The 56,513-nt window shown below is 41.9% G+C and carries 33 protein-coding genes and 2 pseudogenes (1 of these 35 running past the window's edge); 17 read left to right on the top strand and 18 right to left on the bottom strand.

The annotated features are described in order from the left end of the window. The first annotated feature begins 79 nt into the window (after positions 1 to 79). From BLS59_RS16930 to BLS59_RS16920, 3 genes are all read left to right on the top strand, one after another. Positions 80 to 2,608: a DEAD/DEAH box helicase gene (locus BLS59_RS16930; RefSeq protein ID WP_091150729.1), complete on the top strand. Its 2,529-nt coding sequence runs from the start codon at positions 80 to 82 to the stop codon at positions 2,606 to 2,608. A 718-nt stretch (positions 2,609 to 3,326) separates the two neighbouring features. Further along, a complete protein-coding gene (locus tag BLS59_RS16925) occupies positions 3,327 to 4,205 on the top strand; it encodes a DUF4007 family protein (protein ID WP_091150728.1) in 879 nt (292 codons plus the stop codon). After that, positions 4,195 to 4,512, top strand: coding sequence for a hypothetical protein (locus BLS59_RS16920; protein ID WP_091150726.1), 318 nt, complete (start codon positions 4,195 to 4,197; stop codon positions 4,510 to 4,512). Before BLS59_RS16925 ends, BLS59_RS16920 begins: the two co-directional genes overlap by 11 nt. A gap of 113 nt (positions 4,513 to 4,625) precedes the next feature. Here the strand turns inward: BLS59_RS16920 and BLS59_RS32280 are convergent. The 9 genes and pseudogenes from BLS59_RS32280 to BLS59_RS16880 form a co-directional block, all read right to left on the bottom strand. Next, positions 4,626 to 5,126: pseudogene (locus BLS59_RS32280) on the bottom strand (PDDEXK nuclease domain-containing protein). Between the two features lie 87 nt (positions 5,127 to 5,213). Continuing rightward, positions 5,214 to 5,647, bottom strand: a pseudogene (locus BLS59_RS32275) (DUF1016 N-terminal domain-containing protein). Positions 5,648 to 6,212: 565 nt separating this feature from the next. Continuing rightward, on the bottom strand, positions 6,213 to 7,037 hold the full coding sequence (locus BLS59_RS16910; protein ID WP_091150725.1) for a glycoside hydrolase family 16 protein: 825 nt from the start codon (positions 7,035 to 7,037) through the stop codon (positions 6,213 to 6,215). 79 nt (positions 7,038 to 7,116) lie between these two features. Beyond that, the gene (locus tag BLS59_RS16905) at positions 7,117 to 8,283 is read right to left on the bottom strand and encodes an IPT/TIG domain-containing protein (RefSeq protein ID WP_091150723.1); all 1,167 of its coding nucleotides are present in this window, start codon (positions 8,281 to 8,283) and stop codon (positions 7,117 to 7,119) included. 18 nt (positions 8,284 to 8,301) lie between these two features. Next, entirely contained in the window at positions 8,302 to 9,909 is a 1,608-nt protein-coding gene (locus BLS59_RS16900; protein ID WP_091150722.1) for a RagB/SusD family nutrient uptake outer membrane protein, read from the bottom strand. An 18-nt stretch (positions 9,910 to 9,927) separates the two neighbouring features. Beyond that, a complete protein-coding gene (locus BLS59_RS16895; RefSeq protein ID WP_162842663.1) occupies positions 9,928 to 13,326 on the bottom strand; it encodes a TonB-dependent receptor in 3,399 nt (1,132 codons plus the stop codon). 202 nt (positions 13,327 to 13,528) lie between these two features. After that, entirely contained in the window at positions 13,529 to 14,695 is a 1,167-nt protein-coding gene (locus tag BLS59_RS16890) for a FecR family protein (protein ID WP_091150720.1), read from the bottom strand. Between the two features lie 101 nt (positions 14,696 to 14,796). Then, positions 14,797 to 15,399 (bottom strand): RNA polymerase sigma factor, encoded by a 603-nt coding sequence (locus BLS59_RS16885; RefSeq protein WP_162842662.1) that lies wholly within the window; start codon positions 15,397 to 15,399, stop codon positions 14,797 to 14,799. A 147-nt stretch (positions 15,400 to 15,546) separates the two neighbouring features. Continuing rightward, a complete protein-coding gene (locus BLS59_RS16880) occupies positions 15,547 to 16,449 on the bottom strand; it encodes a glycoside hydrolase family 16 protein (protein WP_143014144.1) in 903 nt (300 codons plus the stop codon). A gap of 359 nt (positions 16,450 to 16,808) precedes the next feature. Here BLS59_RS16880 and BLS59_RS16875 point away from each other — a divergent pair, with 359 nt between their 5' ends. Then, on the top strand, positions 16,809 to 19,385 hold the full coding sequence (locus BLS59_RS16875; protein ID WP_091150715.1) for a glycoside hydrolase family 31 protein: 2,577 nt from the start codon (positions 16,809 to 16,811) through the stop codon (positions 19,383 to 19,385). A 269-nt stretch (positions 19,386 to 19,654) separates the two neighbouring features. On the opposite strand, the gene BLS59_RS16870 is transcribed toward BLS59_RS16875, so the two are convergent. After that, on the bottom strand, positions 19,655 to 20,263 hold the full coding sequence (locus tag BLS59_RS16870; protein WP_091150714.1) for a sigma-70 family RNA polymerase sigma factor: 609 nt from the start codon (positions 20,261 to 20,263) through the stop codon (positions 19,655 to 19,657). A 158-nt stretch (positions 20,264 to 20,421) separates the two neighbouring features. Between BLS59_RS16870 and BLS59_RS16865 the strand changes: the two genes are divergently transcribed. The 3 genes from BLS59_RS16865 (at position 20,422) to BLS59_RS16855 (ending at position 27,128) form a co-directional block, all read left to right on the top strand. Continuing rightward, positions 20,422 to 21,555 carry a FecR family protein gene (locus BLS59_RS16865; protein ID WP_091150712.1) on the top strand — a complete coding sequence of 378 codons (1,134 nt, stop codon included), beginning with the start codon at positions 20,422 to 20,424 and terminating at the stop codon, positions 21,553 to 21,555. 319 nt (positions 21,556 to 21,874) lie between these two features. Then, positions 21,875 to 25,249, top strand: coding sequence for a TonB-dependent receptor (locus BLS59_RS16860; RefSeq protein WP_162842661.1), 3,375 nt, complete (start codon positions 21,875 to 21,877; stop codon positions 25,247 to 25,249). Between the two features lie 10 nt (positions 25,250 to 25,259). After that, positions 25,260 to 27,128, top strand: coding sequence for a RagB/SusD family nutrient uptake outer membrane protein (locus BLS59_RS16855; RefSeq protein ID WP_091150708.1), 1,869 nt, complete (start codon positions 25,260 to 25,262; stop codon positions 27,126 to 27,128). Between the two features lie 359 nt (positions 27,129 to 27,487). Here BLS59_RS16855 and BLS59_RS16850 read toward each other — a convergent pair whose 3' ends face one another. The 7 genes from BLS59_RS16850 to BLS59_RS16820 form a co-directional block, all read right to left on the bottom strand. Then, the gene (locus BLS59_RS16850; RefSeq protein WP_091150706.1) at positions 27,488 to 28,621 is read right to left on the bottom strand and encodes a formylglycine-generating enzyme family protein; all 1,134 of its coding nucleotides are present in this window, start codon (positions 28,619 to 28,621) and stop codon (positions 27,488 to 27,490) included. 15 nt (positions 28,622 to 28,636) lie between these two features. Continuing rightward, positions 28,637 to 30,169 carry a sulfatase family protein gene (locus BLS59_RS16845; RefSeq protein WP_091150704.1) on the bottom strand — a complete coding sequence of 511 codons (1,533 nt, stop codon included), beginning with the start codon at positions 30,167 to 30,169 and terminating at the stop codon, positions 28,637 to 28,639. Continuing rightward, entirely contained in the window at positions 30,166 to 31,758 is a 1,593-nt protein-coding gene (locus BLS59_RS16840; RefSeq protein WP_240315258.1) for a sulfatase family protein, read from the bottom strand. Before BLS59_RS16840 ends, BLS59_RS16845 begins: the two co-directional genes overlap by 4 nt. A 15-nt stretch (positions 31,759 to 31,773) precedes the next feature. Beyond that, entirely contained in the window at positions 31,774 to 33,432 is a 1,659-nt protein-coding gene (locus tag BLS59_RS16835; RefSeq protein WP_091150702.1) for a RagB/SusD family nutrient uptake outer membrane protein, read from the bottom strand. Between the two features lie 6 nt (positions 33,433 to 33,438). Beyond that, a complete protein-coding gene (locus BLS59_RS16830) occupies positions 33,439 to 36,561 on the bottom strand; it encodes a SusC/RagA family TonB-linked outer membrane protein (RefSeq protein WP_091150701.1) in 3,123 nt (1,040 codons plus the stop codon). 637 nt (positions 36,562 to 37,198) lie between these two features. Beyond that, entirely contained in the window at positions 37,199 to 39,367 is a 2,169-nt protein-coding gene (locus tag BLS59_RS16825; RefSeq protein WP_091150699.1) for an alpha-galactosidase, read from the bottom strand. 12 nt (positions 39,368 to 39,379) lie between these two features. Beyond that, a complete protein-coding gene (locus BLS59_RS16820; RefSeq protein WP_240315257.1) occupies positions 39,380 to 40,192 on the bottom strand; it encodes an AraC family transcriptional regulator in 813 nt (270 codons plus the stop codon). Positions 40,193 to 40,835: 643 nt separating this feature from the next. Here BLS59_RS16820 and BLS59_RS16815 point away from each other — a divergent pair. From BLS59_RS16815 to BLS59_RS16780, 8 genes are all read left to right on the top strand, one after another. Then, positions 40,836 to 42,422 (top strand): hypothetical protein, encoded by a 1,587-nt coding sequence (locus tag BLS59_RS16815; protein WP_091150696.1) that lies wholly within the window; start codon positions 40,836 to 40,838, stop codon positions 42,420 to 42,422. Positions 42,423 to 42,719: 297 nt separating this feature from the next. Continuing rightward, complete coding sequence (locus tag BLS59_RS16810) at positions 42,720 to 43,304, top strand: RNA polymerase sigma factor (RefSeq protein WP_091150694.1); 585 nt, start codon at positions 42,720 to 42,722, stop codon at positions 43,302 to 43,304. Between the two features lie 167 nt (positions 43,305 to 43,471). Then, the gene (locus BLS59_RS16805) at positions 43,472 to 44,611 is read left to right on the top strand and encodes a FecR family protein (RefSeq protein ID WP_091150692.1); all 1,140 of its coding nucleotides are present in this window, start codon (positions 43,472 to 43,474) and stop codon (positions 44,609 to 44,611) included. A gap of 196 nt (positions 44,612 to 44,807) precedes the next feature. Next, positions 44,808 to 48,113: a TonB-dependent receptor gene (locus BLS59_RS16800; protein ID WP_162842660.1), complete on the top strand. Its 3,306-nt coding sequence runs from the start codon at positions 44,808 to 44,810 to the stop codon at positions 48,111 to 48,113. A gap of 10 nt (positions 48,114 to 48,123) precedes the next feature. Then, complete coding sequence (locus BLS59_RS16795; RefSeq protein ID WP_205411292.1) at positions 48,124 to 49,923, top strand: RagB/SusD family nutrient uptake outer membrane protein; 1,800 nt, start codon at positions 48,124 to 48,126, stop codon at positions 49,921 to 49,923. A gap of 137 nt (positions 49,924 to 50,060) precedes the next feature. Further along, positions 50,061 to 51,191: a glycosyltransferase WbsX family protein gene (locus tag BLS59_RS16790; protein ID WP_091150758.1), complete on the top strand. Its 1,131-nt coding sequence runs from the start codon at positions 50,061 to 50,063 to the stop codon at positions 51,189 to 51,191. 177 nt (positions 51,192 to 51,368) lie between these two features. Beyond that, positions 51,369 to 52,187, top strand: coding sequence for a helix-turn-helix domain-containing protein (locus BLS59_RS16785; protein WP_091150686.1), 819 nt, complete (start codon positions 51,369 to 51,371; stop codon positions 52,185 to 52,187). Positions 52,188 to 52,229: 42 nt separating this feature from the next. Next, positions 52,230 to 53,777, top strand: coding sequence for an FAD-dependent monooxygenase (locus BLS59_RS16780; protein ID WP_091150684.1), 1,548 nt, complete (start codon positions 52,230 to 52,232; stop codon positions 53,775 to 53,777). Between the two features lie 21 nt (positions 53,778 to 53,798). On the opposite strand, the gene BLS59_RS16775 is transcribed toward BLS59_RS16780, so the two are convergent. After that, complete coding sequence (locus BLS59_RS16775) at positions 53,799 to 54,971, bottom strand: FAD-dependent oxidoreductase (RefSeq protein ID WP_091150682.1); 1,173 nt, start codon at positions 54,969 to 54,971, stop codon at positions 53,799 to 53,801. 96 nt (positions 54,972 to 55,067) lie between these two features. On the opposite strand from BLS59_RS16775, the gene BLS59_RS16770 reads away from it, so the two are divergent. After that, on the top strand, positions 55,068 to 56,027 hold the full coding sequence (locus BLS59_RS16770; protein ID WP_091150680.1) for a helix-turn-helix transcriptional regulator: 960 nt from the start codon (positions 55,068 to 55,070) through the stop codon (positions 56,025 to 56,027). Between the two features lie 107 nt (positions 56,028 to 56,134). Beyond that, positions 56,135 to 56,513, top strand: the beginning of a protein-coding gene (locus tag BLS59_RS16765) for an SDR family oxidoreductase (RefSeq protein WP_091150678.1). 656 nt of this gene lie beyond the right edge of the window; the window shows 379 of its 1,035 coding nt (coding positions 1-379); the start codon lies at positions 56,135 to 56,137; the stop codon falls past the right edge of the window.

Genomic DNA, 56,513 nt, shown 5'->3' with positions numbered 1-56,513 from the left:
GTTATGCTTTCTTAGCATTTGCTGCACTTCTATGCCAGCAAAGAGGTGGTCAATTTTGCCACGGAATAGGGTGTAACATATGCCCGGAACTTCCAACTTAATTTCGGTGTTCGATAAAAACTCAAGTTTCGACCGTCTTTTCCCCAATCAGGATTACCATTCAAAAAAGGGCTTGGGGAATCTTATTGCTTTACCCTTAAACAAAACGAGCTTAAGTGATGGCAATAGCAGTTTCATTGATCCTGAAACCTTACAGCCCTTTGATGACCAATGGGTGTTTTTAAAGACGATTAATAGGATAACGATAAGCCAACTCAATTACATCTACAAAGAACAAACCGATCACGACGAACTTTCAACCGGACTATTTCAAAAGGAACAGCCTACTGCGGAAAAGCTGACAATTGCATTAAATAATGAGATTCACATTAGCCGCATTGGCTTGCCAGTTCCACTTGTTAGTTTTCTGAAAGAAGAGCTAAACTTTGCAAACAATGAATATCAAGTAAAAAAGAACATTAATAAAAACACATTTGGTGTTAAGCGTTACTTTAAGCTATTGAATGAAACCGCTGGGTCTATTTCAATTCCCCGTGGATTTATTGGTAGATTATTACGTTTTTGTAAAGAGCAGCAAATTGATTATACACTCGAAGATCAAAGAGGGAAAGCAGAACCAATTAGTTTTAAAGGCTCTATAGCATTACGTGAGTATCAGTTACCTGCGCAACAAGCTGCCGCTAAAAAAGATTTCGGAATTATTGTCGCTCCGCCAGGTTCCGGGAAAACGGTATTGAGTTTGGCTATTATAAAAGACAAGCAGCAACCAGCCCTCATTTTAGTTCACCGCAAACAGTTGGCAGACCAATGGATGGAACGTATAGAATCATTCCTGGGGATTCCTAAGAAGGATATTGGACGTATCGGGCAAGGAAAGAACAAGCCCGGTAAACACATTACTGTAGCAATGATCCAAAGTATGGAAAAAGCTTTGGAATCTACGGAAGCCACAGAACTAATAAATGCTTTTGGTACCGTTATTATTGATGAATGCCACCATGTGCCTGCGGAAACATACCAAAGAGTTATTGGAAAATTGAACAGTTACTATATGTACGGGCTTACCGCTACACCATTTAGAAAGTATAACGATGGTAAGTTAATATTTATTCATTTGGGCGAAATTATCCATGAGGTTAAAGCACCAGATGTACAGAATCAAACAGGGACACAAGTCATCATTAGGGATACCGACCTATTTGTTCCCTTCAACACCAAAACAGATAAGTTCGAAACACTTTTTAAGATTTTAATCCATGATTCAGCAAGGAATCAACTTATTTTAAATGATGTGGTTTCACAGCTAAATACCGGTAAGAAAGCTGTTATCATCACGGAGCGGAAAGAGCACATCACTTCTCTACAACAATATTTAAAACAGCATTACGATACCATTGCATTAAGTGGCGAAGATTCTGACTTAAGTAAAAAGTCTAAATGGGCAGCCATAAATAAAGGCGACTTTCAGGTGCTGATTACAACGGGCCAGTATTTTGGTGAAGGAACTGATGTTCAAAATATAGAATGCTTGTTCTTAGTTTATCCATTCGCTTTTGAGGGTAAGCTCATTCAATATATCGGCAGAGTGCAACGATCAGAAGTATCACCTGTAATTTACGATTATCGCGATCACAAGATCAGCTACCTGGAAAGACTGTTTCAAAAGAGAAACCAGTATTATAAAAAGCTCGATCAAAGTGGCCTAACAAATCCGATAGATGAAAGTGAAATAGTAAGCGGTCAAATAAATGAGAAAATTGAAGTGCCCATCGAACAATTGGAATTTAAATTTGGCAGTATTGCTTTTAAACATCTCATAGCTGCTTTTAATAATAAAAAAGTTGAGTTTGAAATAGAGAATCTCAATGTCAGGCCAGAGTTTACCGTACTTAAACCATATTTTATCCGGTTTCTCAAAAACACAACGGTATTTGTAAACATCCGGGCCACATTCCAGCATAACAGGCTGGTATTTAAATCAGCATCCTCCAGTGATCTTGATAAAATAAACCGCGAAGTCATTGAAAGTGTAAAGTTCCGGTTCTTAAATAAAGAAATCATTAAAGGCATCCCGGCAGGTGAAGAAAATCTATTGGATGTCGGGCAAGTGCAAGGCGGCAGTGAACAATTGATTTATACAAACGAGGATGATCTGCTGGAAAACATACTGGCTCTTAAGCAGTATAAGCATCATCGTCATCTCCGTTACCTTTCCCAAAAACATGAACGATCTATATTAAAGCTCCGTTTTGTATTAGAGCCCTTTTCATTTGTGTTCTTGCTGTCGGGGAATAATCAGTACCACTTGGTTTGGGAAACTCTGGATACCGAAGAGGCTACTTATATATGGCATATTGCTAAATCAATTTATGAACTTGAAAGAAGTACAAAGCGGATAGATGGACTGCTTGGACAGATACGAACAAATGGCAGACAGCGATATCTTGAAACTAATCCTCAACAATTTAGTCGCATCGTACATGATTATACAAATGATCATAAAGGGTTTATCGTTTGGAAAGACTTGTTAGAAGAGAAATTATTTTGATACAGGTCTTTAGCATCTACAATAGCCTCAATATCACCATGAAAGTTAGAACTTTTGCCGCTCGACTCTACTTGGAAATCAGCCTGTTACGAGAGATCGTAGCAGGCTTTTTCATTTCTGTTAACGTATTGTTAACAAAATCTATAGTTGCTCTTGCTAATAGTAAAGATACAAAATGCGATTCAAAAAACCCAGTAATTACTTGATTGAATGCAAGTTGCAAACGAAAAGACTTTATTAAAATACCAATTCTTTAATTACGGCTCATAACCCGAAGGTCGTAGGTTCGAGTCCTGCTCCCGCTACCTCAGAAACAGGCAGTTACGTTAGATCGTGACTGCCTTTCTTTTTTCTGTTAACGTATTGTTAACGGTTTTTAGCTTTTCTTTTGGCTTAAATAAAGATACGGATTTTTTAGCAAAAAGGTGGCCGCAGTTGGGAATTGTGTGGCCAAAATACAGTTAGTTACTAACTCCATTTTTGACGCTTACAGTTATCGTAAAAACTCAAAATGTGCATTCCAAAAGTATTTTTTGTTGTCGAGATCATTTCTTGGTCGATGAATGTGCATAAAATAATTAGTGTATATTTCACTATATTGGATAAGTTTGTACATATTAAAAACACATCACTAAATGGGGTAAATTTCAAATTCTTTAATTTACTAAATGATGGGTAAGGGGCTTTTGCTCCTTTTTTATTTTAACGTTTATAAAAAATGAAGATCGGATTTTCAGGTCATGAAACATTTGTTTGCCGATCATTTTGGCTAAAGAAAGGTTACGACCTTATGCAGCTGCCTGGCGATAGTTCTGTCAACGAAGCTGTTGTGCGGTTGGGTGTAGGGAGGAATATGGTTACGGCGATCAATTTTTGGCTAAGAGGCTTTGATGTCTATGATCGTGATGCACAAAACACAACGCGCTTAGGTGACTTTTTATTTGGAGGAGTAGATCCGTTCTTGGAGGATACCGCGTCCTTATGGTTATTGCAATATGCGATTGTCAGCAGGGAAAAGGTATTTATTTTCCACAGTTTTTTTAATGAGTTCACCAAAGAACGCACCGAATTCACGAAAGACCATTTGATCGCATTTTTAAAAAGGAAGACAGAAGGCGAAGACATCAGGCTATTTAGTGATAAGACGTATGAGTCGGATGCGACGGTCTTCCTTCGCACCTATGTCAGATCGAATGACGGCAAAGCGGATCTGGAAGATGAAACCGCCAACCTGCTTATAGACCTAAATCTGATTACGGTATATTATAAAGAAAACACCGAGGGAAGGAACGTACAATGGTACCGGGTTGCGCGGCAGGAACAGCCGGATCTGCCGGACGAATTATTATTATTTGCGATCCTTGATCGTTTCGGAGAAACGCCACGTACCATTGGTTTCAATGACCTCTTGGAAGCACCTGGCTCACCTGGTTCCGTTTTTCGATTCAGCGAACGCGCTCTGGAGCGCCGGTTGCAGGACTTGGCTGCCGATTACCGCGAGTCTATCACTTTTAGCGAAACGGCTGGCAACCGCGTATTACAAATAACAAACACTTTAGACCGTTGGGAAATATTGGAGGGTTATTATGAACAGTAATTTTTCACCATCGGTTAATATCGCCCTGCGACCAATCGACCTTTCGGATTATTTTATAACGTCAAATGTTCAAGCGGTATTTGACGCCATTGCCTCAAATTACCGTTCCGGCATTCGTTCAATTAATTTGATCGGTGCCTATGGCACAGGAAAATCCTCTTTTTTGTCCGCATTTGAACAGCATGTTGCAGGGAACCGAGTCTTTTTCGAAAGCACGACGCTATTACCCGCCAATTTTGAGATTATCAAAATTGTAGGAGACTATGATTCTTTCATTGACAGCCTGGGCATGGTGGTTAACCCTTAAATTGATTTATTTCACGAATGCCTATTTTGGTTTGGACAAAACCGAAACCCTTTAAAAACACTCCGCTTATCTATAAATCGGTTCTGGTTGATTTCCTTACATCAGCTCGGCTTTTAGTGTGGCATGGATATTTCAAGAGTCTTAACCCCGCTTTTCAATCTTTTTTTTGACTTCTTCAATTTATTGCTGTTCGGTAGGTAAATACAATTTATACTCGCTAGCAAAAATGGTTTTGTTATCTTTCGGGAGGAAATTTTTACAACCGCATTTTTCTTTTCTGCACATAATAGAATGCCGATGGTGGGATTTTCAAAGTTTTTCTTTTCATACCGGTCATAGTAGTTTACATACATCTATAGCTGACCAATGTCCTGACGGGTGAATTTTGTGGTCTTTATTTCTATAACTACAAAGAATTGTAGAAGCCGGTTGTAGAAAACAAGGTTAATGAAAAATTCATCGCCTTCAATATGCAGCCTCTTTTTCCTTGCTACAAATGCGAACCCATTACCCATTTCTAATAGAAAATCATGCAAATGTGTAATAATAGCTTGCTCCAGATCTTTTTCATAATAAGATGCTTCGCGGTGTAAACCTAAAAACTCAAGGTACATAGGATCTTTAATTATCTCTTTAGCATCGGATGGTTGCTTTTCATTTCGAGCCACAGCCAATACGCTATCTTTGTCATTGCCCGTTAACTACCTTTCCCACAAACTGCTATGGATTTGCCGTTCTAATTGGCGCACCGTCCAATTGTTCTTTATAGTTTCCGCTATATAAAAATCGCGTGAATCTTGACTATCAAGCCGGATTACGACTTTATATTGGCTCCAGCTCAATTGCGAATACAGTGTATTCGCATTGGGAATGTGCGGTAAAACTGGCGAAATAATTCTATCTGCCGTTTCGAGAATCCACTACCGTATTTCGGCTCTAATTGATCAGCAATAAATTTAGTGAGGTAATTGCCATAATCCGCCCGGTCTTTCCCTTGTTGTTCCTCCTCGAAAATGCGTTGCCCTATTTGCCAATACATTAATGTACGCTCATGGTCAACCAACGTAATCGCCTTGTCTTTAGCATCATGAATAATGGCTTGAATATCGGCTATGACAGATTGGTTAACTAGCATTGTATGACGAATTATAGTTCAATCTAAAAATTACAAAAATAGAGGATGTATTAAAAAAAGCCGGGTACTAAACCAAGTCACGGCAAACTAAGATAGATGGACTGCTGATGCAAATCCGCACGACAAGACAGCACTGTCTCAAAACTAATCCTGAGCAATTTAGTCACATCGTAAATAATTACACAAATGATCATAAAGGCTATATCGTTTGGAAAGACTTATTAGAAGAGAAATTATTTTGATACAGGCCTTTTGCATCCATTACCGCATATATATCTTTATAACGGGTCGAAGTTTTGCCGCTCAACTCTACTTTTCAAGTAAAAAGCCTTGAAGTTCGAACTTCTCTATTGAGAATCAAGAACTTTCAAGGCTTTTTTATTTTCCTACAGGACTTATTGATTTATAAGATATAGCAGCAAGCACTGAAATACAAACACTTAACTATTCGATCCTGCTCCGGTTACCCAGTCTAAAATAACTCATTACAAACCAGATAGTTACGGATTATTTTTTAGCGACTATAAATACTCTTGTCATTCAAAAAAGTAAGCTGGTACCCTATTTATTTAACCCTGGGAATAATCTCATAAACCCGAACATAGTCTATCTCCATCTTAGCCGGGATCAGGCTTTCGTCTATTGGCGTATTCCTACCGGGAAAATCGCCTCCAACGGCAAAATTTAAAAGAATATAAAACGGCTGGCGAAACACACCTGTGTTATTTATCCCGTTTTTAATGCTGAAAACACCGATTTTGATTTTGTCGACATACCATCTTATTTCATTCTTATCCCATTCCACTGCATATAAGTGAAAGTCGCCAGGAGTGGTAGCTGCTTTGATCCCATACATTTCATGGCCGTTTTTGTCCCAATGGATTGTTCCGTATACAATACTGTCAGCATTAACATGTTCCATAATATCTATTTCCCCACATTTCGGCCACCCAACTTCGTCTATATTATTGCCAAGCATCCAGAAGGCGGGCCATAACCCTTTACCCATGGGGCATTTCAGGTAAGCTTCGATCCGTCCATTAGGTATTGCAAATTTCCCTTTGGTGTTTAACCTGGCCGAAATGTAAGGCTGCCCCTGCACACTTTCTTTTTTTGCAGTTATAACTAAAAAACCATCTTTTACGGTCGCATTTTCAGCTTTGTAAAACTGCTTTTCATGGTTTGTGCCAAGGTTTCCGGTTTCAAAGTTCCACAGTAACGGGTTAACGCCGTCGCCGTCAAATTCATCGTGCCAGATTAAGCTGTAGGTGTTGGATGAATCCTGAACAGCAGCCTGGGCATTGCTTTTGTTAATTTTAAAGGTTAAAATAACTATTGTCAATATACTGACCTGCTTTATTTTATTTATTAGGTGAGATTTATTAAGCATAAATTAAGATTAGGGGGGATCAGTTAAAAATTTAAGCCGCCTGAACAGCTGGTAAAAACCCGTTCAGGCGGCTTCGGTTTTATATGAAACCGATGTCATCAATATAAATCGTTTCGGGTGAAACTCCGCTGAGTTCCTGAACGATGATCTGCTGTACTTCAACAGGGCCAGTACCGAACTGGCTGAGCGGGATAGTAAATGTTTGCCATTTGCCTTCCGTAATACTGACGTTAACCCCGTCCGGCGGAGTGTTGGTGTTGCTTACCATATGGCCGTTCTTATCGGGCCCCACAATGGAAATACGGAGTATGTTCCCCGTTGTGCCGGGGCCGCCGTAAATTGATATTTTAATTGCAGTCATTCCGGTCAGGCTTATAGACGCTCCTCCGTTCCCTATCTGAAAGCCGGCATAACCGCCGGTGTAAGTTACGGCCACAGAATGGTTACCTCTTAATACCGGTGATGTATTGTCGAATATAGGGTGATCACCACCACCCCATCCGCCAACCCACCAGCCATTGGCAAGTACATCGTCATATACCACAAGTTTAAATCCATATGCCATAGGCGAAGTGGCTGTACCGCCAGGAGTTGTAACGGTTAAAAAGCCCTGCACATCGCCCGAAGGAACCTTGATTTGTATTTGAGTAGGGGTTGGCGTACCAACAATTTCGGCAGCTGTTGCACCGATCTTCACCGCGCTTACTCCGTTAAAGGTGGTACCGGTTATGGTAATGATATCTCCGGCCGACGCGTACAAAGGCGTGAAAGAGGTAATGACAGGTGCAGGCTGCAGGATGGTAAACGGAACACTCACGCTGCCGTATTTTGTAACTACCGTTAACGTGTTGGATACCCCCGCTCCCCAAGGCGCATCAAGTGGTATCGATACGATAATACTGTTGTCGGTAACCAGCGCGGGGTTAAAATAAGCGGATTGCCCGTTAAAATTCACTGCTGTTGTAGTGGCTAAATGCTGGCCTAAAATAGCATATAAGCCGTTTAACCCACCTGAAATTACAGTAGAATCTTGCTTTATGCTTCGGGTGGTGGTTATGGCGATGCTTGAATCAAGCGTTATACGCTGGATTACATTATTAATGACGGTATCCTTGGCAACCGTTCTTACCCGGGTAATCTGGGGAGCCGCACCGCTGTTATCCTTTTTGCATCCGCCGAAATATATAATGGCAACCATACAGCATAACAGCATGTATAGGCCTGATTGAAATCTCTTACTTTTCATTTTCTATAATGTTTAATTCTATTTAAAATTATAAGGAACCGGAGGTAACAAAAGCTTGGGGTTTTGCGCGGTTTCAATAGTTGGGTAAGGGAAAACAAAATTATCATTAGTCGGCACCTCTGTATTTTGCGCATAGTATACCGGGCTTACATTAGCGCTGTAAATTCCCCTTAATTGGTTTTTGATAATCGCTATTGCTTTAGGGTGCTGTTTATTGATTATAGCATCCCAGCCATCTAACCGGTAAAGGTCAAACCAGTAATCGCTTTCAATAGCGAATTCTATCCGCCGCTCGTGCATTAAGTTGGCTTGCGTAACCGTAGGTAAAGCGTTCAACCCGGCCCTCAGCCTCACTCTGTTGAAAGGCACAAGGGCAGCGGCGTCTGTTGTACTGGCAGCGCCCGCCAGAACAGCCTCAGCTTCGATCAGTAATACCTCAGAATACCGCATCACGTAGGTGACATTACCAGTGGAAAATTGCGCACCTATACCACCGTTATCAGCAGGAGTACCTACCACGTATTTCTTCATAGCTGCTCTTGAATCCTGTGCATTTACGTTACTTGGTACTGTATAACCGCCAGATGCCTGGGTCAGGTTAGGATAGTAATCGCCCGCCAGCATAATCGTGGCGTACCGGCGTTCGTCGCCCGGTTCGTAAGCTTTTTGCAGGTCAACCGTCGGTCCTACAACAGCATAACCATCACCCGTACCTGTAAGGACTGAACTGTAAGCAAAGGAAGCCTGAATCGAGTTGCCGCGACCAAAAGGTGCACCGCCGGCCCATTGCAGCGCTATTACTGACTCTTCATTATTATTGTTTGCAGTTTTATAAAGGTCATTATAAGTCTTTCCGTTTACATCGCCGGCTCCTGGGCCATACAGTTTGAACTCTCCGCTGTTAATTACTTTTTCCGCTTCAGTACGTGCATCGGCATACCGTTGCATGTATAGGTAAACCTTCGCCAAAAGGGCTGATGCCGAACCGCTTGAAACACGTCCCTGCGCCTGTGACGAACCGTTCCTGACCATATGTACACAATTGGCCTCGGCAAAGGTTAAATCATTAATAATGAATTTGTAAACATCGGCCACCGGATTTGTATTGAGCTGAAAATCATTGATATGATCCAGATTGTTTTCAATTATGGGTACGTTTCCCCAGACTCTTACAAGATCAAAATAAGCAAGTGCACGCATCAGGTGAGCTTCTCCCAACGCATTGTTGACCACATTTGCCGGTACATCGGCAGGTACATTTTTAAGGTTATTGATTACCGCGTTTGATTGTGCAACAACGGTAAACAGCGAGTTCCATCCGTTATCAATCAGATTATTATCCGCAGTAACTGAAAAGTTGCCGTAGTTGAATATATCACTTGAATAAGAGCGGGCATTGCCACCATACATATCGCCAATTGCCCAGCTAACCTGATTATTCCAGTTAAACCAGGGCGTACCGTATAAAGCAGTGGTGCTTGCCTGTACCTGGGTAGCAGTCTTATAAAAAGTTTCGAGGGTGAGCGAAGCTTCAGGTGGCCGGTTAAAAAAATCCTTTTTACAACTGAAGGCCGTGATGCTTAAAATAACGGTTATGAGGGTTAAATATTTATATTTTCTTTCCATGATTTGTTATTTTTTTCGTTAAAACGTGGCGTTAATACCCGCTGTAAAAGTTCTGGGTATAGGGTTCCGTCCGTTATCAATGTTGGTTTGAAATACATTTTGATTCATCGAACCAATTTCCGGATCATAGCCTTTATAAGAGGTGAAAGTATATAGGTTTTGAACGCTAACGTAAACTTTGAACTGGCTCAGTTTTGCCTTCCTGATCCATTCTATAGGAAGCCTGTAGCCCAGGTTTACATTTTGTACTCTCAGGTATGATCCGCTTTCGATAAACCTGTCTGATATTACCAGGTTGGCATTGCTTGTACCACCTTTAGGTGCCGGAATATTAGAATCAGGGTTTTGCGGCGTCCAGAAATCTGCTTTTGATGCCAATTGGTTTTGATACATAGATGATAACCCGCCTATGGTCCTGTTAAGTAAATTGAGGATCTTTGCACCATAAGATCCGTTCAGAAATAAACTCAGGTCAAATGACTTGTAGGAGAAATTATTGGTAATACCATACGTAAACTTAGGGTTTGGATTGCCTATGGCTGTCTGGTCCTTTTCGTTTATTACGCCATCTTTATGGATATCCTCATACTGCACATCACCAAGCCATGTTCCTGCCGGTGAATTGGCAACTGGTTGCCCGAACTGAAGAGGGGCGTTTCTCAACTGGTCATCTGTTTTAAATGTCCCCAATGATTTGTAACCGTAAAACTCGCCGATAGGGCCGCCGATAACCGTACGGGTAACTGGAAGATGTAGAAACCCGTTAATAACAGTACCGATTATCGGACCACTGTTATTGGCCAGCGATATTACCTTGTTGCTATAATGAGAAAAAATCAGGGTGGTTTCCCATTTAACTGTGGATGTTTGGATGTTTTTAGAGTTGATACTAAACTCAAAGCCTTTATTACTCAGTTTCCCGGCATTGATATAGGGTGGGTTTATGCCGCCCAGGTAATTTTGGTCGCCCGAAATGTAGCCCGGAAGAGGCTGCTGAAATAAAAAGTTTTTCGAGGTTTTATTATACCAGTCAAAAACAACATTAATACGGCTTTTAAACAAAGAAAAATCAATACCTGCATCGGTCTGTATAGATGTTTGCCAGGTAAGGTTCGGATTGGAGAAATTATTATAAAAAAAGCCGGTACCCAAACCTGTAGGCGTGGTAACCAATGATGTACCATACAAGTAACCGGGAATATCCTGGTTACCCACCTCTCCGTAGCCCAGGCGCAATTTTACGCTGCTGACCTGTTGAAGGTTAACCATAAACGGCTCGTCGGAAACACGCCACGATGCAGCAACTGAAGGGAAATAACCTACATTGTGCGAAGCTGCGAAGTTGGAGGACTTATCTGCACGGATGGTGGCAGTTAAGCTATACTTGCCATTATAAGTATATATTGACCGGGCAAATAGCGACTCAAGTACCCCGCTGCCTTTAAATTCACTATTCCGTGCGGTAGCGGCATCTCCCAGGTTCAAAGTATGAATATCATTGCTGTAAAATCCCTGAACGTAGGCAGATACCCCATTGTAATTAAATTCAGACAACTCGTGCCCTAATAAAGCCGTTAAGCTATGCTTGGATTTAAAGGTATGGGTATAGGTTAAGTATTCTTTCCATCCCCAATATGAATTCTGTGTAGATAATTCATTTAAAGTAGCAGTAAGGTTACTATATAACTGGCCCCAGGAATATGAGGGATTAAAAAAAACATTGTTTGTAAAGTTAAAATCTCCGTTTATTTCAGATCTTAATACAAGGTCTTTAGAAAAGTGAATGTCGCTATAGATATTCCCGTTTATTTTATTCCGGATAAGATTGTTGGTTATACTAAGTGCCTGCGCAACGGGATTTATAACCGCACCTGTTTGGTAAGAAAGGGGACCTGCAAATGAGCCGTCGGCATTTCTAACAGGCAGGTCGGGCGTGTTTAACAGTGCATTGTATATAATACCAGTATTATCACTTAACACCGTGTTTTCATTTGTACGGCTGGCATTTATTGACGTACCAATATCAAACCAGTCCCCTATTTTACCATTTACATTGGTGTGAATAGTGTAACGTTTGAAATCAGACCCGATAACCATTCCCTTCTGATCAAGATAGCCGCCTGAAATGTAATAATTTGTTGCGTCTGCACCGCCAGAAACGGATAGCTGATGGCTTTGCATAGATGCATTCCTGAAAATAGCTTTCTGCCAATTAGTACCAGGACCCAAAAGACTCGGGTCTGCAAATTGAGGGTTAGGTGTAACTCCAAACAGCGGAGCAATTGCATTATGGAGGGTTGCATATTGCTGCAGATTCATCATTTCAAGATATTTTGCAGGTTGTTGAAAACCGGCATAACCGTCATAACTGATTCTTGCCGACCCGCTTTTACCGCGTTTTGTGGTAATAATAATTACGCCGTTAGATGCCCTGCTTCCATAAATTGCCGTTGCTGATGCATCTTTTAATATATCAACAGTTGCAATGTCATTAGGGTTGATCAGAGATAAAGGGCTCACCGCTGTTTCTTCGGTGCCGGTACTTACATTGGCGCTTTGCAAAGGCGAACGCCCACTGGTGCTATAGTTGTTAGCATCGCCAGAAATGGGTACACCATCAATAACGTATAACGGTTCATTACTTCCCTGCAAAGATGTGATGCCCCTGATATGCACGGAGGTGTTACTGCCCGGTGCACCGGAATTTTGTGTAATGGTTACCCCCGACACTTTACCCTGTAGCAACTGGTCTATACTGGTTTGTGGTGTATTGGCAATATCGCTGGCTTTTATTGATGACACAGCGCCGTTGATGTCTTCACGTTTTTGCGTGCCATAGCCGATAACCACGATATCTGCAAGTGATTTTACTTGTTCAAGCAGTATAACATTTATAACCTGCTGGTTGGTAGCTACAGGTAATTCCTGACTGATGAAGCCGACGAAACTGAACTGTAAAACGGCATTTTCCGAATTGAAGGTAAGAGAATAATTACCCCGGTTATCGGTAATTGCCAATGTAGAGGTGCCTTTAAGCTTTACAGTAACGCCCGGTATGGGCTGGCCTTTATTATCAATAACTTTGCCTTTTACTGTTTGTGGCAGGTTATTGTTTACGGCAACCTGTTTTCTTTGTATAACAACTGTTTGATCATGTATTACATAAGTTAACTGCTGATTTTCGAAAACAGCTTTTAACGCATCGTTAAGAGCCGAATTTTTAAGATGAACATTAACGGGACCGGCGCCGGTAAGCATCTCATCGGTATAAAGAAAATGATAGCCGGTTTGACGCTCAATCTCTTTTATAACACTTGAAAATGGGGCGTTCTGATAGGTAGCCGTAACCTTCTGCGCGTTAGCCGCGTACGAGAACCGCAGCATTACAGTGACAAGAAGAAGTAAAGACAATCTCATAACCAGGAAAAATTTATGGGTGAACGGAGAAAGCCTACACGAGGGTAGCTCATAAAATTTCATATATTTGAAATATTAAGGTTTTTTGAATTCGTTTATATTGGTTCTCAATGATATATCAGCAGAAATCTTAACTAAACCCGGAACGTTCGCTGCGTTTCGGGTTTGCTTTTTTAGATATGCCGACTCGGGAAAGTAAAGTTTATGGCATAACGGTCACGCTCCTTCCATTTACTTTAAAGTGTACAAGCCCGGTTAATTCTAATGTTTTTAATATTTGAGCTAAGTCCGTTGATCGTGGCAGGGTGCCAACAAATCCTTCACGGGTAACCTCACCCTGATAGCTTACATCAATATCAAACCAGCGCGAAAGTTTGCGCATGATAACGTCTATACGCTCATGAGCAAAATTGAAATTTCCGTTTTTCCAGGCAATTGCCTGTTCTCCGTCGGCCGGGCTAATCAAAATCATATGATCTTTTATTGCTGCCTGCTGCCCGGGCAACAACATTTTACTGCGGCTGTCATTCGTAACTTTTACTGATCCTTCTAATAGGGTAACGCCGGTACTATTTTCGCTGGCATAGCCCATAATGTTAAAATGGGTGCCGTATACTTTTACCTCACTATTGTTAACGGTCACAATAAAGGGCATGCTTTTATTTTTAGCTACTTCAAAATAACCCTCTCCCGAAAGTTCTACCCTTCTCTCGTTTCCGGTAAATGTCACAGGATATTTTAAAGAAGACATGGCATTCAGCCATACCTTTGTTCCGTCAATTAAGGTAATTGCATATTGGCCGCCCAAAGGTGTTGCAAGTATGTTGAATGTCGGCTTTAATGATTTTGGAATTACATTCGGCTGGTAAGCTATTTCTCCATTTGCTGATTGATTAACAGGTACCTGGTTTTGAGTAGCTATAACACCTGACCGCTTACTGTTCAATGTTACGTGTGAGCCATCAGACAATGTTAAAACAGCTTTGTTGTGCTCATGTTCACTAACAGTTTTCTTTGCATATAAACCACTTTGTGCTGGTGCAGATGTCCTGTTTAAGAGATAGAAACCTATAGATGCTGAAAATAATAAAATGGCAGCAGCGGCATACCTTATCCACTTGCGTGATGTGTGCATTTGCCGCACCGGAGTGCCTGACATAATATTTTCATAGATCCTGTCCCTGTCAAGATCAGGTATTTTGTCATCGGCACCTATCGTTTCCCAAATGGGTGCTAATGTTTCCTTCAGGGATTCGTTACCACCAGCATCTTTTATCATTGTAAAAAGTTCTAATAACTCTTCACGGGTACAGCTGTTTTCAGCATACCTGGTTAACAGATCCTGTAATCTTGACTGATCAGTAGTCATATAAAAAGGGTTAAAAATTGCAAACTTACCAAGCGGCAGTTATGGTTTATAGTTGGATGACGATGGAGAATAGAAATCGTACTGCCTTAATTAATTTATTTTTATAAAACAGCTTTGAAAAGGTACAAAACAATAAGAATCCCTTTTTTGGGGTTGTTGAAAATGTATTTTTTCAGGTGCTTTAATGTTTCAGAAAGGTGGTTTTTTACAGTGCTTTTTGAAAGCTGCAATTTTTCTGATATTTCATCGTGACTAAACCCTTGTATTTTACTCAGCTCAAATATCTGTTGTTTTTGTACGGATAAGCCCCTTAATGCTTCGTTTACTATTAGTAATAAAGAGTCTGCATTCAGTTTTTCATCAACTATATTGTGCACTTCGGTCAGTTGGGTACTCAGCGTTTGTATAATGTTTGTCTCTAACGCAAGCCGGCGAAGAAAATCGATGGTTTTATTTCGGGCTATAGAAAAAAGATATGCTTCAATATTTTTAACATGACCTATTGCTGTGCGGTTTAGCCATAGTTTTAGAAAAACATCCTGCACAATTTCTTCCGTTACCGCTTCAGATTTACATATCTTGAAGGTATACTTCGCAACACGGTCGAAATTTTTTTGGTAAAGTAGTTGAAATGCAAGCTCATCACCCGCAACTATCCTTTGCAGAATGCCATTGTCACTGTCATTATAGTTGGTTGCCGGCACGTAAGAGATTGTAAGGCGATAATAATTGCTTTAGCAATTATATTATTTAAAAATTGAATAAAGAAATATCTTAAAAGCCGCAGGGTTCTTAACGCAACAAAGGCTGCCGGAACCCCGGCAACCTTATCACTTATATATTAACTAAACTTATATTGTACACTTATCCACTGTTACATAATCAATCCACATCATAGTTTTGCTGTAAAGGTTAATTGAGGCATTGTTGAAAATACCAATGTTGGCGTTTGAACCGACACATAAATCAAGGATAATATTATGCGGGCCAAAATTTTGCAGTTGGAGGTTACCGTTTGCTGAATTAGTGTAAGTAGAAACGGTAACGCCATCAAGTTGTATGGTTACTGTTACCACCCCGTTTTGGTTTTGCCAGTATTCATCATACATATGCCAGCCCGAGTTTACCGAAAAAGGCCGCTGACATGTATTACCGAGTTGATTATTGCCGCTTGAATTCCCGTAAAACAAATTACTCGCAAAATTTGCATTACCGCCAAAGGAATAACCCTCCATAATATCAATTTCGCCTTTTGTTGGCCAGGCGGTTTCCTGTACGGTCCAAAAAGCGGGCCATGCTCCGTACGTTTGGTTAAAATCCAAATAAGTGGCGCCATTCATAGCTATTAATTTTATCTGGGCGCTTACCCTGTATTTTTCATTATTGGCAGGCTTAAACGAATAATTTGATTTAACATGCCCGGATGTATAGTAGCTACCAGAACCGCCTGCGGTAAGTATCAAAACACTTCGCCAATCGTAATTTCCAATTGTTGGATTGGACCACTGATAGTTACAGATGCTGGAGTTATAATCTGCCCGGTTTGTGCGTGTCCATCTGTCAAAACTTGACGCGTCGTCAAAATTTTCAGTGAACTGCCTGACCCATGGACCATCTGCAAACGTCGTTTTTTTTTCAGGTACAGAAACGGGACTGCTGGCCGCCTCCTGAGTTTCGGATTTTTTGCAAGACAATATTAAGGTCACGACGACGAAAATAGCCAGCAAAACCGGAGTTGTTTTCTTTGTACTCATATGGTGTAGACTTAAATTGGTTTATAATTAAGCTGTCAGATATGTTCCTTGACTCGAGGCTTTGCCTGGAATTGAATTCGCATTTCCGTAACAGTTGTGCTGTTTTATCAGAGAAAACAACAATGGTTTTATTACATGACGACGTAACAGGCAAAACGTACTGCCTGTTCATTAAATATTATCCGGCGTATTTTGCTCGCTGCCATCGGCTTTCCTGAAAATAAACAGTGTAAAAACAGGAACATCGCTATAACTAAAAATATCAGCTGCAAAATCATGGCAACTAAAATTTATTTATTAAAAAAGTGTGTGAATATCCGTCCAAATAGTTGTCTGTAGGTATACACCAGTTATAACATATGAATAGATACATTACATTTTCAGTCATTTTTGCCTTCTTAATTAATTATTCTATAGTAAAGGCACAGGATTCCCCGTTGGCAAACCAAAATGCCATTGTCAAAAGCGGAAATAATATCCGCTTCACCGTTTTGACACCTCAGACTGTTCGCATGGAATGGGACAGCACTGGCGCATTCAATAATTATAATTCATTCGTGGTAGTTAACCGTAACCTGCCCGTACCTTATTTTACAAAGGCTGTTGTTGATGGCTGGCTGGTCATCAAAACCAAGGCGATAGAAATTAGCTATAAGGAAAATTCAGGCAGGTTTGGCCCGTCTAATTTGTCGGTAAAGTATGTGAAGAACACGCAGCACGCATTTACCTGGGTACCGGGTAAAGTTCAAAAGGAAAATTTGATGGGCACTGCCAGAACATTAGATAATATGGATGGCGACTCGGATGTGTACGGAAAAAAGCACCTGGAACTCGAAAACGGTTTATTATCTAAAGACGGATGGTATTTCCTGGACGATTCGAAGTCGTTTTTGTTTGATAAAAGCGATTGGCCCTGGGTAATGGAGCGCCCAAAGCACGATAACCAGGATTGGTATTTTATGGGCTACGGTCATGATTATAAATCAGCACTGTATGATTTTACGCTCATTGCCGGAAAAGTGCCTATGCCCCCCCGCTATGCCTTTGGGTATTGGTGGTCGCGCTATTGGAGATATTCTGATAATGAATTGCGGGGATTAGTCAGCAATTTCAACCGGTATAATTTACCGTTAGACGTATTGGTGATTGATATGGACTGGCACAAAAACCTGAATAAAGACGGCTGGACAGGCTGGACATTTGATGATGCCCTGTTTACAGCCCCGGCACCATTTTTAAAATGGACCGCGGATGAAGGCCTCAAAGTAACTATGAACTTACACCCTGCTTCAGGTATCGACCCCGCAGAGCCATCCTATAAAACGTTTGCCACAAATATAAATTTTGATACGGCCGGTCACCGAACAATTCCTTATGTAGGATCAGACAAAAAGTTTATGCAAAACTTATTTAACGTGGTGCTTCATCCACTGGAAAAACAAGGCGTGGGCTTTTGGTGGTTAGACTGGCAGCAATGGCAAAATGATAAGGTGATACAGGGATTAAACAATACCTGGTGGATAAATTACATGTTTTTTTCTGACATGGAGCGTAATTCTCTCTCGCGACCTATGCTTTATCACCGTTGGGGAGGTTTAGGCAACCATCGTTACCAGACCGGTTTTTCGGGTGATACATTTATTACATGGAAATCATTAGAATACCAGCCTTACTTTACCAACACGGCCTCAAATGTACTTTATGATTACTGGAGCCATGATATCGGTGGGCATCAGGCCATGCACGGCCAGGGACTTGACCCGGAATTGTACACCCGGTGGACGCAATACGGTGCGTTGAGCCCGATATTCCGCACCCACTCCAGCAAAAACCCGCAGCTAAATAAAGAACCATGGAATTTTAAAGGGACCTATTTTGAAGCGCTTAGCAATGCCATTAATTTACGTTACCAGCTGGCTCCTTATATTTATACCATGGCCCGCAAAACATATGACACAGGCCTGGCACTTTGCAGGCCAATGTATGACGAATACCCAGACGCCAAGGAAGCATATGATTTTTCACGGGAGTACCAGTTCGGTGATAATATGCTGGTTGTGCCCATCGGTGCCCCGATGGTTGATGGATATTCTACAGTGAAGGTATGGTTGCCCGCCGGAAACGAATGGTACGAATGGAATACAGGTACATTATTAAAGGGTGGCCAGGTAACAAATCGTCAGTTTTCGTTATTAGAGTATCCCATTTATATTAAGGGCGGCTCTATTATCCCGATGTATAACGATGTCAAAAACCTAAAAAAGAATCCCCATCAGTTGGTTATCGGTGTATTCCCCGGCGGCAATGGTTCATCGGCTAAAATCTATGAAGACGCCGGCGATAGCAAAGATTACAGTAAGCATTACACATTCACTGAAGTTAGATCTGTAATTAAAGACAGATCATTAAAAGTAACTGTTTTGCCAAGAACAGGCAGCTATGAAGGCATGGCTGCAACCAAGGATTACCAGGTAAAACTTTATGGCTCAGAAATGCCGGTATCGGTTTTTGTGAACGGCAAGCCTATAACTTATACCATAAAGCCAACTGGTTTAAACTGGGGATATGATGGCAGCCAGCTATGTGCTATAATTAATATTCCGGCAGTGAAATGTATTGGTAAAACCGAAGTAATGGTAAACTACAGTAAGTCCGAATATGCAGATATCAACAATGGCCTGATCGAAAAAATGAAAAACCTTTCTGCCGCTACTGTAGGGTTGAAATACAGAAATGCTGATCTGCTTATTCCATCAGCTATTGGCAGCGCCGAAGAATTAAATGCAGCCTTAGCATATTATCCCGCCAGGTTCTACCAACTGATCAAAGCGTTTAATAAGAATTATGATGATATACCTTTGAATTCTAAAAAAATGAACTTAACCGAATCTGATAAGGCATGGTACCTAAAATCACTGGGGTTTAAACAAAATTAATTAGCAAACTATTTTAGAAGCTGTCTAAATTTGATTTAAACTATTTGAGTATGCTATAAAATTCATTATTCCGTTGACTAAAGTCAACGGAATAATGAGTAAAAAACCAGGGCTTTAGCCCAAATGTCGCTTGGATAATTGGGCTAAAGCCCGTAATAATGCCTTTTATTACCGTTCACTAAAGTCAACGGCAATGAATAACTTTCGTTTTTAGAAAGCTTCTAAGAAAACCAGCAAGAACGGTCCAATCATCTGATTGGACCGTTCTGTTATGGACGATACTTTGTATATTGAAAAATCAGTTTTACAACAAAAACTATAGTGGTATAATGCTTAAAATATGGCTTTAGATATTTTAATGCAAATGAGATTTGATTTTCGACAGTCCTTTTTGAGATGGATAACTTAAGGGCAATTTCTGTATTAGTTAAGTTGTTTACCCTGCTTAAAAGAAAGATTTCCTTGCACCTTGCAGGTAACTTCCCTAATAATAGCCCCAGGTCATTGTTTAATTCAACCGCCTGGAAATTATTCTCGGCATCATTGTAAACAGCACTTAAATTAGCAAGCCTTTCATAATCCTCAACATAGGTTAATCGTGATGTGTTATTAGCTTTTATAAAATTATAAACGCGGTAACGCGCGGCCGCGGTCAGATAGTTTTTAAAAGTAATAATGTTCAGGGATCCTCTTTTTTCCCATATATTAACAAATATATCATTCACGATCCCCATGCAGGCCTCGGTATCATGTAAATAAAAAAAGGTCTTTTTATAAACCGCCGCCCAATGCCGCTCATACAACGAGTTAAAAGCTTTTTTATCATCGAGCTTAACTGCAGCAAATAATTCGTCGTCTGTTGGTAAAGAATTGGTCATTTAAATCGATCTTAAATGTAAAATTTAATTACACAATTAGCAATAATTTTTATTGTTCGTGGCTCACTAATCAGATGTCAGATCATAGCAAATATTTTTTTTTTAAAGTATGTGAGTATTTGTTTAATTAGTTGTCTACATATATACCAGTTATATCCATGACCTACAAGGAACTTAAAAAATTGCACGAACGTTGTACTTCGGGAAAGGCTACCCCCGAGGAGCAAAAATTATTTGAAGAATATCGGGACAGCTTCGACTTGTCAGATATTCCCTGGCTACCTGTTTTTGGTGATGAGGAAATAATAGAAAACAAGCTCAGGGATGATCTTCATAAGAGATTAGATAAGGCCAAAATAAAAAGGATCAGACCATTTTACTGGTCGGCCGCCGCCGCGTGCATATTGATCTTTCTGGGGGGATTGCTGTACACGCTGAAAAACAATACGCGCCATGATCTTGCAAACAGCATAAAGCCCGGCAGCAATAAGGCTATTCTTACCCTGGCTAACGGGCGAAACATTGCGCTTGATGATTCAAAAAACGGAACATTGCTAACTCAAAATAATGTATCTGTGGATAAGAATAAAAACGGCTTTGTTACTTATAGACGAGAGGCTTCAGTAAAACCCCATTCTACTGAGATATTTAATGTGATGACTACACCGCGCGGAGGAAAGTATGAATTGGTATTAGCAGACGGAACAAAAGTTTGGTTAAACGCGGCTACATCATTAAAGTTTCCAGTTGATTTTACCGGGAAAGAACGGGTTGTAAATTTAACCGGCGAAGCCTATTTTGAAGTTGCCCATAATGCCGCAAAACCGTTTAAGGTGATAAGTAACGGGCAGGTTGTACAAGTTTTAGGAACTCATTTCAATGTTAATGCCTATCAGGACGAAGATGCCGTTAAAACTACCCTGCTCGAAGGGTTGGTGAAGGTATATAGCAAGGCCAATCCGTTATCCCCCGATAAAAGCATTATAACCATTAAGCCGAATGAACAAGCGGTTTTTAAAAATGATCAGTTTTCTAAAACACCTGTTGACGGCAATGATTTCATTGCCTGGCAGCGTGGTTCCATCTTATTCAAAAAGGCGGATCTTAAACAAATTATGCGGCAAATTGCCAGGTGGTACGATGTAGAGGTAGTTTATCAGGGTCAGGTTACAGATGATACCTACAGCGGTGAAATTGCCAGGAATTCTGATATCAGCGAAGTGATAAGAATCCTGAAACTAAATGATATAAATTTAAAAGTAGATGGGAGAAAGGTTATCGTTTCTCCATGATAAGCGTTCTGGCCACATAAACCCCAATATTTATTACCTATAAAAAAAACAACCAATTTTTAACCAAAATCCTAAATGAATATGAAGAAAAAAGAATACTTATAAAAAGACAAACACATTTTGATTCAATAAAAAATGCCGGAGGTGCGCTAACACAACCGGCAATGTCTGCTTGCGCAGAAGTTCCTGGATCAAGATTTCAGAAAACCTACAAGTTCACCTATTATCAAACCAAAAACATAACTAAACTATGAAAATTTATTTACGTAGTGTAAAAATCTATGAATATCTGTTTCTATATCGAAGATCATTTTTGCTAATGAAACTTATCATTTTATTAACGATAGTTTTTACTATTCAGGTTAAGGCGGAGGTATTTGCCCAGAAAATAACCTTGTCAGAAAACGACGCATCACTCGAAAAACTATTTAAGGAAATCCAAAAGCAAAGCGGATATACCTTTTTTTATAAAAATAAATTCCTCACGAACAGCCATCCGGTATCTATTAACGTGAAAGATGCGAACCTTAAAGATGTTCTTGATCTGTGTTTAAAAGGTCAGTCGCTTTCATATAATTTTGCTGATAAAACCATTGTTATTAAGAGGCTTACCGCTCCCCCACCAACACCGGAGTCTGTTATAAATGAGCAAGCCTCGGCAATAAATATTGATGTTAAAGGTGTAGTAGTAGATGAAACCGGGAAACCCTTGCCCGGAGCTTCGGTAAAAGTTAAAGGAACAGGCCTGGGCGTTGTAACCAACGACAACGGTGAATTCACCCTGAAAAACATACCGGATAATACTAAACTGATCATTTCCTTCGTGGGATATATAACTCAGGAGATTTCGGCAGAAAAAGACCTGGGTAATATTCAGTTAGCTCCATCAGCGTCATTACAGGAAATTGTAGTGGTAGGTTATGGAACCCAAAAGAAGGAGCGCGTTACAGGAGCAATAGCAGCTATCGGCACCAAAGAGCTACAGCAAAGCCCGGTTGCCAATTTGAATAATGCTTTGGCAGGCCGCTTACCCGGCTTGCTAACCGTTCAAAATAGTGGGGAGCCGGGCGCCGATGGGGCAAGTTTGAACATCAGGGGCTTTGGTACTACAAACAATTCGAACCCATTGATCCTGGTAGATGGGATACAAAGAGATTTTAGCGGTTTAGACGCCAACGAAGTTGAAAACATAAGTATTTTAAAAGACGCTGCATCCACCGCTATTTATGGGATCCAGGGCGCTAACGGGGTTATATTGGTAACCACTAAAAGAGGAAAAGCCGGCGCATCGCGTATATCCGCCACTGCGCAAAATGGCTGGCAATCGCCTACCTCGCTGCCGCAATATGTTGACTCCTATACCGGCCGGAAGCTTTATAAAGAAGGCTTGATAAATGATGGTCTTTTTGCAGATACCAGTGCATACTCGGATGTTTTAATCAATAAATATCGCGACAGGACACATCCTGCCTATCAGTATCTGTACCCTAACGTAGATTGGACAAAAACCATATTAAAACCATTTTCCTACTTATCGCAGGGAAATTTAAATGTTTCTGGCGGTACCGATAAGGCAAAGTATTTTATTTCCCTATCCTACCTTCAGCAAAATGGCTTATATAATTACGAAAATACAGTAAGCCAATACGATATACAGGCCTTAACCCACAAGTATAATTTTCGCTCGAATATAGACCTAAACCTTACTAAAAATCTGTCAATGGAATTGAGCCTGGGCGCAATAGTTTACGACCGGAATTATCCCGGTGTTAGCGCATCCCAGATTTTTAATGACATGAAACAAACGCCGGCCTGGTATTATCCGGTAACTAATCCGGATGGCACACCAGGCGGCGTGCCGAATACCAATCAGTCGCCCTATGTTGATCTGACCCAATCAGGCTACTACAGGGGGTTCGAAACTGAACTTCAGTCTACCGCAGGCTTCAAATGGGACCTGGGCTGGGTAACCAAGGGACTAAGCACCCGTGTAAGATTGTCTTTTGATAACGACAATTACCGAAACGTAAACAGGGGTTTATCCAATACCACTTATCAATACTTACTGAACCCCGGTGTAGACGATACCGTGGAAGATTTAGCTGCAAACGGGCATTATGTTACCGTAAACAACGGCAATGGCACATTAAGCTACGATGTAAATGCAAACGGCTCACGCCGTACTGTACTGGAAGCCTATATTAACTACGACAGGGATTTTGGAAAAAACTCCATTAAAGCCATGGCAATTTATAACCAATCGAGCTTTTTTGATGCCGTTGGCGGCGGGGTAGGAAATGCCATAAATGGGTTACCCTATAAATATCAGGGATATTTAGGACGTGCAGCTTATGCTTATGATGACCGGTACCTTGCTGAATTTAATTTCGGTTATAACGGATCGGAGAACTTTGCGCCTGGTCACCGGTTCGGGTTCTTCCCCGCTATTTCTGCAGGCTGGATAGCATCTAACGAAAGTTTTATAAAGGATAACCCATCGCTTAGTTTTATAGATCAACTTAAACTGAGGGGTTCTTATGGTATTGTTGGTAATGATAAAATAGGATCAAGCAGGTTCCTGTATCTAAGTACCTGGGTACAAGGCAGTGGTTATACTTTTGGTTTAAATAATAATGGCAATGGTTATGGTGGATACCTGGAAGGCCAGGCCGGCAACACGCTTTTAACCTGGGAGAAGGCCCGGAAATTAAACATTGGGCTTGATCTGAGTTTATGGAGAGGAGTAATCTCCCTGACTGCGGATGTGTTTAAAGAACGCCGCACCAATATACTCGCGACGTCGCAGTTGATCCCGGCCTTTATCGGTCTACCACAAATACCCACTGTAAATGCGGGAATTACGCAAAATCAAGGCTATGAAATTTCTCTTACACACAGGAAGGAAATCAGCAAAAACCAGGGTTATAGCATCACCATTAATTATGCCTATGCACATAACAAAATATTGTTTTATGCACAACCAGACTACCCGGGGCGCGAATGGCAAGCACTTAAAGGCACAAGCATTAATGAAATATACGGATATACAGCTTTGGGCTTATTTAAAAGCCAGGCAGATATAGACAATAGTCCATCTCAGTCAAGCCTCGGCGTTACCAAGCCGGGGGACATAAAATATAAGGATCTGAACAATGATGGTCTTATCAACAGCCTCGATGCCGGGTATTTGCCAGGTAAGGTAGCCAATCCTACTTCGCAATTTGGTGTTGCATTAGGCTATCATTATAGCAATTTCGATATCAGTGTGCTGTTCCAGGGCGGTCTTGGAGGATCTACATTACTTTCAGGACCAGGCATTTATCCCTTCTCCAGATTTGCCAGTGCACTGGTACAGGCAGCCAATGATCATTGGGTGGCATCAAACCCGGATGGTAATTACATGTTTCCGCGTATCTCATCTGCAGATAATGTGAACAACCAGCAAGCTTCCACCTTCTGGATCTACTCGTCCAACTATATCCGTTTAAAAACGGTTGAACTTGGCTATACCCTGCCTAAGAAATGGATGAAACAAATAGGCATTGATAACGCACGCTTTTTTGTAAATGGTATTAACCTGTTAACCTATAGCAAACTCAAAGACTTCAACTTTGATCCTGAAATAGGGAACAACGGCACGGGGACTTACCCGCAGCAAAAGGTAATCAATGCCGGTTTAAGGTTTACATTTTAACATAACAGACATGAAAAGGAATAAATACATATATTTCATATTTGCCGCTTGCATATTGGCTGCATCTTGTAAAAAATATCTCAATGTAGTACCCACAGAGCTTGTTACACAGCAGGCAGTATTTAGTAATATCCAAAATGCTGAAAGTGCATGGGCACACTTATATGCTTCATTAAACAGTGGCGATGTACAGTTTATACACGGTGGCGGAACCGTTTTAGGGGCCTGCACAGACGAATGTAAAAATCATTGGGAAAATGTGCCGGAGTTAGCTTTTAATTCGGGTGCATGGAATGCAACCAATAACGCCCTTGATATTTGGACCGGGGCTTACCAATACATTCGTTCAGCAAATATTTTCCTGGCAAATATTGATCAAACACCCCTTCCGGCTTCCCGGCTTGATTATTACCAGCCCCGAATCCCGCTGTACAAAGCCGAGGCGAGGTTTCTGAGAGCCAATCAATACTTTGAACTATTCAGAAGGTATGGAGCTGTACCGTTAATTAATACAGCGCTAACTACCACTGATCCTTCGGCAACAAAAATTACAAGAAATTCTGTTGACGATGTGGTAAAATATATCACCTCAGAATGTGATGAGATAGCAACGATACTTCCCTTATCTTACGCCAGTGGTTCCAGCGATTATGGGCGTATCACCAAAGGCGCGGCATTAGCGTTGAAAGCACGTACCTTGTTATATGCTGCCAGTCCTTTATTTAATGGCAATACCATGTACGCCAGCATTAAAAATGCCGATGGCACCCAGTTATTTTCACAAACTTATGATAATAACAAATGGTTGCTGGCGGCAAATGCCGCCAAGGCGGTATTAGACCTGAATACATATTCGTTATCTAATCCCAATCATTCAAATCCGGTTGATAATTATGCCCAGTTATTTTTTACAAGGAATTATGATGAAACAATTCTGCCGTTGATCATCGGTGGTAACCGTGATTTTGAAGGTACTTTTATGCCAAACGGGCGAGATTCCAAAGCGGTTAACGGCAATGGCAAAATGAGTGTATTTCAAGATCTGGTAGATGCTTATGAAATGAACAATGGCCGTCCTATTACAGACCAGCAATCGGGCTATCAAACCACCGGTTTCTGGAACGGCACCTTGTGGGATGGCGTTGCCAACACCTCCGTTTCCAATATCTCCAATACCTATAAAAACAGGGATCCCCGTTTTTACGCTACCATTTTCTTTCAGTATGGTGTATGGAATTATGCCAATAACTCAAGGCCACTCAAATTTGCCTGGTTTGGAAACAATGGCGGTGCCTGTGATGGCTGGCCTAAACCCGGAACAAATTGTGAAACTGGTTACAACTGGAGAAAATGGGCTGATCCTACTGTTAATTTAAAGGGAGGCGGTAATGCCAACAGAAATTTCCCGTTAATACGGTTGGCTGAAATTTATTTGATATATGCAGAAGCTATGAATGAATATTTATCGGCACCTACCAGCGATGTATACAACGCGGTGAATGCGGTGAGGAACCGAGTATCGATGCCGGGATTACCCATAATAGCGGCCGATAATACAAAGGAAGGTATGCGAAAAAGGATTCAGAATGAAAAACGCGTGGAGTTTGCCTTTGAGAACCAACGTTTTTGGGATGTGCGCCGCTGGATGATCGCAAAAACAACCGATAACGGCGATATGCATGGCTTAAATGCCAGACCTACACCTGCCGAACTTAGTTCTACAGGTTTGGATCCGAACAGTGAGGAAGCCGGTGTAGCAGTCTTTTATAAAGTAGTTGTTGACCAGCAACGCGTATTTTTAGATAGGCATTATTTGATGCCGATACCGCAAACAGAAATAAATATCGATCCTGATTTGATACAAAATTACGGCTGGTAACCGCCTGCCCTTATAATCAACAATTTTATTTTTGATCATCCTGTGGTATAAGAAACCAACTACCATCAATAAAATAACTTTGTTCAGCTAATATGTAAGGAATCTTTAAAGAAAGGGATTCTTTACATATTAGCTTTAAGTTTATACTTGCTTACACTTTTATAGCTAATTCTTGAATATTTTAAGCGGAAACCAATTGTAATTTGAGCATCAAATACGCCGTAACGGACTGCAGTATACAACTAAAAAGCCATCAATATTACTTCGGCCAGGCTTAAGAATCCGGCAAAATAAAAAACTGCTTCACGACCGACCATACATAGTGAGCCACCTTAATTTTCAAATAAAAGACAAGAACATTAATCTGCTACACAACGGAAACCAAGATGTTCCATCCCGCTGTCTTCGGTACTTTTCATCCTGCGGGATACGCGGTAGCCAGAGCAGTAACTATCATTACACAAAAAAGAGCCTCCCCTTATCACCCGCTTTACCGCATAAGGTTCATCAGGGTCGAAGCTTTTTAAGGCCCCTTGCGGGTTTTTGATCCCCGCAGGATTGTTAACCGTGGCATAATAACTGTTATTATAATAATCAGCACACCACTCCCACACGTTGCCGGCCATGTCAAATAATCCATACCCATTAGCAGGAAAACTGGAAACAGGCGCCAGCCCGTAGAACTTATCTTTCACCAGGTTTTTATCCGGGAAGTGTCCTTGCCAGGTATTAGCTTTAGGCTTACCCTCGTCTACCGGTTCATTGCCCCATGGGTAAATATTATTTTTTAAGCCGCCGCGCGCGGCCCATTCCCATTCTGCTTCGGTTGGCAATCGTTTTCCGGCCCATTTACAGTAAGCGGCGGCATCGTACCATGATACATGCACAACCGGGTAGTTTTCTTTGCCTTTTATACTGCTTCCCGGCCCGTGCGGGTGCTTCCAGTCTGCACCGGTCTTCCAGGTCCACCATTGGCCGTAATCATTCAGGTCAACAGCATGATCGGGCGCACTAAAAACCAGCGAAGCCGGAACAAGCAGGCTTTCATCGGGCTTTTGCGTACCTGGTGGCAACTGTTTTTTCAGTTCGTTCCAATCCGGTTTTCTTTCTGCAGTGGTAACATACCCGGTGGCTTTAACAAATTTTTCAAACCCGGCGTTTGTAACCTCGGTCCTATCTATCCAGAACCCGTCTACAGCTACCTTATGTTTCGGATATTCGTCAGCGGCGGCCTGTTTATTATCAGCACCCATTGCAAAGCTTCCCCCTTTAACAAAAACCATACCCTCATGTCCCTGCTTTACCTGACCACTGGCCAAGGGTTCCATCTTATTGCCTGCCGGCGAAGGAAAACGGGAAGGAATATTTGATTCACAGCAAACACCTTTTTTTAAAGGTACTGCCGCTTGAACAACAGCGGCAGCAGGCTTGCTTTTTTCTTTGCACGCTGCCGCTGATAACAATAACGCAATATAAACTATCCGGTACTTCATTTTTAACTTACTTCGTTAGTCGTTTTTAGGATGCCGGTAATCACCAAAAGGGTGTTTAACCGTACGTTTAATAGGAATTTGCATCCCGCCTGTCTGTTCCAGCCAGTCATACAGTTCATTGGCCAGCTTTTTTACCGTGTCTGTATACTCTGGTTTATCAATCAGGTTAATGCTTTCTGCGGGATCTTTTTCCAGGTCATAAAGTTCATTGGTATCCCATACGCCTTGATTTCGGATATATTTGAACTTATCTGTTCGCACACCGTAAATAACGGGCGTCATCGGAAAATCGTATTCCCAATAATATTCATAAAAGATCTTGTTACGCCATTTGGTCGAATCTCCTTTTAACAGGGGTATAATTGAACTACCCGGCATACTGGCTGGTTTCTGCAAGCCTGCTACCTGTAAAATGGTAGGCGCTACATCAATATTCTGAATCATTTTGCTAATCGCCTGCCCTCCTTTAAAAAGCGCCGGGCAGCGTACCAGGAATGGCACTTTTGCAGACTCTTCATAAAAATGGCGCTTATCTATCAGGCCATGTTCGCCAAAGCTAAAGCCGTTATCACCCATATAAATCACCAGGGTATTCTGGTCAAGCCCTTCCTTTTTCAGGTAATCCATCACCGAGCCAATACTTTCATCAACCGCCAGCAAAGTTTCACAATAATCCTGTACCAATTCTTCAATTGATTGATGGGTATGGTAAATATAATCTACCCCGTGCCAGCTGTAACGCTGTTGCTTAACCCACTCGGGCCAGCCCAGTTTTTTATAAGCATCGGTTTGGGTTTGGTAGTAGGTTGACGGCAGGGTGTATTTCAGGTTTTTGTAAAGCCCCCGGTGCCGTTTTGCAGGCTGCATTGGAGCGTGTACCGCCTTGTGCGACAAGTATAAAAAGAACGGTTTAGATTTATCCCTTTTTTTCAGCCAGCCCAGTGCGTGCTCGGTAAGCAAATCGGTGATATAAGTGGAGTCGCCGTAAGTAACCCGTTTTCCGTTAATATTGAGCGTTGGATTATAATACACACCCTGCCCCCGGAAACTTTCCCATTGATCAAAACCCGGGCGCGGATGGTCGTCGTCATCGCCCATATGCCACTTGCCGAAAAATCCCGTCTGGTAACCAGCTTTCTGCAGGTATTCAGGGAAGTAAGTCAGGTTAGGCGGCTCGGGGGCATTATTGTCCACTATGGTATGCACATGGGAGTAAGCACCTGTAAGTATGGAAGCACGGCTGGGCGAACACAACGAAGTGGTTACGAAGGCATTTTTAAACCACGCTCCTTCTGCATATAGCTTATCCATATTTGGTGTCTTTAGCCAGGGCACCCTACCTGTAAAGCCCATAAAATCATACCGATGATCATCTGATAAAATAAAGATCACGTTCCTCGGCTTTTCACCTTTGATGCGGGGTAAGGCACGTACTTGTTTTTTTACCTGCCCATTAACATTAAAATTTTGTGCCGCAAGGGCTATTATCAGTATGGAAGTCTTGACTATTAACAACCACGTATTTGTCTTAGGATTCAATATATTCATCTTTGTTCCCGGTAAATCCCATATTTCTTTTGTTTGGCAGCATCCAGCAGCCCGGCCAGTTCTTTTACCTTTTCAGGATATTTAGCTGCAAGGTTATTCTTTTCAGCAGCATCTACATTTAAATTATATAGCTGTGGTTCTGGCAGGTTACCTGTTTCTATACCAACAAGTGGCATATAAGCTTCACCATTATTGGGAGTTATATATTTCCAGCCATCTTTAACAATAGCCAGCTCTGTTATTCCCTGCTCTATAAGTACAGAACGGCCTTTTTGTGATTTGCCTAACAAGGCGTCCAGTACATTTTCACTATCTGTGGCATCTCCCTGCGGGATGGGGCGATTCAGCAATTTTGAAAACGAGGATAGCAGGTCTATCTGGCTGACTAATGCAGGTGATACCTGCGGTTTAATGGTGCCGGGCCAGCTCGCTATAAAAGGAACACGTGTGCCGCCTTCCAGCACGCTGTATTTTCCGCCACGCAGTATGCCTGCAGGCGCATGACCTTTAAACCGTTCCACTGCTTCATCCTCGTACCCATCATCAAGTACCGGCCCGTTATCGCTGCTAAACACTACCAAAGTATTTTTTTCAATACCGAGTAATTTTAGCTGGTTCAGGATCTCGCCAACAGCCCAGTCCAGCTGCAGGATAGCATCACCGCGAAGGCCTAAACCACTTTTACCCTTAAACCTTGTTGCAGGCATTCTTGGCACATGGGGTTCCGTTAAAGCATAATATAAAAAGAAAGGGTGGTGCTGATTTTCCCTGATAAAATCTTCAGCTTTGGCTAAAAAGGTGGGCGATAGTTCTTCATCTGTCCAGCGGGCAAGCTTTCCGCCGCTCATATAACCTATCCTGCCAATTCCGTTAACAATGGTTTGGTTATGCCCCTGCCCCGGTGATGATTGTAATTTAAGCAGTTCGGGGTGGTCTTTACCGGTTGGGTCGTCCCCTACCTTATTCTTGTAATCAACCGAGATGGGGTCTTTTGCTTCCAGTGCAACCACCTGGTGATTTTCCAGGAAAACGGTTGGTACACGGTCGGCCGTGGCCGGGAAGATAAAAGAATAATCAAACCCTACCTCGTTGGGCCCGGGCTTTACTTCGCCGTTCCAGTCTTTGGCCACAGCTTCACCAAGGCCGAGGTGCCATTTTCCGACAATAGCCGTATGATAGCCCGATTGCTTAAACAGTTTAGGCAGCGTAGTTTTATCTGTAGGAATAATTAACGCAGCATCGCCCGGTAATATACCTGTGCCTTTTTTACGCCATGGGTATTTACCGGTCATGAGTGCATAACGGGATGGTGTACAGGTTGCCGATGTACAATGACCATTAGTAAACCGGATACCCGATGCGGCAAGTTTATCCAGGTTAGGTGTATGAATACCAGTGGCACTATAACTACTGAGATCACCATACCCCAGGTCATCTGCATAAATATAAATGACATTGGGAGATTTTTGTGTTCCCTTTTTTACAGGCTGGGCACTCACCGCGTATGATAGCGTAACAAGCGCAAAAGCTAATAATCCTTTATTCATTACCAGGCGTTTTTGATGTTTGAATTTAAAATATTTTTGCATAGGTAGATGGTTTAATTATTTCAAATTAGGATTGATGTTAACCTCACTTTGAGGCACCGGCCAAAATTCGTCCTGGCCTACACGGAACGCCTTTGAAGTTACATACCATCTGCCAAAGGGATCAACAGTTGTACCTTTTTTACGCAGGTTTTGCGCATTAGGGAATGGGGCTCCGTAAAAATCGCCGTTTAGTACCTGGCCAATAGTTTTCCACCTTAGCAAGTCCCAGTACCTGATACCTTCCAGTGCCAGTTCGTTGCGGCGCTCTCTTCTTAAGATCACCCGTAACAGCGCCGGATTAGTTTCGGTGACCGCAGGCATATTCACCCCTGCCCTTCCCCTTACTTTATTAATAGTAGCGTTTAGGAGCGACTGATCAATGGCATCCCCGTTTTCCAGTTTAGCCTCCAGGTAACTCAGCAAAACTTCGGCATAACGGATGATGGGCAGGTCGATACCGGAATTCTGCAAATCGCCCCCGCTGAATACCTCGCTGTTAAATTTCTTTAGTGCGAAACCCGTACGTGTAGCCTGCTTGGTGGTTGTTAACTGATCTACAGAACTTGCATGGTCTGGATTGCTGTCATAAATGATGTTTTTAAATGGACGACCATTATACAACACCGTAAACTTCAATCTCGGGTCGCGGTTCTGGCCAAGGTCTGAAGCTACATAACGCGGATCTGTGTAAGAAAACGGAGTTCCATCATTAAACTCGAACGACTCCACCAGGCTGCCTAAAGGACAGTCAAGCATATAACCGCCAAGCGCCGCCGGGTAGTTATGCTGCTGCATGGCATTTGGCGCCAGATCCTGCTGGTATTGGGTGGCAAACAATATCTCCGAGCTGGTTTCATTTGTGCCGTTAAACAAACTTTCAAAATTTGGATCTATGATATTTTCATTGTCATCAATGATCTGTTTATAAGTTGTAGCCGCATCGCTGAACTTCTGTTCGCCGAGGTACAACCTTCCCAAAAATGCCAGCGCTACCTGCGCGCTTGCCCGCCCACGCTCTGCAGACGTCAGCTGTGCAAAACGTGGCAGAACTGCGGCAGTGGCTTTTAGCTCGGCCTCGGCATAATCCATTATTTGTTGCCTGGCGGCTTTGCTTACGGTATTGGCTTCTGTTAACGTAAGCACCTTGGTAACCAATGGAACAGCACCAAAATACTGCGACAAATAAAAGTACTGGGTTGCCCTTATAAATCGGGCTTCTGCACTCATCCGGGCAATCTTCGCCGGGTCAATCGGCGCTTTGCCGATATTCTCCAGGAAATAATTACAGCGCGCAATGCGGGCGTAGCTCAGTGTCCAGTAATTGTTGATATAAGCATTGGCACTGGTTAATGCTCCGTTGGTAAGTGTATTCAAACCGGAATTATCACCTCTGCGGTCATAAGCGTTGTCTGTAGCAAACTCCAGATAAAGCAGCCCGTGGTAAGACCACCAGTCCGTAGCAGAATATTCGGCACCGGTAGGATTTGTGAGCATTTGTATGTTTCCGCGGTACACACCGGTAAGCGCCAGCATAACATTGGCCTCACTGGTCCAAAAGGTGGTGTTGGAAAACTGGTCAAGCGGTGTTTTATCCAGCTCCTTGCGGCAGGAAGAAAACAAACCTGCTGTTAGTAAAACAGTAAGCAGTATTTTATATAAAGTATTTCTTTTCATCGGATATTAAAAATTTGCGGTTAAACCAAACGTATAATTAGCCAGTATCGGGTAATACGATCCTGATGTATTAACCTCGGGGTCCCAGCCTTTGGGGTATTTGCTGAACGATAATGGATTTTGTGCGGTAGCGAATACCCGTACATTTTGCAGGTGGATTCGCTGTAGCAGACTATTCGGTAGCTTGTAACCAACCTGAATATTCCTCACTTTCAAATAACTGCCATTCAACATCCAAAATGATGAGGTGAGGGTATTGGCCGTACCCTGGTTCGTGATCACTTCCAGGCGCGGGTATTTTGCATTGGGATTAGGATTAGCGGTGCTCCAATGATCTGCTGCCATCCACTGCTGAATGTTGCCGTTATTATAAAATGCCCAGCCTGCATAGCCGTCAAGGTACCCGTTCACATGGCCAACACCCTGCAACAGAACAGAGAAGTCAAAATTCTTGTAGCCGGCCGTCAGGTTGAAACCATAGTTATATTTTGGAATGTTGCTGCCCAATACCGTGCGGTCATAGGTAGCGTCAACCTTACCATCCGGCACGCCATTGGGGCCGCTGATATCCTTGTATCGGATATCGCCCGGCTGCACTTTGGGATTAATGCTGGTTTGGTTGGCATAGGTAGCCACATCATTGGCATCTTTGAATAAGCCATCGGCCACGTAGCCGTAATAAACATTCATCGGGTAGCCGTTGAATAAGGTAGAGCCGTTACCTACCAATCCGTTCGGTTGTAAAATATTTCCAACGCCGAGGTCAAGCACTTTGTTATTAATGATGCTCAGGTTAGCACTTATACCATAAGAAAAATCTCCGGCCCTATCCTGGTAACCGGCGGTAAATTCCCAACCTTTGTTACTTAACTTACCTGAATTTTGAACGCCCACGTTAAACCCGAGCACTTTAGATACGCTCGATGAAGGGCTTACAAGAATATCATACGTATAACGGTCAAAATAAGTAGCGCTCACATTCAGCTTGCCCCCAAGGAAGCCAGCATCCAAGCCAATATCCTTGGTACGGGTGGTTTCCCAATGAATGGTAGGGTCAACCAGGGTAGTGTTGGCTACACCTGTTGACAAGGCGCCACCGATAGGATAATTAAAACCGGAGGTCAGCACGTTTTGATAAGCGTAATTACCGATGTTTTGGTTACCCAGCTTGCCGTAAGATGCTTTCAGTTTCAGATCGCTGATCCATGCGAAATTATCTTTGATAAAATTTTCTTCAGAAATACGCCAGCCCACAGCAACAGCCGGGAATGTAGCATATTTTGAATCGCTGGGAAAGCGTGAAGAACCGTCATACCGCACAGTACCCTCTACCAGGTATTTACCCTTAAAACTATAATTTAAACGCGCAAAATAAGAGTCGAGCGTATACTCCGCCGCAGTGCCATTGTTTTTTTGGGTGCTGGCGTCACCGGCATTAAGCTGGGTAAGGTCGTTACTATTGAAGCCTGTACGATTGGCAGATAACGTACTGGTGCTGGTGTACTCATAGGAATGCCCCGCCAGGATACCGAATTCATGATCGCCGATCTTCTTTTTATATTCTGCCAGCTGCTGCAGGGTTTTGTATGTGTTTACGCCGCTTTGCTGGGTAAGGCTGCCCGGGCCTAAGGTGATGGTAGCGTTTAGGCGCTGATTGGCCAAAAACCGCTGGTTATTATCATTGAGTTCGGTATAACCACCTATAACGGACAGTTTCAGCCCTTTGATCACTTCCCAATCAAGGCGCAGGTTAGCCAGCAGATCGGTTTGTTTATCTTTATAGAAAGAGTCGTTATCGATGTAAGAAACCGGCGTGCCTTTGCTCACAATTCCCGAACCATAATCACCGTTGCTTAAGCGGTTGGGATATATGGCAGGCACCCTGATCACGTTGCTGATATCGCCCAGCATATCCGTAAAATCAAGTGTAGACGGAGGCGCGGGTTCATTATCAACATATTGGCCGCCATATAAATGTGTGGTGAGTTTCAGGTTAGGCGCAAAACTGTTAGTCATATTTACCCGGAGGTTATACCTGCTAAAGTCGTTTTTTTGTATAATACCATTCTGGTACAGGTAACCCAAAGAAACGAGGTACTGGGTGTTTTGGGTACTGTTTGAAAAAGAAAAGTTGTGACCGGTTTGCAGCGTAGATTTCTTGAACACATCTTTAATATAGTTCTCGTTCGGGTAGTTATCCGGATCAGATCCATCTTTAAATTTCTGGATCTGCGCATCTGTATAAGAACCTGGCTGCGCTTCGTTTAATAGAGCCGCATATTCCCAGGAATTAACGAACTTGGGATAGGCTGTGGCTCGCTGGGTCCCGGTGTAACCGTTATACCCTATATTGATCTTACCGTTAGTATTCTTCCCGGTTTTGGTGGTTACCAGGATAACCCCGTTTGCGGCACGCGAGCCATAAATGGCCGCAGTAGATGCGTCCTTCAAAACTGAAATATTTTCAATATCATTCGGGTCGATATTATCAAATGAGTTAACCGGGATGCCGTCAACAAGGATAAATGCTGCAGGGCTGGCACCATAGGAACCTACCCCTCTTACCTGTATAGTACCGCCGCTTGCGCCGGGTTGCCCACTGCGCTGGATGACGGTTACGCCTGGCAGCTGACCGGTTAATGCATTGGATAAGGAGGTTACAGGCCTGTCGTTGATCTGTTTGGCAGAAACCTGTGCAACGGAGCCTATCAGTGTAGCTTTTTTCTGGCTGCCATAGCCAACTATTACCACATCGTTCAGCTGGCTGGTGGATGGTTTAAGTTCGATGGTCACCGGGCTTTCTTTTACTTCCAGTTCCAGCGGTTCATAACCGATAAAACTCAACTGCAGGATATAGGGCAGTTTTTGGCCGGTAACAAAATCAAATGCCCCTTGCGTATTTGCAGCAACGGTGTGGGTTGTTCCTTTAATTTTGATTACTACCCCAGGGAGGGTTTCTTTAGTGGTGGCATCTATAACCGTTCCGTGTAAACGGGAGTTAATGGTTGCCGGGTCATTATTTTGAGCAAAGCTGCCAAAAGGTATCAGCAGCAGCAAAAAGGCCGCACCATAAAAAAAACTGCGCAGCGGATGCTTATAATAGCATTTAGCATGGAAATATAAATCCATATATTTAAATCGTTTTTGTTAATAAGTAATTGTTGATAAAAGCGGAGATAGGGACAGTTCGTGATTGGCGTTACAGGCTGTCTTTCTATCGGATACGACCGGCGGGGAAACCTGCCGGTTTTTTATGGATGTGATTTTATTTCATTTTGAAGGGATATTTTAGGTGAAAAAAAGCGCACGAAATCATCCAGACCCTTTTCCGGGATCTGTGGTATGCGTTAATTACAAAAAGCTTAAAGGGTTGCGGTTAGCAACAACAATAAAAACGACTTGCCGAATTGTTACGGACGAGGTGTTTGCCTTTTACCAGTGTGGAGTATTGCTGTAAAAATGCTTTCATAATGCTGATTAATTGCGGCAAATATAAATTATATAATCTACTAATCCTATGGATTTAGTTATATAACTGTAAAAAGAACACGAAAACGCCATATATAATTGAACATCATTATGTTATACATAATGTATTTATGGACAATAAAAACAAGTTAAACCTTAAAAGTTCTGTTTTGGAGCAACCCACATATTTATCAATTTAAAATTTTCCAGTTAAGGAAGCTGCTGTTTTGTATATCCTGATCATTTATTTAATACCCCTATTTCTCTGAAACTCCTTTTATTGAAAATAAAAATGTTACTATTCTACCACCAGCCATGTATAATTTTCAGGTTCAATTGTTACCGTTACTTCAACTTCATAATTTCTGTTAAGGTTGTATTTTTTTGCCGCCCTATCTTTTTCTTTTATAGTAGCAGTGGTGGTTAAGCCCGAATAGTATAATGGCACCTTTATCGCCCTGGTAATTTTGTCTTTAGTTGGATTGAACAACATTACTAAGCCTTTTTGTTTTAAATCTGGGTTTACGTGCATAATACCATCCCAGTCCCGTCCATCTGCGCGCCTGAGGTGGATAATATCGGAATTAAGAATATCCCTGTATTTTTTATACCACCCTATGGTGTTGGTTACCAACTGTTTTGTTTTATCGGTATCGTACAAACGTGGTCCTCTGTAACAGGCTTGCACACCGGCGCCATAGTACTGCATCATTAATTGTTCATAATCTTTCAGATGATTTCCAAGCGGTTCTAATACAGCGTCTTCACTGCCGCCCTGGTAACGGGTGAGCGGAACAAATCCCCAAACCATTGAAGGATTTTCTTCCCAGGTTGCATCAAAAATATTCTGGCGATTCAGTATCTTTTGCTGCTGGCGTGATAATGAAAAATTTACTTCGCGATATCCCAAAGCAATTTTATTTGTTCCATCAAGTAAATACCAATCAGGAGCGTTAACATAAATGCCATGTTCACTGCACCAATGATACAGTCCTTTTTGTAATTCTATTTGTTTCCACTGAGAATCGCCTAATCCTGAATGACCAGGGTGTGAGGTTGAGGCACAAAGATCGCCCGGGTATGGACCATCATTTTCGAAAATATCGAAACCTGTTTTTTCAAGAAAATATTTCAGTTTGTTAATGTAAGCTAACCCCCAATTACTTGCCATACATGGCGCATTCCCAAACAACGCTGCAACATCGGGCTTGCCGGTAGCCGGGTCAATAACATCATCATTATCACTAATGCGGCGGGAACTAAATAACGAATAGCCGCCAATTTTTATCCCTTTTTGATGGGCAAATTGTGCCAATTTTTTCCATTTATTAATATTTGCCGCTGTTGTATCCTCCATATTGCAGTGGCTGCCGAAGCTAAGTATCAATGCTTCATAACCGGTTGAAGCGCACTGTTCTATAGCGTTTTTTACTTGTTCGTCATTACGGCTTACCAGGTGCATAAATATGGGGTTCTCTGCAGTCCAGGGTGCTACGGTAGTGTACATTTTTCTTATGGCAAGTCCGCGTCTTTCCCTGTCATAACTATCAATCAATAACTCATGGGTACGTACGGAGTTGAAAACTTCATTTGGCTGCAATTTAACGGCCGTAACCTTGTCAGGATATACCTCCAACAGGCAGGGGGTTTGATAACTATAATTTACTTGTGATGTATAAACCGAATCTGTTTTCCAATGAGTGGTTTGATCACTAAGATCATAACGCATAGAATTGTTAAACGCATAATTTGTTTCTATATAAATGCCATGTTGCTTTTTCATTTGTTCGGGAGTACCCACTACAGCGCTTTCCTCTTCAACCAAGCCCAATATTTCATTAACGGTTTTGTTTATAATTATGGAATGATCGCTATTATTACTTACAGATAGTGACTTTACAATCAACGGTATCCCATCGTACAATTCATAATGAATGGCTACATCAATGCCTTTTAATGAATTAGACTGAAAATTCAGCGTAAGTACCTTCCCTGTGGCTTTCTTGATATTGCCGGCCCAAAATGTTTGTTTCCATTTAATGTAGGGTTGAATTTCAGCTACTGAATAGTATTTAAACTGAAAATCATTTTCATTAGCGGTAAAAGAGTCAATCCATTCAGGCAACAGGTAAGCATGTTCTTTTTGGCCATATAATCCTCCTATATTGATCTTTTTTCCATCAATGGTTAATACCGCTTCGGGTTTTACATTACGTAATAACTGTTGTCCGTTACTTAAGTTTTCGTAGCTGACACATGCTACATTGGGTTGTATCCTAAAAACTCTTTTCAACAATCCATTTGACAGAATAAGTTCTTTCCCATTTTCTGATTTTGTTATAGAAGCGACATAACCCATATTGTTGATAAGCCAATCTTTTGCTTGGTTTTTGTTGCTTGGTTGCCCCTTACCCAACAAGGCGATAAAAATTAAAGTAAAAAAGATAAAGGATTTTTTTTTGTTCATTGTTTAAAAAATTTAAGCTTTAGCTTTCAACTGCTTTTTATATTCAGAGGGCCTTTTGCCTGTTATTGACATGAAGAATTTATTAAAATTGGTAAGATTATTATAGCCGCATTGATAACATACATTAGCAATAGCGTTCTCTTCATTTCTCAATAATTTACAGGCATGACCTATCCGCAATTCATTTAAAAACTGTGTTAAGGATTTTTGTGTGCGTGCTTTGAAAAATCTGCAAAATGAATTTGTGGTCATATTGCACAGATCAGCAACTTCCTTAAGTGTTATATCGCGATGAAAGTTTTGCATTAGAAATTTGTAAACCGTATTGATCCTGTTCGTGTCCTTTTCATCATAAGAGTTTTTGAAGGTAACGCTTGCCAAATAGTTATATTCATTAGATGCCGACAAAATTTCAATTGCCTGGAGGAAGTGGATTATTTTTTTGAACCCCTCTTTTTCCGAAATATTAGACAATATATCTATTATCTTCTTGCTCGTTTCTCCATAAAACCGCAAGCCCCTTGCCGAACGAAGGATGAGATCTTCGGTCGGATTCAAGATACTTTGTTCATCCGTTAAATTTAAAAGGAAATCTGCAGGGAAATATATAACGGTGGATTTAACAATATTAGCTGCCGATTCCTGTTGAAAAAGCTTGTCATTTAGCCATATATGGGGCAGGTTGGGTCCCATCAGTACAAGATCGTCATCCTCAAAATTGTCAATATGATCACCTACTATACGCTTGCCATGGCTTTTCTCTATCCATACCAGTTCACAAAGATTATGAAAATGAAAAGGGCTTACAAGGTTAAGCGTTTCCAATTTTTTTATTTGAATTGTTTTCCTGCCTGATAAATTGATGTCTATTAATTGCGGTTTCAAATCAGTCCTCCTTTCAAAAGGGTCATTATAACATTAGCCAGGATGCCTTAAATTGCTATGTTAAAGTAATTGAGGCATTTTGTTTTGGAAAACCACTAAATTAACTTCATTTTTTAATAAATAGTTTTTCCATGGTAAAATAGTTTATAAATAAGATAAATAATTTTTAGAAAGGGGGCTTTTCCAGTTATCTTCTATACCCCCGGAATTTAAAGAAACTTACAGAAGCATTGAGCGGTCGCACTTATTTAAGTCAACTATATACTACAATAAGAGGCCATTTAATCTTACCATACAGTACAGGATGCATTAAATAAAAATAATTAATACTATAGCTGACCCGATCCATATTCCAGCACCCGTATGTAAAGCTTTAACTACTTAAACATTCGGTTTATGTGATAGCTCGCGGTAATTCCTATAAACCACAATCATATACCAGATGATAAAGATAAACGACACCAATTTCACCAGAATTGGCTTATTAACCGCTCAAATCTTATTAAGTATAATTTGTGTAGTTCATTTGTTCGTCACAGTCACTTACCTTTTTCATACCGCATTGTCCGCTTTCGTATTTCCAATGTCTATCATAATTGCTATTGGTTTGAACTTTTTGGCCGCCAACTGGCTGGCAATAAATAAAAAATCATTAGGGATAGCAACACTTCTTAGCCTTTTGATCATTACAGGCTCGCTGCTAATAGCCGGATTTTATTTTGATCTTTCCTGGGATGGTCAGTGGTATCAGCAGGCTGCTGTTTATAACCTTGCAGAAACCTGGAACCCTTTATACAAGCCATTAAATACACCAGATGGGCTAAACCATTTGTCCATTTTGCATTTCCCTAAAAATTCATGGTATTTCGCTGCCGCTGTTACACGCTTATTTGGTTCTGTAGAAGTGGGTAAGGCTTATAATGTGATAGCACTTTTTACCGCTTTCGGGGTTGTTTATCCGCTTTGCAGGAGTTTTAATCTACCGCCATGGCAATCTGTAGTTTTTACAGCGCTGGTTTTACTTAACCCGGTTATTTGGAGTGAAATAACCACGTATCTCAACGATGGCGACCTTTATTTGTTCCTGGTTGTTTATCTGGCTTCAGTTGTTTCCTGGCTTCGTACTCCTAAACTTGTGTATTTGTTACTGGCTGTAATGGCCATTTGCTGCCTGGTGAATATCAAGTTTACCGGATTGGTTTTTGTGCTGATTTCATCGTTTTTTGTTTTTGTCTATATCCTTATTAAAAAACGGGAATTGGTTAAAACTTTCGTGTTATCTCATATAATAGCCGGTGTAATGGCATTATGCATATTTGGTTTTAACCCTTACATCACCAATTTGATTAACCGTGGCCACCCTTTATATCCATTGATGGGTTCTAAACAGTACCCTGGTGTGTTTGATAAAGGCATTGACGATAATGAAGCTTATGAAACACCAAAAAACATGAAAGGTAAAAGCCTTCCCATGCGGTTAATATATGCCAACTTTGGTTACCCCGGCAATGCCCCATACAATGGCGAAGACACTGCACGGTTGGCAAACCCTTTTTTAACGAGCCCTAAATCATGGAGTGCCTACCATTTTCACGAAACAAGAGTGAGTGGGTTCGGGCCTTACTTTGGTATTCTTTTAATATTGGCAACCGTTGCCCTCGCGGTGCTTTTAATTGCGGTAAAAGCATCCCGATTGCCTGTTGCAATCTTTCTACTTGGACTCTGTAGCGGCCTGTCGCTCAGTAATCACTTCTGGTGGCCTCGTTTTTTCCCTATGCTTTGGCTGGTACCGTTATTGCCTTTATTGTTGTGGTGGGTATATAATGCAAACCGTTTAGCACACAATAGCAACCTGCGAGGTGTAACGATAAATAGCCTGGCCTGGCTGTTTGCAATATGCATAGGAATAAACGGCATTATTGTAGCTGCGGTACACATCAGGTGGGAAACGGTTTCTTCCATTAACTTAAGAAATGAACTGCAAAAGATACATGATACCAAAAGGCCTATCGACGTAGATTATGGTTGGTTTAAACGTGCTACGGAAGAAAAGTTGAACCGCTGGAATATTAAATACACACCAACCTCGCTCGGGACAGACACAACAGCCAGCAAACTCACAAGTGTGGTAAAGGGTTATCCCAATCAAATCCTGTATAAATTAAAATAGGTCATTTTGTCCTGCTAAAAATTACTCAAATAGGGGGCTCAAACCCTGATAAATCAAAGACAGTAAAGGATGGTTATTCAAAATGAAAAAAATAATTTCGTTATAACCAATTATTTCAGCAACGCAGATTAGCGAAAACCGTTATTTGCCGCTATAATATTAATGCACAGGTGTATCCGCAGGTTTTAGCCGGATGAACACTGCTATTACTGTTATAATACCATACCAAGAAAATAACCAGTTAAAAAGTTTTAGGAATATTAGTTTAACCCCAATATTAATTCACTAATAACAGCCATGACGCCCCCTAATATTTTTTCCGATCAGGAACTGATGAACCTTTTACAGGAAGGCGATCACGCCGCGTTTACAGAAATCTATAAAAGGTATTGGGAAAAACTGGTGTTAATTGCCTGGAACCATACGAGGGACAAGGCTTTGGCCGAAGATATTGTTCACGAAGTTTTCATTTCGCTTTGGAACGAAAAAAACAACTTTCAAATATTGAACGTTGGCGGATTTTTGGCTACCAAAATTAAATTTGTTGTGTTTAAGAATTACCGTAAAGAACACCGCAGATGTAAATTAGCCGAAATGAACTTTAATTTCTCGGAAGTGAGCTTGGATGAGGAGAAGTTAGATGCGCTTTTTTTACAGGATTACATTAATGGAATAATTAATGATCTGCCTGAAAAATGTAAGCTGGTATTCAAATATAGCCGCCAGTTGGGTATGAAGAATTCCGAAATTGCCGCACAAATGAATATTTCAGAAAAAGGTGTGGAAGCCAACCTCACCCGCGCATTAAAAATAATCCGCAGTAACCTCGAAGCTGCCGGTCTTGTAGCGCTCATTTCGCATGAGTTTTTTAAAAATCTATAAGTTGACGTTTAAACACTGAAATTTTTATTGTGCCCTAATATTACCTGAAAATTTCAAAAGAAACTACCCCGGCAAGCAGGCCTAAATAATTTTTTTAATAAATTTTAAAATGGCATGTAGGGTATGCTGCTTTTCGCGGTAACATGTAATTGTAAACCAATTACACCGTGAGTAAGCAAAAAATTAACGATCTACTGCAAAAGTATATAGCAGGCTCTATTGACGACCTTGAAAAGCAGGAACTTTTTGATCTGTACGAGGCCATAACCGCGCAGGATGCCAAATATCCTGACGATCAGGAAAGTGCAAGAGAACGCATATTATTACGCCTGAATAATGAAATTCAATATAAAAAGCGTACTTACAGGTTTATAAAACCCATAATAACAGCTGCCGCGGCGGCTGTTATTGTAGTATCCGCCGGTATTTATATAGTTAACCGGCCAACTGCTAACCCTAACATAGCTACCCTACACCCTACCTCAAAACAAGTCATATTACCGGGAACCAATGTAGCCACGTTAACGCTCGGTAACGGAAAGCAAATACTGCTGAATGGCGCTAATAAAGGCACACTGGCTGTACAGGGAAACACGGTGATCACCAAAAATGCAGCCGGGCAGATCTCTTATAAGGTAACTGGTGCAAGCCAAACAAACGAGGAAATAGCTTATAACACCGTTACAACTCCCTTAGGAGGCCAGTACAGGATAACCTTGCCTGATGGGAGTGATGTATGGCTTAACGCAGGATCTTCCTTAAAATATCCCAGCAGATTTGTTGGTAATGAAAGACATGTTGAGTTACACGGAGAGGCATATTTTGAAATTTTTAAAAATAAAAACGCCCCCTTTACTGTCGCTGCCGAAAATGTGAACATTAAGGTTTTAGGAACACATTTTAATGTAATGGCTTATGAAAATGAACCGGCGGTAAATACCACGTTGCTGGAGGGTTCTGTGGCGCTAAGCTCCAAAAGCGCTCATGCTATGTTAGTCCCTGGCCAACAGGCTGTGGCGGATAGAACAGCCGATAATATCATTCTCAATAAGGTTAATGTAGAAGATGCAGTTGCCTGGAAGAACGGCTATTTTTCTTTCAGAAAAGAGAACATTAAAACGGCAATGAACAAGATAGCACGATGGTACAATGTAGATGTGGAGTACAGCGGCAATGTAAATAATAAGGTTCTGGGTGGTACTGTATCCCGCGCCGAAAATATAAACGAACTATTGAATTATGTGGAACTAACCGGAATAGCAAAATTTAAAATTGAAGGAAGGAGGATAAAAGTTATATGTAAATAATGTTACTTAAAAATATCTGATAAAACCAAGGACGTTGCACCGCCCCTGGTTTTGCAGCGATGGGAGCTGCGCCAGATGAATGGAACGATCGCGTTAACAATCAATTACCAATAAACCTAACATTCAAATGTATAAAAATTTTACAATTTTTTTTTGTAGGGCCCTCTCCTGCAATAAACCTGATATATTCTTAAAGATGAAATTAACGATTGTGCTTTGTATGTGTACTTTGTTACATGTATCAGCAGCTACTTATGGGCAAAATATAACGTTAAAGGTTAAGAACATCTCATTTGAGCAATTGCTTGATGACCTTGGCAAGCAAAGCGGTTATCATTTTCTTTATGATGAACTGCTGATAAATCAAGGCAGCGCCGTAAGTATTGATGTAACAAATTTGCCTTTAAAAAAAGTGCTGGAAAAGTGCTTTGCAGGCCAGCCTTTTACCTATGTTGTAAAAAACGGGAATGTAATTATAACGGGCAAAAATATAATAACTACCCCACAAGGTACCAACGCACCAGCTGTTACCGTAACCGGGCAGGTTAACGATGAAAAGGGGCAGCCCCTGCCCGGTGTAAGTATTGCGGTTAAAGGTACAAAACAAGGCACAGTAACTGGTACCGATGGAAAATATACCATTTCGGGATTAAAGAATGATGCAGTACTTATTTTTAGTTTTATAGGCTATGCTACCCAACAAGTACCAGTTGCAGGACAAACATCAATAAATGTAACGCTCGCCCCACTAACCGGAACACTTAGCGATGTGGTTGTAGTTGGTTATGGTACGCAAAAAAAGGCAACCCTAACCGGCTCGGTAGCCTCTGTTAAAGGAGATGAATTGACCCAGGCCCCCGTTGCCAGTACCATCAACTCACTTGCAGGGAGACTGCCCGGCCTCATTTCACAACAATCAACCGGACAGCCTGGTGCAGATCAGGCATCTATCAGCATTCGTGGTTTTGGTCAGGCGCTGTGGATTGTTGACGGCGTTGAATCAAACTTTAACAATATTGATCCCAACCAGATAGAATCGTTAAGCATCCTTAAAGATGGTGCGGCTTCTATCTATGGTGCGCGTGCTGGTAACGGTGTAATATTAGTGACAACTAAACACGGTAAAGAAGGAAAACCTGACATTACATTTAATTCATCATATACTTTACAAAGTAATACGTTGATGTCAAAGCCGGTTAATTCAGGTCAGTATGCAGAAATTACCAACTTGTTTTACACTAACCAGGGAAAACCAGCACCTTATACGCCAGATCAGATTAAGAAATATTACGCAGGTAATGACCCTGCTTATCCTAATACCGACTGGCAAAAAGTGGCTACTGTATCCTCGGCTCCGCAAACGCAACAAAACTTATCGGTACGCGGCGGCAGCGACCAACTTAAATATTTTGGTTTTTTCGGTTATCTTAATCAGTCGCCTATGTGGAAAACAAACGGCGGCAATTACAACAGGTACAATCTTCAATCTAACTTAGATGCCAAGGTTAATAATAACCTGTCTATTCAACTCCTGCTTTCAGCTGTTAGTGATGCCAATTCGCAGCCGGTGCGCGGCCAGGGTATAGGTATCAATACCTTATGGCAGGATTTATGGAACTCCCTGCCTATCTATCCCGCCACATTGCCCGATCCAACTAAAAATTCTTTTGCCAACGGTCAGGGGGTGGGTAGTATTGCGCTTGTATCCAACGAAGATATAGCAGGTTATGATAAGCAGAACACACAAAATGTGAAAGGCACCTTTGTGCTAAATTACAAAATACCTGCTGTGAGTGGTTTAAGCGCCAAAGCTTTCATAAATTATGATAAGACCTATTTTACCGACAAAAACTTCTCCAAGCCTTATAGTTTTTACACCTACGATTATTCAACACAGGCCTATACATTGGCAGGATCACTTGGTTCACAGGCTAAATTAGTTTACCAGGAAAGCCAGACCCGCAATATAACCGGACAGCTTTCTTTGAACTATGACCACGTTTTTAATAACGACCACCATATTACGGCCCTTGCCTTATACGAAGCCATAGATAACGATTATAATTATATACTGGCCGGCAGAGATAATTTTTTAACACCAGCTATTGAAGAACTGTATGCAGGTTTAGTTACCACAAGCCAGGCTAACAGTTCGGCAGCAAAAATGGGGCGCGCAAGTTACGTTGGACGCTTAAATTACGCTTATAAAGATAAATACCTTTTGGAATCGACTTTACGGGCAGATGCGTCTGCCAAATTTGAGTCGGATAAGCGTTGGGGATACTTCCCAAGTGTTTCATTGGGATGGAGATTGGATCAGGAAGATTTTATCAAAAAAATAAAGAGTATAGATGATCTGAAATTCAGGGTAAGTTACGGCAGTTCGGGTATTGACAATGTAGGCGATTTTCAATACCTCACAGGCTATCAGTTTAACGGGCAATGGCTTATTGGTAATGGTACGCAGGCCGGCATTTTATCTACAGGTTTGGCTAACCCAAATCTTACCTGGGAAAAAATTAATATATACAACGCAGCTGTTGATTTTTCATTTTTACAAAGAAAGTTGTTTGGAACTGCCGAGGTCTTTTATCGTACCCTTTCAGGAATACCTGCAACCAGGATACAAACGCTGCCAAATACCTTCGGCGCTGTCCTTCCTGCCGAGAACTTAAATAGCCAAAACAACCGCGGCTTTGAGTTAACACTGGGCACCAGCGGCAATATTGGCGAATTGGGTTATCAGATTTCAGCAAACTTATCATGGTCACGTGCAAAGTGGACTCATTATGAAGAACAGGTTTATACAGACCCGGATCAATCAAGATTAAACAGGCAATCAGGGCAATGGGTCGATCGTACGTTTGGCTATCTGGCCGACGGCTTATTTACCAGTCAGCAGGAAATTGACGCTTTAAAATTCAAATATCCGGGCGGCAATGCCGCGCTGCGCCCTGGAGATGTTAAATATATTGATAAGAACGGCGACGGACAGTTAGATTACCGGGACCAACAACAAATAGGTACGGGTACAGTACCCAACTGGATGACCGGGGCCTCCATCAATCTTAAATTTAAAAACTTCGATCTGCAATCTCTTTTACAAGGCGCATTTAACTATTACAGCGGCGTTTACCTGTATCACGGAGGATTAAATTATTCCCAGGCCTTTTATAAAAACATGTGGACGGAACAAAACAATTCGGCTGATGCCACTCCGCGAATTTCCGGAGCATCATCAAATAGTTTATTATCCGACCTGTACTTTAAAAAGGCAAGTTATTTAAGATTGAAAACACTGGCATTTGGCTACAATCTGCCAAAAAGCCTTTTAGCTAAAGCAAATATCCGTAACCTGAGGGTTTACCTTGCCGGTACCAACCTGTTAACTATTAACCCACTCAAAAAATATGACATTGATCCTGAGGCCCCATCCGGGCAGGCAGCGTATTACTATCCTCAACAGAGAACTATTTCATTTGGATTAAATGTCACCTTATAAATTAAAGATTATGAAAAAAGTTATTTCGCTGCTGATCCTTATCAGCATTGGTGCATGCTTTTCTTGCAACAAAGAAGTTTTAAATAAAAAACCGCTCAGTATTATTTCAGATGCCGACGTTTTCAAAGATCCGGCATTGATAAACGCATACCTTACGCAAATTTATTATGATATGCCTGTTTTGGGAAATGATTGTAATGCAAATGGCCCTACTGATGGCGACGGAAGCTGGCATGCCTTTGACATCAATGACGTATCTGACGAAAGTTTTCCGCAATTCAGGGACTGGAACCCAAGTAACGCATTCACCTTTAAATATGGCAATTTAAATATTGGCGGAGGTGTACTTGACTGGTGGGGCTATAACACCGTACGCGAGATCAATCAATTTCTTGAAAAACTGCCATCTTCCCCGCTTCCTGCAGATCAGGTAAAATCAAAACTGGCCGAAGCGCGTTTTTTAAGAGCATTCTGCTACTTTTCTATGGTTAAACGATACGGAGGCATTCCATTGATCACCAAAGTTCAGGATGCCAATGAAGATCAGGCAACACTTTTTCCGCCAAGAGCAACTGAACAAGCCGTTTATGACTTTATTATTTCCGAGATTGACGCGTGTGCAAGTGATTTACCCGAGGTGGTAAGCGCTGACAATTTAGGACGACCGTCCAAATATGCCGCTCTCGCCTTGAAAAGCCGCGCAGCGTTGTATGCAGGAAGCATAGCTCAATTTGGAACAGTAGAATTGAATGGCGTTGTAGGAATACCTGCATCAGCGGCCAAAGCCTATTACCAGGCATCTTATGATGCTTCCCAGGCCATTATCAAGAGCGCTAAATATGCCCTTTACAATGCTGATGCAAACAAGTCTACCAATTTCAGGAACATCTTTTTGGTTAAAAATAATAGCGAGGTAATTTTTGCCAAACGCCATGATAATGCTAATGAGGCGACCGGCGGAAACGGTTGGGGTGTTGATTTCTTCAACTGCCCAAGGCCGCAAGCCTGGGGTCGTGGGTTATACGAACAAGCATATCTTGAGCTGGCCGAATCCTTTGATCATGTGGACGGAACTCCTGGAACATTAGATCGTGTTGCTATCCAAAACAAATTAATGACAACGGATGAGCTGTGGGCCAATAAAGACCCTCGTTTTTTCGCTACCTTTTACACGCAAAATACAAGCTGGAAAGGGAATAAGCTCGATTTTCATGCGGGTATCCGCTTGCCCGACGGATCTATAAAAACAGATGGTGCATACAACGGCATTGCCGCTACCGGCGATCAGGATTACCAGGGAACCGGTATAGGCGTTTTGAAATATTTAGATGAAAGCCATGATAACATGGCCGGGGCCAACAGCGGCTGGTCAACCTCTGCCCAGGATTGGCTGATCTTCAGGTATGCAGAAATTCTGTTAAACAATGCCGAAGCTGCATTCGAGTTAGGGAATACAGCCGACGCGCTGAACTCCATAAACCAGGTTAGGGGGCGAGCCGGAATTGCGGCATTGGACAATTTAACGCGAGATAATATTCATCATGAGCGTAAGGTTGAACTCGCTTTTGAAGGGCAGCGTTATTGGGATGTAAGGAGATGGCGTACCGCTGTTCATGACCTGTCAATCCGCTGGTCAGGTATCCGGTACATTCTTGACGGTGCAACAGGAAAATATCAAATACAGATCATTAATAACGTGGATGGTACATCAAATATCCCGCAATTCAGGCAAGAAAATTATTATCTTCCATTAACAGTAGGCAGAACAAGTAACAATCCCAAATTAGTTGAAAACCCCGGCTATAAATAGGGAGTTCAATTTTGGACAAAAATATTTTTCGAATAAATTTTATATAGGGCACTGATTTTAATACTATGGAAGTAAACAAGAAAAAACAAAAATTTGTGAAGTATTTATTTACAACACTTGCATTTATAACATGCATAATGGCTGCGCATGCACAGCCCGCAGAGCAACAATATGATGTAGCGGCCTATGTATGGCCAGCCTACCAACCCGATGCCCGGTTTAAGGATATAGGTGTATTTAAGGATGGCAAAGGCGAATGGGAAGCCATTTACAATGCAAAACCAAAATTCCCGGGGCATAACCAGCCGCACGTTCCGCTGTGGGGCTATACCAATGAGGCCGATCCAAAAGTGATGGAAAAAAAAATAGATGCAGCTACATCGCATGGCGTAAATGTGTTTATATATGACTGGTATTGGTATGATGGGAAGCCCTGGCTGGAAAATGGAGTAGATAAAGGTTTCCTGGGCGCAAAAAATAATAATAAAATGAAGTTTTACCTCATGTGGGCCAATCATGATCATAGCAGTTACCTGGATTATACTACTGACGATAAGAGCAAGATATACTGGCACGGCGGGGTTGACAGGCCTACATTTGATAAGATGGTAGCGCACATAATCAAGGATTATTTCAGCAAGCCCAATTATTACAAGATCAACGGTGAGCCCGTGTTTAGCATTTATGAGCTGTCAACGTTTATAAATGGCTTGGGCAGTATTGATGCTGCTAAGGAAGCGCTGGCGTATTTCACCCAAAAAACGAAAGAAGCCGGCTTTCCGGGTTTGCACCTGCAGGGCGTTTTATGGGGCGCAATACCAAGCGGGCTTTCCGCCACACCTGGTGATAAAACAAGCACCCAAAACAATGTAGTTTTAAATCTGGGGCTCAAAAGCCTCACTAACTACCAATGGTGCCATTACGTACCGATGGATAGATACGACAGATGGGGAGATAAAGCGATTGAGGGCTGGGCCAAATTCAATAAAGACTTTACGGTGCCGTTCTTTCCGCATGTTTCTATTAGCTGGGATCCCAATCCGCGATATCCGGGGGCTTTACAGGGCATGGTAACCGAAGCGAACCCTAAAGACTTTAAACGTTTTCTGCTGCAGGCCAAAGCGTATGCAGATGCTCATCCAGACCAGCCTAAACTGATCACCATAAATGCCTGGAACGAATGGGCAGAAGGCAGTTACCTGGAACCGGATAAGCAGCATGGCTATGATTATCTTGATGCTGTAAAGGAAGTGTTCGGTAAAAAATAATTGGTTTAATAAATTGGTCAAAAGCAGCGAGGCGACGGTATAAACCGTTGTTTCGCTGCTTTTTTTACGTGACAGCAATCCCATTGTTTTGCTTCCCATTTAATACTCACTGGTAAAACGCTTACGTTTCTACAAATAAATTAAGCCGCTGTACGCCAAACCTGCTTACCTTTATAAATGCACCATCAAGAATTTGAATCTCCTGAAGAGTTACGGGATACCATAAAATGCTTTTGGTACAACAGACGGGAGTATGGAGAGCTACAATCGGGTTTTGAGGTACAACCTGATGGTTACGCCGAAATTATTTTTCATTTCGGGAGCGGCTGCAGTATTGCCTCAAATGGAGAACTGCAGCCATTGCCTTCGCCGTTTATGATGGGGCTGCTCAATCAGCCGGTTGTTTTTTATTCGAAAAATTGTTTAGAGATCATTGGTATCAGGTGCTTTCCCTGGACGGTGTTCGATTTACTCGGACTACCGTCAGGTAAAGAAGGGGTGCGCATATTTGAACATCCTATCGCCCGGCTTCAATCCATATTAAATAATTATATGGAAGCCGGTAAAATAGAGGAAGCCCTGGCAGAGATAAAACAATATCTGCTGAATGCACGATCGGGGATTGCTACCAGCAGTATGTTATTTAAAGCGGGAGTTGCCATGAGGCAGGCAAACGGTACCATGCCGGTAAGCCAGGTAGCAGCGGCGGCTCATGCTACTGTCCGTACATTGGAAAGGAACTTCAAGCAATCTTCTGGTTATTCTGTTAAAGATGTGTCGGGTTTAATACGCTTTGAGCAGGTAAGAAACCGGTTATGGCTTTACCCGGATACCAATCTTGCAGGCTTAGCCCATGAGCTGGGCTATACAGATCAATCTCACCTAAGCAGAGAATTCAAACGCTACAGTGGCACTACGCCAGCGGCATTCGCGCGAAAAGCAAAGAAAAGAAAGCAGGCCGTGGGCAACGATTTTGTCGCGTTTATACAAGCCTAACACAGCGGTATTTCTGAATTTTGTGTATTCAATAATACTAATATGAACACAATAATTCAAAGCAATAAATCCACACAAAATAATTCAGTATACGATGTAATAATCGCAGGCGCGGGTCCTGTAGGTCTGTTCCTCGCCAGTGAACTTGCCCTGGCTAAATGTTCAGTTCTGATACTGGAAAAGGCGGAAGACCCGCACTCACCCTTAAAGCAAATTCCTTTCGGGATACGGGGACTTAATGCACTTTCTGTTGAAGCGCTATACCGCCGTAATTTACTGCAAGAACTGGAAATACATAAACGCCTTAAAAATCCCCACTTAAACACCAAACCAGGTGCCCACCGGCAGGGAGGGCACTTTGCTGGTATTGTATTTTACGAAGATGATATTGACACCTCACAGTGGAAGTATCGCCTGCCAGGTGCTACCGATACCAGTTTAATTTCTGAAATGCAGGAGCTTGAAACCGTGCTGACCCGCCGCGCAGCATCCCTGGGTGTTGTGATCAAGCGCGGGCTCGCCATTACTGGTTTCCATCAAACCGAAGCCGGGGTTACTGTTCAGGCAGGCGATCAATCTTTTCAGGGTAAATGGCTTGTTGGTTGCGATGGCAGCCGTAGTGTTGTTCGTAAGGCGGCCGGTTTTGAATTTGCCGGTACAGAGCCGGAATTTACCGGCTACACTACACAAGTTGACATTGCCGACCCGGAGAAGCTAAGCCCGGGCCGAAATGTAACACCAACGGGCATGTACCTGCAATCTCAGCCGGGGTACGTAATCATACAGGATTTTGATGGCGGGGCATTTCATCATTCAAAAAAGCCCATCACGCTTGAACACGTTCAGGAAATGCTGCGCCGCATCTCGAATACCGACGTTACCATCACTGCCCTCCATATAGCAACCACGTGGACCGACCGCGCAAGGCAGGCTACAACCTACCGCAACGGACGGGTACTTTTAGCCGGCGATGCCGCGCACATTCACGCACCCTTGGGCGGCCAGGGGCTTAACCTTGGATTAGGCGATGCAATGAACCTTGGCTGGAAGCTTGCCGCGGTTATACAGGAGAAAGCTCCGGAAGATTTATTGGATAGCTATTATACCGAACGGCACCCAATTGGTGTACAGGTGCTGGATTGGTCGCGCGCGCAGGTTGCCATCATGAAACCAAATCCGCATGCCCGCGCGCTGCACGCTCTTATCCGCGACCTTATTGCTACGCGCGATGGTGCCACCTATTTTGCAGGAAGGGTGTGGGGCATTTCTACACATTACAATCTTGGCAGCAACCACCCATTGGCAGGCCGCAGCACTCCCAATTTTGAGCTGGAAGACGGTGTGAAGATTGGTGAGCTAATGCACCATGGCAAAGGGATATTACTTGATTTTGATAACAATGATTCACTTAAAACTTTGGCGAGTGATTATGGCGGCCGAATAAAGTATGTTTCTGGCCCGGCGAAAGAACAATTAGGCTTGAGCGCCGTACTAATACGCCCTGATGGAATTATAGCCTGGTCTTCAGATACCTACCCGGATAGCAACCAACTTAAAAAGGCGGCCGCCCGCTGGTTTGCTGGTGATTGATATGGGCCATGCTAACTTAATTTATTCAGTTTGATTAAGCATTTGGGTCATCTTAGCGAGCGCGTCTTCACTATGCATCCATTCTGTCATTTCCAGCGATATTTGCGCTTCTTTTGCGGCTCTTCCCTGCATCGGTTTTTCATACGCAGCAATGGCAGTTTGTATAGTTTTAAAATCATTGCCCGCCAGGCACTCGCTCAATTCTAAAGCATCCAGCATGGCCAGGTTCACGCCTTCGCCGGAGGGTGGCATTATATGAGCGGCATCTCCCAGCAGAGTTATATTGGAATGCGCCTCCCAGTTTTGGTCAAAGGGCATGCAATATTGCGGACGTATGAGAAGAGGCAAGCCTGCGTTTTCAGGCAGTTCAAGCCACAGGCTATGCCATCCTGGAAACTCTTGTTTGAACCATGCCAATACTTGTTTCCTATCTGAAAAATCTATCCCGCCGTTTTGCATCCAATTTTCATCCTTTTTGCAACTGACGTAAAAATCCAGGCTTCCATCACCTTTTGAAGATATGTGTAAAAACTTTTCATCCCCATGAGCATAGATTTTTCCGCCTTTTAACAATTGGTGGATGTTAGGTACTGCTGTCTCCGAATCGGGTATATTCCCCTGCACAATTGTAACACCCGAATAAGAGGGTTTGATAGGCGTAACATAGTGCCTGATTTTAGAATTTGCACCATCTGTTCCTATTACGATATCCGCTATAGCTGTTGTGCCATTTTTAAATTCAAGTTTCCATACATTATCAACCTGCGTCATGGTTATAAATTGACTGTTCCAAACAACGGTACCAGGCAAGAGAGAATTTAACAGCATATTCCTTAAGGGACCTCTGTCAATTTCCGGTCTGGACCATTCATTACTGAAATCATCGTTAAATGCTTCATTAGGCGTTTGATTATGCTCGTCGTAGATTATTTTTGCATGCTTATCTACCACACGCCCCTTGTCGGCACCCGGCCTGTAAGTGCCTTTAAAAACGTCCGTCAACCCCATCGTGCCAATCGCTTTCAGGCCCGATTCATAATGGAGGTCCAGTGTTGCACCCTGCACACGTACATCTGCATTGTAGTCTCTTTCATAAACCTTTACATTTATACCTTTAAGCTGTAAAAGCCTTGCGAGTGTTAAACCACCCGGGCCACCGCCTATAATGGCTACATGCTTGTTATCTAACAACATTTCTTTTGTATTAATTAATAAATTTTATTTCTGACAACAAAATTGGTGTTACTTTTACAAATAAAATAGCCGTATTTAACATTAAAATAGTCGCAAATGAAAATATCAATTACTGATAATGGGTCGGGTATTACGAAGGAATTCGCCCGGGCTATAGGCGCCACCATTGACGGACGGTTTATACGCATCCCCGAAAGCAAAGGAGAGGGGTACATCACCGGCTTTTCCTGGGGAAACAATCTTAGGATGATGGTGCGTAATTATTACCTCAAAGAGGATGTTTTTATTATGCGGACAAATGAACTGGCTGAAGGGCAAGACGATATTGTTTTTTTGCTCAGCGGAATTTTTCCCCCACTCATACCATCCGAAAAACAATTGTTAACGGAACAAGCCCATGTAATGATCTGCAAGCACGCCGTTTCTTCCATTATAGCTATGCCTTTAAATACTATTTTTGGAAGTGTGACAATTGCTATTTCTAGGCAGTATCTTCATCAGCTTTTTGGGGCAATAAATCACCCCGTGGTAGCAAGTGTTTTGGCGGCCAGGGACAATTTTGTATTTGAAACCGGCATTTCGGCCGAAATGATCAAAACCGCCGGCGATTTTCTGCATCAGCCCGTTCCTGAAGGGCTTGAAAGTCATTTTTATAAATTAAAATGTGAAGAACTCTTGTGCTATACTTTTGCTTTACTTATGCAACGGGATGCTGTTCCAACGAGCAATATGCATATTGACGATATAAAAGCCATATATGCTATTAAATCACGTTTGCAATTGCACTTAGACCAGCCACCGAATATAGCTGTACTGGCCATAGAAGCTCATATGAGCGAACCTAAACTCCGGAAATTATTTAAACAAACCTTTGGCAAAGGCGTATTTGAATATTACCAAACTGCACGTATACAGGAAGCTGCCAAATTGCTGAAAGAAAAACGAATGACAGTTTCGGAGGTTGGTTACCAACTGGGATTTACAAACCTAAGTCATTTTTCAAGAGTTTTTGAGCAGCATATCGGTATGAAACCAAAGAAGTATTCGGTAAATTAGTGATAATGCAATCCGATATTTGAACCTTTCAAACCAGTAAACCTGGACTTCTGAACCAAATTGACTGTAGTTTTTACAGGCAACTTTGCCTTATAAAAATTTAAACAATGGAAAATTCAGAAATAGTTTTAGTTACAGGCGGTACCGGTGCCGTTGCCATACATTGTATTCTTCAATTATTACAGAAAGGTTACAGCGTAAAAACCACCCTTCGATCCATAAATAAAAAAAATGAAGTCATTGAAATGCTGAAAACAGGCGGCATTACCTCTTTTGATAATCTTAAATTTATTAAAGCCGACCTCACAAAAGATGATAACTGGACCGAAGCCGTGAAAGGCTGCACGTACGTATTGCAGGTTGCATCGCCAACTCATTTAGCATCAAAAGACGAAAACGAAATGATCCGTCCTGCCGTCGACGGCGTGCTTCGGGTGTTAAAGGCCGCACGAAACGCAGGGGTAAAACGTGTTGTAATGACCTCCA

The organism is Mucilaginibacter pineti (assembly GCF_900101875.1).
GTDB lineage: Bacteria > Bacteroidota > Bacteroidia > Sphingobacteriales > Sphingobacteriaceae > Mucilaginibacter > Mucilaginibacter pineti.
Note: the sequence above shows the minus strand (reverse complement) of the source record. Positions and strands in the feature narration are given on the sequence as shown.

Bases quoted from the DNA above. Each gene is read 5' to 3' on its own strand.
- BLS59_RS16910 (WP_091150725.1), bottom strand. From the start codon at position 7,037: ATGCTTAATAAATCTCACCTAATAAATAAAATAAAGCAGGTCAGTATA.
- BLS59_RS16830 (WP_091150701.1), bottom strand. From the start codon at position 36,561: ATGGATTTATATTTCCATGCTAAATGCTATTATAAGCATCCGCTGCGC.
- BLS59_RS16775 (WP_091150682.1), bottom strand. From the start codon at position 54,971: ATGTTGTTAGATAACAAGCATGTAGCCATTATAGGCGGTGGCCCGGGT.
- BLS59_RS16815 (WP_091150696.1), top strand. From the start codon at position 40,836: ATGTCTATCATAATTGCTATTGGTTTGAACTTTTTGGCCGCCAACTGG.
- BLS59_RS16930 (WP_091150729.1), top strand. From the start codon at position 80: ATGCCCGGAACTTCCAACTTAATTTCGGTGTTCGATAAAAACTCAAGT.
- BLS59_RS16890 (WP_091150720.1), bottom strand. From the start codon at position 14,695: ATGACTACTGATCAGTCAAGATTACAGGATCTGTTAACCAGGTATGCT.
- BLS59_RS16860 (WP_162842661.1), top strand. From the start codon at position 21,875: ATGAAACTTATCATTTTATTAACGATAGTTTTTACTATTCAGGTTAAG.
- BLS59_RS16900 (WP_091150722.1), bottom strand. From the start codon at position 9,909: ATGGAAAGAAAATATAAATATTTAACCCTCATAACCGTTATTTTAAGC.
- BLS59_RS16800 (WP_162842660.1), top strand. From the start codon at position 44,808: ATGAAATTAACGATTGTGCTTTGTATGTGTACTTTGTTACATGTATCA.
- BLS59_RS16875 (WP_091150715.1), top strand. From the start codon at position 16,809: ATGAATAGATACATTACATTTTCAGTCATTTTTGCCTTCTTAATTAAT.
- BLS59_RS16825 (WP_091150699.1), bottom strand. From the start codon at position 39,367: ATGAACAAAAAAAAATCCTTTATCTTTTTTACTTTAATTTTTATCGCC.
- BLS59_RS16785 (WP_091150686.1), top strand. From the start codon at position 51,369: ATGCACCATCAAGAATTTGAATCTCCTGAAGAGTTACGGGATACCATA.
- BLS59_RS16925 (WP_091150728.1), top strand. From the start codon at position 3,327: ATGAAGATCGGATTTTCAGGTCATGAAACATTTGTTTGCCGATCATTT.
- BLS59_RS16855 (WP_091150708.1), top strand. From the start codon at position 25,260: ATGAAAAGGAATAAATACATATATTTCATATTTGCCGCTTGCATATTG.
- BLS59_RS16780 (WP_091150684.1), top strand. From the start codon at position 52,230: ATGAACACAATAATTCAAAGCAATAAATCCACACAAAATAATTCAGTA.
- BLS59_RS16770 (WP_091150680.1), top strand. From the start codon at position 55,068: ATGAAAATATCAATTACTGATAATGGGTCGGGTATTACGAAGGAATTC.
- BLS59_RS16920 (WP_091150726.1), top strand. From the start codon at position 4,195: ATGAACAGTAATTTTTCACCATCGGTTAATATCGCCCTGCGACCAATC.
- BLS59_RS16845 (WP_091150704.1), bottom strand. From the start codon at position 30,169: ATGAATATATTGAATCCTAAGACAAATACGTGGTTGTTAATAGTCAAG.
- BLS59_RS16835 (WP_091150702.1), bottom strand. From the start codon at position 33,432: ATGAAAAGAAATACTTTATATAAAATACTGCTTACTGTTTTACTAACA.
- BLS59_RS16905 (WP_091150723.1), bottom strand. From the start codon at position 8,283: ATGAAAAGTAAGAGATTTCAATCAGGCCTATACATGCTGTTATGCTGT.
- BLS59_RS16880 (WP_143014144.1), bottom strand. From the start codon at position 16,449: ATGAGTACAAAGAAAACAACTCCGGTTTTGCTGGCTATTTTCGTCGTC.
- BLS59_RS16795 (WP_205411292.1), top strand. From the start codon at position 48,124: ATGAAAAAAGTTATTTCGCTGCTGATCCTTATCAGCATTGGTGCATGC.
- BLS59_RS16865 (WP_091150712.1), top strand. From the start codon at position 20,422: ATGACCTACAAGGAACTTAAAAAATTGCACGAACGTTGTACTTCGGGA.
- BLS59_RS16895 (WP_162842663.1), bottom strand. From the start codon at position 13,326: ATGAGATTGTCTTTACTTCTTCTTGTCACTGTAATGCTGCGGTTCTCG.
- BLS59_RS16810 (WP_091150694.1), top strand. From the start codon at position 42,720: ATGACGCCCCCTAATATTTTTTCCGATCAGGAACTGATGAACCTTTTA.
- BLS59_RS16870 (WP_091150714.1), bottom strand. From the start codon at position 20,263: ATGACCAATTCTTTACCAACAGACGACGAATTATTTGCTGCAGTTAAG.
- BLS59_RS16790 (WP_091150758.1), top strand. From the start codon at position 50,061: ATGGCTGCGCATGCACAGCCCGCAGAGCAACAATATGATGTAGCGGCC.
- BLS59_RS16850 (WP_091150706.1), bottom strand. From the start codon at position 28,621: ATGAAGTACCGGATAGTTTATATTGCGTTATTGTTATCAGCGGCAGCG.
- BLS59_RS16840 (WP_240315258.1), bottom strand. From the start codon at position 31,758: ATGCAAAAATATTTTAAATTCAAACATCAAAAACGCCTGGTAATGAAT.